The sequence below is a fragment of the Dehalococcoidia bacterium genome (genome assembly GCA_028711995.1).
Lineage (GTDB): Bacteria > Chloroflexota > Dehalococcoidia > SZUA-161 > SpSt-899 > JAQTRE01.
In genome coordinates, this window is sequence record JAQTRE010000001.1 from 1 (window position 1) to 55,590 (window position 55,590).

General features: G+C 53.1%; 63 protein-coding genes and 1 tRNA gene (1 of these 64 only partly in view). 7 read left to right on the forward strand and 57 right to left on the reverse strand.

Features of this window, described 5'->3' with window-relative positions; genetic code table 11:
• Positions 1-18 precede the first annotated feature (18 nt).
• From PHV74_00005 to PHV74_00025, 5 genes are all read right to left on the reverse strand, one after another.
• Positions 19-567: a 2-oxoacid:acceptor oxidoreductase family protein gene (locus tag PHV74_00005; protein ID MDD5092753.1), complete on the reverse strand. Its 549-nt coding sequence runs from the start codon at positions 565-567 to the stop codon at positions 19-21.
• A 58-nt stretch (positions 568-625) separates the two neighbouring features.
• On the reverse strand, positions 626-1,177 hold the full coding sequence (locus PHV74_00010; protein ID MDD5092754.1) for a hypothetical protein: 552 nt from the start codon (positions 1,175-1,177) through the stop codon (positions 626-628).
• Positions 1,178-1,266: 89 nt separating this feature from the next.
• The gene (locus PHV74_00015; GenBank protein ID MDD5092755.1) at positions 1,267-2,127 is read right to left on the reverse strand and encodes a 2-oxoacid:ferredoxin oxidoreductase subunit beta; all 861 of its coding nucleotides are present in this window, start codon (positions 2,125-2,127) and stop codon (positions 1,267-1,269) included.
• A complete protein-coding gene (locus PHV74_00020; GenBank protein ID MDD5092756.1) occupies positions 2,124-3,275 on the reverse strand; it encodes a 2-oxoacid:acceptor oxidoreductase subunit alpha in 1,152 nt (383 codons plus the stop codon). The genes PHV74_00015 and PHV74_00020 overlap by 4 nt, the downstream gene beginning before the upstream one ends.
• Positions 3,268-3,552, reverse strand: coding sequence for a ferredoxin family protein (locus PHV74_00025; GenBank protein ID MDD5092757.1), 285 nt, complete (start codon positions 3,550-3,552; stop codon positions 3,268-3,270). The genes PHV74_00020 and PHV74_00025 overlap by 8 nt, the downstream gene beginning before the upstream one ends.
• A 383-nt stretch (positions 3,553-3,935) precedes the next feature.
• Between PHV74_00025 and ligA the strand changes: the two genes are divergently transcribed.
• The 5 genes from ligA (at position 3,936) to PHV74_00050 (ending at position 9,163) form a co-directional block, all read left to right on the forward strand.
• Positions 3,936-5,942 (forward strand): NAD-dependent DNA ligase LigA, encoded by a 2,007-nt coding sequence (gene ligA / locus PHV74_00030; protein MDD5092758.1) that lies wholly within the window; start codon positions 3,936-3,938, stop codon positions 5,940-5,942.
• A gap of 149 nt (positions 5,943-6,091) precedes the next feature.
• On the forward strand, positions 6,092-7,285 hold the full coding sequence (locus tag PHV74_00035; protein MDD5092759.1) for a class I SAM-dependent RNA methyltransferase: 1,194 nt from the start codon (positions 6,092-6,094) through the stop codon (positions 7,283-7,285).
• A 187-nt stretch (positions 7,286-7,472) separates the two neighbouring features.
• Complete coding sequence (locus tag PHV74_00040) at positions 7,473-7,637, forward strand: hypothetical protein (GenBank protein MDD5092760.1); 165 nt, start codon at positions 7,473-7,475, stop codon at positions 7,635-7,637.
• Positions 7,638-8,143: 506 nt separating this feature from the next.
• Positions 8,144-8,596 (forward strand): MaoC/PaaZ C-terminal domain-containing protein, encoded by a 453-nt coding sequence (locus PHV74_00045; GenBank protein ID MDD5092761.1) that lies wholly within the window; start codon positions 8,144-8,146, stop codon positions 8,594-8,596.
• Positions 8,597-8,614: 18 nt separating this feature from the next.
• Positions 8,615-9,163, forward strand: coding sequence for a YcxB family protein (locus PHV74_00050; GenBank protein MDD5092762.1), 549 nt, complete (start codon positions 8,615-8,617; stop codon positions 9,161-9,163).
• A 272-nt stretch (positions 9,164-9,435) separates the two neighbouring features.
• Here the strand turns inward: PHV74_00050 and PHV74_00055 are convergent, their stop codons facing one another.
• The 14 genes from PHV74_00055 to PHV74_00120 all read right to left on the reverse strand — a co-directional run bounded on the left by PHV74_00055 (position 9,436) and on the right by PHV74_00120 (position 20,438).
• The gene (locus PHV74_00055; protein MDD5092763.1) at positions 9,436-9,651 is read right to left on the reverse strand and encodes a hypothetical protein; all 216 of its coding nucleotides are present in this window, start codon (positions 9,649-9,651) and stop codon (positions 9,436-9,438) included.
• Between the two features lie 322 nt (positions 9,652-9,973).
• Positions 9,974-10,279, reverse strand: a complete 306-nt coding sequence (locus tag PHV74_00060; GenBank protein ID MDD5092764.1) for a helix-turn-helix transcriptional regulator — start codon at positions 10,277-10,279, stop codon at positions 9,974-9,976.
• A 17-nt stretch (positions 10,280-10,296) separates the two neighbouring features.
• Positions 10,297-10,455 (reverse strand): hypothetical protein, encoded by a 159-nt coding sequence (locus PHV74_00065; GenBank protein MDD5092765.1) that lies wholly within the window; start codon positions 10,453-10,455, stop codon positions 10,297-10,299.
• Complete coding sequence (locus PHV74_00070) at positions 10,452-10,739, reverse strand: hypothetical protein (protein MDD5092766.1); 288 nt, start codon at positions 10,737-10,739, stop codon at positions 10,452-10,454. The genes PHV74_00065 and PHV74_00070 overlap by 4 nt, the downstream gene beginning before the upstream one ends.
• 18 nt (positions 10,740-10,757) lie before the next feature.
• On the reverse strand, positions 10,758-10,901 hold the full coding sequence (locus PHV74_00075) for a hypothetical protein (GenBank protein MDD5092767.1): 144 nt from the start codon (positions 10,899-10,901) through the stop codon (positions 10,758-10,760).
• Positions 10,894-11,121 carry a hypothetical protein gene (locus PHV74_00080; GenBank protein ID MDD5092768.1) on the reverse strand — a complete coding sequence of 76 codons (228 nt, stop codon included), beginning with the start codon at positions 11,119-11,121 and terminating at the stop codon, positions 10,894-10,896. Before PHV74_00080 ends, PHV74_00075 begins: the two co-directional genes overlap by 8 nt.
• Positions 11,122-11,131: 10 nt before the next feature.
• Positions 11,132-13,210 (reverse strand): phage tail protein, encoded by a 2,079-nt coding sequence (locus PHV74_00085; protein MDD5092769.1) that lies wholly within the window; start codon positions 13,208-13,210, stop codon positions 11,132-11,134.
• The gene (locus PHV74_00090) at positions 13,201-14,043 is read right to left on the reverse strand and encodes a phage tail family protein (GenBank protein ID MDD5092770.1); all 843 of its coding nucleotides are present in this window, start codon (positions 14,041-14,043) and stop codon (positions 13,201-13,203) included. The genes PHV74_00085 and PHV74_00090 overlap by 10 nt, the downstream gene beginning before the upstream one ends.
• Position 14,044: 1 nt before the next feature.
• Positions 14,045-16,522 carry a hypothetical protein gene (locus PHV74_00095; GenBank protein ID MDD5092771.1) on the reverse strand — a complete coding sequence of 826 codons (2,478 nt, stop codon included), beginning with the start codon at positions 16,520-16,522 and terminating at the stop codon, positions 14,045-14,047.
• Positions 16,523-16,679: 157 nt separating this feature from the next.
• Positions 16,680-17,039 carry a hypothetical protein gene (locus PHV74_00100; GenBank protein ID MDD5092772.1) on the reverse strand — a complete coding sequence of 120 codons (360 nt, stop codon included), beginning with the start codon at positions 17,037-17,039 and terminating at the stop codon, positions 16,680-16,682.
• An 81-nt stretch (positions 17,040-17,120) separates the two neighbouring features.
• Entirely contained in the window at positions 17,121-17,597 is a 477-nt protein-coding gene (locus PHV74_00105) for a hypothetical protein (GenBank protein ID MDD5092773.1), read from the reverse strand.
• A gap of 9 nt (positions 17,598-17,606) precedes the next feature.
• The gene (locus PHV74_00110; protein MDD5092774.1) at positions 17,607-18,608 is read right to left on the reverse strand and encodes a hypothetical protein; all 1,002 of its coding nucleotides are present in this window, start codon (positions 18,606-18,608) and stop codon (positions 17,607-17,609) included.
• A gap of 14 nt (positions 18,609-18,622) precedes the next feature.
• Positions 18,623-19,045, reverse strand: a complete 423-nt coding sequence (locus PHV74_00115; GenBank protein MDD5092775.1) for a hypothetical protein — start codon at positions 19,043-19,045, stop codon at positions 18,623-18,625.
• Between the two features lie 4 nt (positions 19,046-19,049).
• Positions 19,050-20,438: a hypothetical protein gene (locus tag PHV74_00120; protein ID MDD5092776.1), complete on the reverse strand. Its 1,389-nt coding sequence runs from the start codon at positions 20,436-20,438 to the stop codon at positions 19,050-19,052.
• Positions 20,439-20,488: 50 nt separating this feature from the next.
• Between PHV74_00120 and PHV74_00125 the strand changes: the two genes are divergently transcribed.
• Positions 20,489-20,830, forward strand: coding sequence for a hypothetical protein (locus tag PHV74_00125; GenBank protein MDD5092777.1), 342 nt, complete (start codon positions 20,489-20,491; stop codon positions 20,828-20,830).
• Here PHV74_00125 and PHV74_00130 read toward each other — a convergent pair whose 3' ends face one another.
• Genes PHV74_00130 through PHV74_00155 form a run of 6 tightly spaced genes read right to left on the reverse strand, consistent with a single transcriptional unit; the run spans position 20,831 to position 26,809 of the window.
• Positions 20,831-21,769, reverse strand: a complete 939-nt coding sequence (locus PHV74_00130; protein ID MDD5092778.1) for a hypothetical protein — start codon at positions 21,767-21,769, stop codon at positions 20,831-20,833.
• Between the two features lie 12 nt (positions 21,770-21,781).
• On the reverse strand, positions 21,782-22,705 hold the full coding sequence (locus PHV74_00135; protein MDD5092779.1) for a hypothetical protein: 924 nt from the start codon (positions 22,703-22,705) through the stop codon (positions 21,782-21,784).
• A gap of 10 nt (positions 22,706-22,715) precedes the next feature.
• Complete coding sequence (locus tag PHV74_00140) at positions 22,716-23,039, reverse strand: hypothetical protein (GenBank protein MDD5092780.1); 324 nt, start codon at positions 23,037-23,039, stop codon at positions 22,716-22,718.
• A 9-nt stretch (positions 23,040-23,048) separates the two neighbouring features.
• Complete coding sequence (locus PHV74_00145; GenBank protein ID MDD5092781.1) at positions 23,049-23,630, reverse strand: hypothetical protein; 582 nt, start codon at positions 23,628-23,630, stop codon at positions 23,049-23,051.
• A gap of 2 nt (positions 23,631-23,632) precedes the next feature.
• On the reverse strand, positions 23,633-24,535 hold the full coding sequence (locus PHV74_00150) for a hypothetical protein (protein ID MDD5092782.1): 903 nt from the start codon (positions 24,533-24,535) through the stop codon (positions 23,633-23,635).
• A 6-nt stretch (positions 24,536-24,541) separates the two neighbouring features.
• Positions 24,542-26,809 carry a hypothetical protein gene (locus PHV74_00155; GenBank protein ID MDD5092783.1) on the reverse strand — a complete coding sequence of 756 codons (2,268 nt, stop codon included), beginning with the start codon at positions 26,807-26,809 and terminating at the stop codon, positions 24,542-24,544.
• 136 nt (positions 26,810-26,945) lie between these two features.
• Here PHV74_00155 and PHV74_00160 point away from each other — a divergent pair, with 136 nt between their 5' ends.
• Complete coding sequence (locus PHV74_00160; GenBank protein MDD5092784.1) at positions 26,946-27,218, forward strand: hypothetical protein; 273 nt, start codon at positions 26,946-26,948, stop codon at positions 27,216-27,218.
• Here the strand turns inward: PHV74_00160 and PHV74_00165 are convergent.
• The 32 genes from PHV74_00165 to PHV74_00320 form a co-directional block, all read right to left on the reverse strand.
• Complete coding sequence (locus tag PHV74_00165) at positions 27,215-28,606, reverse strand: hypothetical protein (protein ID MDD5092785.1); 1,392 nt, start codon at positions 28,604-28,606, stop codon at positions 27,215-27,217. The two genes, PHV74_00160 and PHV74_00165, sit on opposite strands and share 4 nt — an antisense overlap.
• A gap of 16 nt (positions 28,607-28,622) precedes the next feature.
• The gene (locus PHV74_00170; GenBank protein ID MDD5092786.1) at positions 28,623-29,318 is read right to left on the reverse strand and encodes a hypothetical protein; all 696 of its coding nucleotides are present in this window, start codon (positions 29,316-29,318) and stop codon (positions 28,623-28,625) included.
• A 1-nt stretch (position 29,319) separates the two neighbouring features.
• Complete coding sequence (locus PHV74_00175; protein ID MDD5092787.1) at positions 29,320-29,697, reverse strand: hypothetical protein; 378 nt, start codon at positions 29,695-29,697, stop codon at positions 29,320-29,322.
• On the reverse strand, positions 29,690-29,902 hold the full coding sequence (locus PHV74_00180; protein MDD5092788.1) for a hypothetical protein: 213 nt from the start codon (positions 29,900-29,902) through the stop codon (positions 29,690-29,692). The genes PHV74_00175 and PHV74_00180 overlap by 8 nt, the downstream gene beginning before the upstream one ends.
• A gap of 11 nt (positions 29,903-29,913) precedes the next feature.
• Positions 29,914-30,237: a hypothetical protein gene (locus PHV74_00185; GenBank protein ID MDD5092789.1), complete on the reverse strand. Its 324-nt coding sequence runs from the start codon at positions 30,235-30,237 to the stop codon at positions 29,914-29,916.
• 8 nt (positions 30,238-30,245) lie between these two features.
• Positions 30,246-30,464 (reverse strand): hypothetical protein, encoded by a 219-nt coding sequence (locus tag PHV74_00190; protein MDD5092790.1) that lies wholly within the window; start codon positions 30,462-30,464, stop codon positions 30,246-30,248.
• A 74-nt stretch (positions 30,465-30,538) separates the two neighbouring features.
• Positions 30,539-31,507, reverse strand: coding sequence for a hypothetical protein (locus PHV74_00195; GenBank protein MDD5092791.1), 969 nt, complete (start codon positions 31,505-31,507; stop codon positions 30,539-30,541).
• Positions 31,508-31,541: 34 nt separating this feature from the next.
• Complete coding sequence (locus PHV74_00200; protein MDD5092792.1) at positions 31,542-32,876, reverse strand: XkdF-like putative serine protease domain-containing protein; 1,335 nt, start codon at positions 32,874-32,876, stop codon at positions 31,542-31,544.
• Between the two features lie 96 nt (positions 32,877-32,972).
• Positions 32,973-33,047 (reverse strand) — tRNA-Met (locus tag PHV74_00205).
• Between the two features lie 194 nt (positions 33,048-33,241).
• Positions 33,242-35,326, reverse strand: a complete 2,085-nt coding sequence (locus PHV74_00210; GenBank protein ID MDD5092793.1) for a hypothetical protein — start codon at positions 35,324-35,326, stop codon at positions 33,242-33,244.
• Complete coding sequence (locus tag PHV74_00215; protein ID MDD5092794.1) at positions 35,326-36,477, reverse strand: restriction endonuclease subunit S; 1,152 nt, start codon at positions 36,475-36,477, stop codon at positions 35,326-35,328. Before PHV74_00215 ends, PHV74_00210 begins: the two co-directional genes overlap by 1 nt.
• Positions 36,474-38,012: a class I SAM-dependent DNA methyltransferase gene (locus PHV74_00220; GenBank protein MDD5092795.1), complete on the reverse strand. Its 1,539-nt coding sequence runs from the start codon at positions 38,010-38,012 to the stop codon at positions 36,474-36,476. Before PHV74_00220 ends, PHV74_00215 begins: the two co-directional genes overlap by 4 nt.
• Positions 38,013-38,017: 5 nt before the next feature.
• On the reverse strand, positions 38,018-40,360 hold the full coding sequence (locus tag PHV74_00225; GenBank protein MDD5092796.1) for a DEAD/DEAH box helicase family protein: 2,343 nt from the start codon (positions 40,358-40,360) through the stop codon (positions 38,018-38,020).
• A 359-nt stretch (positions 40,361-40,719) separates the two neighbouring features.
• A complete protein-coding gene (locus PHV74_00230) occupies positions 40,720-42,657 on the reverse strand; it encodes an ATP-binding protein (protein MDD5092797.1) in 1,938 nt (645 codons plus the stop codon).
• A gap of 125 nt (positions 42,658-42,782) precedes the next feature.
• Positions 42,783-43,604, reverse strand: a complete 822-nt coding sequence (locus PHV74_00235; protein MDD5092798.1) for a phage minor head protein — start codon at positions 43,602-43,604, stop codon at positions 42,783-42,785.
• Complete coding sequence (locus PHV74_00240) at positions 43,588-45,069, reverse strand: phage portal protein (protein MDD5092799.1); 1,482 nt, start codon at positions 45,067-45,069, stop codon at positions 43,588-43,590. Before PHV74_00240 ends, PHV74_00235 begins: the two co-directional genes overlap by 17 nt.
• A gap of 15 nt (positions 45,070-45,084) precedes the next feature.
• A complete protein-coding gene (locus tag PHV74_00245) occupies positions 45,085-45,489 on the reverse strand; it encodes a hypothetical protein (protein MDD5092800.1) in 405 nt (134 codons plus the stop codon).
• Between the two features lie 79 nt (positions 45,490-45,568).
• A complete protein-coding gene (locus PHV74_00250) occupies positions 45,569-46,978 on the reverse strand; it encodes a hypothetical protein (protein ID MDD5092801.1) in 1,410 nt (469 codons plus the stop codon).
• Positions 46,966-47,535: a hypothetical protein gene (locus PHV74_00255; protein ID MDD5092802.1), complete on the reverse strand. Its 570-nt coding sequence runs from the start codon at positions 47,533-47,535 to the stop codon at positions 46,966-46,968. The genes PHV74_00250 and PHV74_00255 overlap by 13 nt, the downstream gene beginning before the upstream one ends.
• Positions 47,536-47,627: 92 nt before the next feature.
• On the reverse strand, positions 47,628-48,011 hold the full coding sequence (locus PHV74_00260; protein MDD5092803.1) for a response regulator transcription factor: 384 nt from the start codon (positions 48,009-48,011) through the stop codon (positions 47,628-47,630).
• Positions 48,008-48,895, reverse strand: coding sequence for a ParB/RepB/Spo0J family partition protein (locus tag PHV74_00265; protein ID MDD5092804.1), 888 nt, complete (start codon positions 48,893-48,895; stop codon positions 48,008-48,010). The genes PHV74_00260 and PHV74_00265 overlap by 4 nt, the downstream gene beginning before the upstream one ends.
• Positions 48,864-50,252, reverse strand: coding sequence for a hypothetical protein (locus PHV74_00270; protein MDD5092805.1), 1,389 nt, complete (start codon positions 50,250-50,252; stop codon positions 48,864-48,866). Before PHV74_00270 ends, PHV74_00265 begins: the two co-directional genes overlap by 32 nt.
• A gap of 81 nt (positions 50,253-50,333) precedes the next feature.
• Positions 50,334-50,714: a hypothetical protein gene (locus tag PHV74_00275; protein MDD5092806.1), complete on the reverse strand. Its 381-nt coding sequence runs from the start codon at positions 50,712-50,714 to the stop codon at positions 50,334-50,336.
• Positions 50,715-50,820: 106 nt separating this feature from the next.
• The gene (locus PHV74_00280) at positions 50,821-51,198 is read right to left on the reverse strand and encodes an ASCH domain-containing protein (GenBank protein MDD5092807.1); all 378 of its coding nucleotides are present in this window, start codon (positions 51,196-51,198) and stop codon (positions 50,821-50,823) included.
• Positions 51,195-52,019 carry a DUF5131 family protein gene (locus tag PHV74_00285; GenBank protein ID MDD5092808.1) on the reverse strand — a complete coding sequence of 275 codons (825 nt, stop codon included), beginning with the start codon at positions 52,017-52,019 and terminating at the stop codon, positions 51,195-51,197. The genes PHV74_00280 and PHV74_00285 overlap by 4 nt, the downstream gene beginning before the upstream one ends.
• Positions 52,020-52,025: 6 nt before the next feature.
• Positions 52,026-52,223 (reverse strand): hypothetical protein, encoded by a 198-nt coding sequence (locus tag PHV74_00290; GenBank protein MDD5092809.1) that lies wholly within the window; start codon positions 52,221-52,223, stop codon positions 52,026-52,028.
• A complete protein-coding gene (locus PHV74_00295) occupies positions 52,220-53,080 on the reverse strand; it encodes a ParB/RepB/Spo0J family partition protein (protein ID MDD5092810.1) in 861 nt (286 codons plus the stop codon). Before PHV74_00295 ends, PHV74_00290 begins: the two co-directional genes overlap by 4 nt.
• A 16-nt stretch (positions 53,081-53,096) precedes the next feature.
• Positions 53,097-53,861, reverse strand: a complete 765-nt coding sequence (locus tag PHV74_00300; protein ID MDD5092811.1) for a DUF3560 domain-containing protein — start codon at positions 53,859-53,861, stop codon at positions 53,097-53,099.
• A 230-nt stretch (positions 53,862-54,091) separates the two neighbouring features.
• Positions 54,092-54,622, reverse strand: coding sequence for a hypothetical protein (locus PHV74_00305; GenBank protein MDD5092812.1), 531 nt, complete (start codon positions 54,620-54,622; stop codon positions 54,092-54,094).
• A gap of 1 nt (position 54,623) precedes the next feature.
• Positions 54,624-55,004, reverse strand: coding sequence for a hypothetical protein (locus PHV74_00310; GenBank protein MDD5092813.1), 381 nt, complete (start codon positions 55,002-55,004; stop codon positions 54,624-54,626).
• Positions 55,005-55,009: 5 nt separating this feature from the next.
• Positions 55,010-55,225 (reverse strand): hypothetical protein, encoded by a 216-nt coding sequence (locus PHV74_00315; protein MDD5092814.1) that lies wholly within the window; start codon positions 55,223-55,225, stop codon positions 55,010-55,012.
• A gap of 14 nt (positions 55,226-55,239) precedes the next feature.
• A protein-coding gene (locus PHV74_00320) for a hypothetical protein (protein ID MDD5092815.1) crosses the window boundary here: on the reverse strand, positions 55,240-55,590 show its 3' portion. Its footprint extends 21 nt past the window's final position; only the last 351 of its 372 coding nucleotides appear in the window; its start codon lies beyond the right edge, outside the window — the gene reads right to left on this strand; its stop codon occupies positions 55,240-55,242.

Sequence of the window (55,590 nt, forward strand, 5' to 3'; positions counted from 1 at the left end):
CCTTGCTCAAGAGGATGACTATCGGCCTTTCATCTGCTCTTTGCCGTGAGCATAACCGCGCTCGAAGGCCTTCATGTTCAGCTCTTCGGTTCCCTTGGGGACCGAATCCAGAACGGACTTCTTCAGGGCATCCACCGAAACCGTGTCGATCACCGACGCCAGAAAGCCCAGCATGACAATATTGGCCACTGCGCTACGGCCCAGCTCTTCAGCAATGCGGGTGGCCGGGACTTTCAGTATCCTGGACTCCTGCGATTTATTCGGCTTGACCAGACCGTCATCGATGATCACCGTGATGTCATCTCCGACGTTGGCGGCATATTTGGTGTATGCCTCCGGAGACATCGCCACCACGACAGCCGGGTTCTCGATATAGGGATAACCGCCGGGCTCATCGGAAATGACTACCTGCGCGCTGCACGCACCGCCACGCGCTTCCGGGCCATAAGCCTGGGTGAAGGTAGCATGCCTTCCATCGTAAATAGCGGCCGCCTGACCCACGATATTTCCGGCCAAGATGATCCCCTGTCCGCCAAATCCGCTCAACCTGATCTCAGTTCGGCTCATACATCACTCCAAGGGTTGCGGGTCCGGCCCCGAAAATCCGCTTCCCCGAATCTGCCATCTACTCCGTTTCGACTGCCCGGGAAAGAATCTCCTTGCGTTCCCTTAACTGAGCTTCGATAAGGCCAAGCCTCTCTCGGGCATCGTGATATCCGGCATTCTCCGAGAGGTCTCCCTCTTCTCGGGCTTCCGCCACCTGGGCAATGACCTTCAGTCTCTCAGCCGAGAGTTTTTCCATCTCTTCCTCAAGCGTCTGCCGACTCTCCGGCGAAAGCCGGAACGTTTCCCGTTTTGCATTGGTTGCTTTGGCAGCGGTCTTGGGCTCTTTTCTCTCGATGATGCCAATGGCTATGTTACTCCGCACCCATCCTTGTTCTTTGGAAAAGTCAAAGAACTTTTCCAGCGCCTCGGTACGCTTTCTGCGCTCCGGCACTTTCTTGACCTCCATTACGAATTCCCTGGCTTCAACGGTGGTAAGGGTGAACATGGGGCACTCCCTGCCACATAACGTGGCAAAGCGGGAGAGATCTGATCTCATGCCATAGACAGCCGACGGGCTTTCCAGGAATGCTTCAATAGCACTTCCCAGAGAGATACTGTTGTTATCTACCATCAGTCTTCCGTCCTCGCTCCGGGGGGTTGATGGGATAGGTCCCGGAAATTTGCATATTTTGCGTATAGTGTTGCTGATCGACCATTCGACTACTTCTTTGTTGACTGCACCTCAGCGGCAGTTTTTGGGCTTCGAATTCTGGACTGCAGATCGGAAAAAGTGGGGCGCTCGATATCGACAAACTTTCCCACGGTGATCGGATCAGTCATGCCGATCCCCACTTCTCCAAGCTGAGCGCCGTGCTTGATGACGCTGTTATCGCGATAATATTTCAGCTGGGTCAAACCGCTTCCCTGACGGTTCTTTCGCCCATAGTGAGTTGGACAGGGAGTGATCACCTCCACAAAGCTAAAGCCTTTTTTATGGAGCGCCTCCGTCATGGTATTCTCCAGGCGGCGCACATGGATAGCGGTCCAGCGGGCAACGTAAGTAGCTCCGGCGGCCGTCACCAGATTCGGCAAGTTAAATGCGGGCTCAAAGTTGCCCAAGGGAGAAGTGCTTGTGCGCGCATTGACCGGCGTGGTGGGAGCCACCTGTCCACCCGTCATCCCATAAATGAAGTTATTGACACAGATGACCGTTAAATCCATGTTCCTTCGAGCAGCATGGATAAGATGATTTCCGCCGATGGAAGTGAGATCGCCGTCACCGCTGAACACCACCACCTTCATCTCCGGATTAGCCAGCTTCAAGCCGGTGGCGAATGGAATAGCACGCCCATGAGTCGTATGGAAGGAATCCAGCTTCACATAGCCGGCAACCCGGCCGGTGCATCCGATTCCCGAAACGATAGCCACCTTTTCCAGCGGCAATTCGCTCTTGACCAGGGCGCGCAAGAAACTCTGCAACACCGTTCCCAACCCACACCCTGGGCACCAGATATGAGGGAGACGGTCCTGCCTCAAAAGAAAGCCGGTTTCAATGTGATCGTCTTTTCCGTTCCCGTTCATTTGGCCGCCTTCTTAATGGCTTCAAGGATCACCTTGGGATCGTGCACCGCACCACCCATGTGGGGCACCAGAATCGTTTTGGCCTTCCCTGCAACGCATCTCTCTACTTCCAATGCGATCTGACCGGCATTGAGCTCCGGAACCACAAAGGCTTTCACCTTGCCCGCAATCTGCCGGATTCTCTCATCCGGGAAAGGCCATACGGTAATGAGCCGGAGCATGCCCACCTTTACACCCTCTTCCCGCGCGGCCTTAACCGCCAGCAGGGCCACTCGAGCTGAAATCCCATAGGAGCAAACCACTACCTCGGCACCGTCGATCTGATCCTCTTCAATCTCAATGATGTCCTTCTTATTGAGATCGATCTTATCGATCAGCCTTCGCACCAGCTTTTGCTGCGCTTCGGCGCTCATATCCGGATATCCTCTCTCGTCATGAGTGAGGCCAGTCACATGATAGAAATAGCCCTCGCCCGCGTTGGCCATAGGCGGGACCAGGTCGGCATCGGGCTTATAGGGCAAGTATTCCTCCGGAGGAAGGGAGGTTTTTCGGCGGGGGAATATCTCCAGTTGCTCCGGTGGAGGGATGGTCACCTTCTCGCTCATATGGGCCACCGATTCATCCCCCATGATCAACACCGGAACGCGATATTTTTCGGAGAGATTGAAGGCTTTGATCGTCAGGGTGAACATCTCTTGCGGCGAACTGGGAGAAAGCGCGATAATCCCGTACAGACCATGAGACCCCCAGCGAGCCTGCATCATATCACCCTGAGCCGTCAGAGTGGGCAGGCCGGTCGATGGACCCGCACGCTGAACATCGGCTACCACACACGGCGTCTCCATCATAGCGCCAAGGCCGATATTCTCCATCATCAGGCTGAAGCCCGGCCCGGAAGTGGCGGTCATCGATTTGACCCCGCCCCACGATCCTCCCAGGATAGCGGCCATCGAAGCGATCTCGTCTTCCATCTGGATAAAAGTGCCGCCCACCTCGGGAAGCCTCTCCGCCATCCGCTCCGCGATCTCTGTGGCCGGGGTAATGGGATATCCGGCAAAGAAGCGGCATCCGGCACTGATGGCGCCTTCAGCACAGGCTTCATCCCCGTTCATGAAAAACTCACCGACCAAAGGACCGTGACTAGCCATCGCTTGCCTCCTCTTCATCCTGATCTACGGTATTGGCAGTAATGGCAAAATCGGGGCAGAGGAGTTCACACAGACCGCAGCCAGTACAATCGGCAGGATTGGCGGCATACGGGAAATGATATCCCTTCAGGTTGAATTCGGGAGACTCTTTCAGCACATGTCTGGGACAGAAGTTAATACAAAATCCGCACCCTTTGCACCGGTCCGGGATCACATGCGTCTGACCATAAATGGGTTTAACTTTTTCTTGATCTAGAGGGCTTCTCCAGTATTTCATCGGTTCTCCGGACTCCTGCTGGAAAGGTTAGCCGTCATCAAGGACAGCCTTCATTCTATCACAAGCGGGGCGGTTGAATCAAAACCAAGTATAAAATGCTTGATCCACCCATCTTCTTGGGGAGGGGCAACACCACACAGAGCACTACTATTTTGAGAACAAACCCACGGTTCCGGGTCGAATCCGCCGATTGAATCCGGCCGGATTTGCCCTTGACTCAACTCCTTTTGGGCCAAAATCATGCTATACTAGGGAAAATCAAGGAAGCTCCGATCAAGGCCTGCTCAACCCCCGATCTGGTCGAGGGCAGGCCCCCGCCAGGAGGTATCCTGCACCGCTTCATCGGAAATTCCTTAGCCGCTCAAGTTTTAAGTCGAGGATTTATGCACACCACCAGCCAGCTACAGCAGCGAATCCACCAACTGCGAGAGCAGATCAACCATCACAACCAGCTCTATTACGTGCTCGATAGCCCCCAGATCAGCGACGCCGAGTACGACCAGTTGCTGCGGGAGCTCGAAACCCTGGAAGGGGAGCACCCGGAACTGGTCACGCCGGATTCGCCCACCCAGCGGGTGGGCGCCGAACCCGTGGCAGCGTTCGGTGTGGTGGAACATCCCGTCCCGCTGCTGAGTCTGGCCAAGGCTTTTGAAGCCGATGAGATGAAAGCCTGGCACACTCGCATCTCGCGTCTGCTGGAAGGCGAGCCGATGGACTTCGTCTGCGAGCTGAAAATGGACGGCCTGGCGGTATCTTTGACCTATATCGATGGTCTTCTGGTTACCGGAGCCACCCGGGGCGATGGCTACCGCGGCGAGAATATCACTCAGAATCTGAAAACCGTCCGCAGCATCCCAATTCGCCTCCCGGCCGATGCGCCGCGCCAGCTGGAAGTCCGGGGAGAGGTGTTCCTCTCCAAACCAGCGTTCGCTAAAATCAACAAAGAAAGGGCCGAGGCCGATCAGCCGCTCTTTGCCAACCCTCGAAATGCCGCCGCCGGTTCGGTACGGCAGCTCGATCCCCGGATCACTGCCCGGCGTCCTCTGGATATCTTCATCTACGGCCTGGGCTATGCCGAGGGGCAACCGATCCCCAAAACCCACTGGGAGACCATGCAATACCTGAAGTCACTGGGATTCAAGATCAATCCTCTCAATGCCCTCTTCCACGACATTCCCAGCGTGGAAGCCTTTTGCCAGCGATGGGTGGAAAAGCGGGAGAAGCTGCCCTACGATGCCGATGGCGTGGTGGTGAAGGTCAACTCCTTGGATCAGCAGAATCGGCTGGGCATTGTGGGGCGCGACCCGCGCTGGGCTATCGCCTTCAAGTTTCCGGCCACTCAGGCCACCACCAGACTTCTGGATATCGGCATCAACGTGGGGCGCACCGGAAGCATCAATCCTTATGCCATCCTGGAGCCGGTGTCCGTCGGAGGGGCGGTGGTGAGACGGTCCACACTCCACAATGAGGAGGATATCCACCGCAAGGATATTCGGATCGGGGATACGGTGATTGTGCAGCGCGCGGGAGAGGTGGTCCCGGAAGTGGTTGCGCCGGTGGTCGGCAAACGAACCGGTGAGGAGAAGGTGTTTGAAATGCCTTCCCACTGCCCCACCTGTGGCTCCGGTCTGGTAAAAACAGAGGGAGAGGTGATGGCCCGCTGCCCCAATGCGGCTTGTCCGGCGCAGGTTCTCGAACTGCTGAAGCACTTTGTATCTCGCGGGGCAATGGATATCGACGGTATGGGCGAAAAGCTGGCCACCGCTCTCTTCAATGCCGGATTAGTCAAAGATATGGCCGATATCTATTATCTCGACATGGAGAAGCTTCTTGGCCTGGATCGAATGGGGGAAAAGGTCACCTCCCACGTGCTCGACTCCATCGAGAAGAGCAAGAGCAGACCGTTCACACGTATCATCTTTGCGCTGGGCATCCGGTACATCGGATCAGAGACGGCCGATCTTCTGGCTAGGGCATTCCAAAATATCGAAAAGCTGGCTGAAGCCTCGCTGGACGACTTGCTGGCCGTGCCGGGAATCGGCCCCAAGGCAGCCGAGAGCGTCACCACTTTCTTTGCCCAGGAAACCAACCGCCGGATCATCGAAAAACTCCAAACGGCTGGAGTGAAGCTGGAAGCCGAGGCCAAAGAGATTCGGGAGATGCCGCTTTCCGGTCAGGAATTCGTGGTCACCGGCAAGCTGGAAGCGATGTCCAGAACCGAAGCGGAGGCGAAGGTTCGGGAGATGGGCGGCGGAGTGGGAAGCTCAGTGACCAAAAAGACCACTTATCTGGTGGTGGGCGCCGACCCCGGCTCCAAGCTGGATAAGGCTAAGGCGCTGGGGACAAATATTCTGAGCGAGGAAGAGTTCCTCCGGTTGATCAGCACTTAATCGGAGCATCATTTGAATATTGGCATTGTCATTCCCGCGAAAGCGGGAATCCATATAACGAAGCATGGATTCCGGATCAAGTCCGGAATGACCGGCCTTGTATTACATGAGGTGTTTGCAAGTTTTGATCAGAGCTTCTTTACAAAAATATGGATAACATCGCACTGATTGCCACCTCAACCTTCGGGCTGGAGAGAGTGGTCAGAAATGAAGTGGAAGCCCTGGGATTTGGAAAGGTGAAGGTCTCGGATGGAAGGATCGAGTTCGAAGCAACGCCTAACGATATCCCAAAAGCCAACTTGTGGCTCAGATGCGCCGATAGAGTGCTCCTTAAAATGGGCGAATTCGAAGCCCTTACCTTTGAGGAACTTTTTGAAGGAACCAAGGCGCTGCCGTGGGAGAGATGGATCACTGAAGACGGCGAATTCACCGTCAACGGCAAGGCGGTAAACTCCACCCTGGGCAGCATCCGGGCATGCCAGGCAATCGTCAAAAAAGCCGTGGTCGAAAGGCTGAAGGAAAAGTACCACACGGAATGGTTCAAGGAAACAGGGCCGAAATTCACCATACAGATATCGATGCTGAAGGATATCGCCCTTCTGACCATCGATACTTCCGGGGCAGGGCTCCACAAAAGGGGCTACAGGGACGAAGCCGTGGAGGCTCCGCTGAAAGAGACGCTGGCGGCTGGGCTGGTCCTGCTCAGTTTCTGGGATAAGGATAGAATCCTGATCGATCCGATGTGCGGTTCCGGGACGATCCCGATCGAAGCAGCCATGATCGCCCGGAATATAGCGCCGGGACTAAGGCGAGAATTTGCTTCCGAGCGCTGGCCGGAAATCGATGCCAGCGCCTGGACCGAAGCAAGACGCTCCGCACACGATGCCATTAACTCCAATCGCAAACTCCAGATATTCGGTTATGATATCGACGGGAAGAGTATCGAATCCTGTAAAATCAATGCCCTGAATGCCGGTGTCAAGGAGAACATTGTTTTTGAACAGAGGGCCGTAAAAGACCTAATGATCGATAAACAGTATGGAATCGTTATCTCGAACCCTCCTTATGGAATCCGAATGGCGGATTTCCGGGAAATTAATGAAGTCTATATCTCCCTTAACAAGATATTCAGAAAGAAACGCGGGTGGTCGGTATATATATTGACCGCCGACGAGATGTTCCCCAATTACTTCAAACGCTCGCCGCCCGATAGGGTCAGGAAGCTCTATAACGGCAGAATAAAGGTGGACTATTATCAGTATTATGGGGAAAGACCCCGTCAGCACCAGGCCCCCCTGAAAACCGAGCCAGTTCCGGAGGAAGGCTCGCTTCCGGCAGATTAGTGATCTCGATCCGACTGGCTTTTGGGCTCCCATATTTCAACGGGCCCATCAGAGCGTCCCCAATAAATCCCCAGATTTGACTGGTACCAATTTCTCATTGCGATGAAGGGAACTTGGGGCTAAAGTATATCTACTACCTGCGGTTGGAGCGAACATGGCTACTGAATCTGTGGGAAAGGGCTCTGAAATGGATAAGAAAAAAACAAGAACCTATACCATCACGACCAAAGACGGGGCCAGAATGACTGTGCCGAAAGACGTATTTCTGGAAGAGCTGGGCATGGCATGGCAGGCTGGCGCTACGATCAGAACAGGCGACCAATCCGTTCCTGAGAGTCCGGCCGCCAGTTAACCCCCGGAGGCGTGATTCCCGAGAGGAATCTGGCCATTGACGTTCCACATCATCCACCTCTGTCTCTAAAGACCTGTTCAGCGAGCCAAGCTGCGTCGGTCCGCCATTGCCCGTTTCAGATTCAAAACTCTCCTGTTTAGCACCACCCACAACCGCCGAAAACCGCCCCAAAACGCGGGCGATATTTGCAAACCGTCAGACTCCCATTAGCTTCACTTCCGGCAACACAAGTTCAGCATGAGCTATCGAAGGGGATAATAACACACAGCCACCTTCCTATGACCGCTAGGACCGCGCGAATACCAAAGGAGTAAATTGGGCCAGCCAGAGAGACGGGGATTTGAATCCATAATCTGGGACATGGGGTTTTGCGCAAGCTGGTACTCGTTAACTATGTGTGCAGCTTCACCTGCATTATCATAACTTGGCAAATCATACGTACTAACATGGAGTTTCAGAAGACTCGCAGGCTGCATAGTACCCCTCGAAACGGGTATAATATCCTCATGAATCACAAACGATATTATGAAGATATCAAGCTTGGCGAGATGTACCGATCCGGAACGTATCACCTCAGCGAGCAAGCGATCATTGATTTTGCCCGGCAATGGGACCCGCAGCAGGTCCATATCGATCCGGAGTTCGCAGCGCAAACCAAATTCGGCAACGTATTTGCCAGTGCAACTCATCTTGTGAGCATCACGACCAAGCTCTCTAACAGCGCTTGGGGAAGCATCGCCCTGAGTGCTGGCCTGGGATGGGATAAGGTCCGATTTATATCTCCCGGATTGCCGGGTGCCAATCTCTACTCGGAAGCCGAAGTAATCTCAAAACGAGAGTCCGGATCTAATCCAGATGCCGGTATCGTCACATGGGCAATGAGGTTGTTCAACCAACACGATGAACCTGTGATTGCTTATGAGGCCATTGGACTGATCGAAAAATATCACAAACAATAGTTCAAGGAAGCTGCACGGATGAAAATAGAACTGAACTTTCAAGTTACCAAGGAAGATTACCTGAGATTTCTCATGTATTCATCCGGAGAGTCTTCACTGCAAAGAGGACGCCGGAAGAGAAACAGGATAATTGTCACCATTCTTCTCGGCGCCATCTCTGCAATCGGCTTTTCTTCAGGGATCATAGCACTCGGCGGGACTTTTTCTGCCTTGACCGTCCTTGCGTATATCCTCCACCCACGATTCACAAAGTGGTGGTATGAAAAACGGTATAGCAAGTTCATAAACAAAACTTATAGAGAGAAGATCGGGAAGGAAGCGATATTCAGACTTGAGGAAGATGGTATCTATGAGAGCGGTGCAGGCACCGAGGGGAAAATCGAATTCTCTGCCGTGCGTTCGATAGTCGAACTGGAAAACCATTTCTTAATTCGCTTGAAACAGTCAGCATCCATCATTTTGCCAAAAGAAAGACTGAATAAGAAGATACTGCGACGTTTTATTCAAGAGGTATCGAGACGAACAGGTCTTCCGATAACAGATCACACAGCAAGACGATGGAGTTGAACCAAGGCAACTCATCTTTCGCCCTACAAAACAAAAATGGCCCCCGTCGGAAAAAATCCTAGAGGGCCGTTTTAGCTTCGGTTTTTGGGGTGGGTAGAGGGGATCGAACCCTCGATCTCCAGGGCCACAATCTGGGGACTGCCCTCCCACGGCATGTTTTTCTGTATCATAGCATGACATTTCACATTCAACAAGATGCCCCATGGTGATATGTCATACCACCAACGGTCGGTCAATAACGCCGACTCCGTGATCGAAATGTGATCGAACTGTCAGATTCGCTCCAGGCTCACTCTGCGGGGGGGGGGGGGCAGAGGGTTACCCCCATCAATAACTCCTTGCCGGTAACAGACTATCGCCAGTTCCTCCATCAGCGTCAAGGTATCCTTGGCATAATAACCCTTTGAGGGTTTCTCAGCTTCCAAATGTATTGCAGACAGAATCTCATCGATAGTCATGCTTTTCCCTTCCCTTTTGGTGGTTATCACTGTTTCCAGGTAACCAGTGCTGGCCCTAAAATAAGATTGTGCCGAGTGTTGCTACGGTCCAAAAGGACACCGCCCTGCTCCTCACGAAGCGGGGACACTCGGCACAATCTTGCGAACGCTTCTAACCATCCTTGACCTTACATCAAGAATGGGATGTTGGGCCCTTTCGGTTTTAGCAAAACATTTATACCATATTCGGTGGGATTTGTCACGTCACTTCGCTACATGGAGAGGCCCAGATTAATGGGGCTTAATTCTTAGCTTCGTGGGACCTTGCTCTTACCCTATTGGAATGACGGACCTAGCCTGCCTGAGGCCATCATCAGCCTTCTTCCTGTGGTGTGTACTTGACCGATAGCGTTAGCATCCCTGTGGCGAGCCCTATTGCAACGGCCTGAGTGCGGTCCCCGGCTCCCAATCGCTCCAGTATGGCCCCCACATGGTTTTTGACCGTCTGTTCGCTGATTCCTAAATGAGCTGCAATCTGCTTATTGCTCATTGCTGGTAGCAACGCAAATATCTTCCCCTCTGCCGGGGTTAGCCGGGGTCTTCCCCTCGGAACATACACGCTGTCTCGGACTATGACGTGGATTTCTGTCTCTCTGGATAGAAGATTCTCGCTGTTCATCGCTTTTTCATCCTTTCTTATTTGAGCAAGTCTTCCACTGTTTCCCATCCCGCACCTGGTACCGATGCCGATCGCACCTGCATAGCTGATCCCGCCAATCGAGTGTCGCTGTCCGGGAAGTGGTCGCTATGGTTCTCCAGCGATGGCGACATGGCTTGGTGGGGAAACTCCGTCATTTGCTGGCCACCTGCTTGAAGAAATATCCCACAATCGCCCCGACAAGCGCAGCGTAAAGCTCAACTGGGATCGTCACATCGCTGGTTACGAATTTGTATACCAGCCCAAGGGTGAACGCAAGGGCTATCACCCCCTGGACAAAGGCCCATCCGATCTGCGCCAGTAACACCCGGATGAAGGACTGCTCGACTGTCTCGGCAGCGGGGGCTACATTAGCTGTAACCGCAATCACTGGCGCACCTGAAGCGTTTGATCCTGGAGTCGTCTTTTCTTCTTCTGCCATTTCATACCTCCAGAGTTTTCACTTCAAGAGTCCGGCGTCTTTGAGCGCCAGGAGCTTGACTACCTCAAGCCATTTGACGGTCTCCAATTCATTGACATTCGCTGTCCAATTGACATGTCCCTCTTTATCAACTGTGATCTCGATCTTCAAATTCTCAGGCATTCTTCTTTACCTCACCCGTTAAATCGGACCGGGTTTTCTTAGGTGGCATGACCCTGATGGCCTCCTCAGCAATAAGCACCTTCTGTTCTTCCGATGTCAAGCCATCTAACCGACTCAGGGGAATTTGCAGTTGAAGTCCCTCGTCATCAACAAAGACCTCAGCTTCCAGTATCTTCCCCCGTTCGTGAGCGCTTCTGATCGTTACTTTTTGATTTGCCATCCTGTCCTCCCTAAGTCAAACTCCTGCCTGAAATGAACTGCTGAACAATCACATCAACCCGGATGCGGGTCAAGTCGTTTGGTGTGAACTTGACGGTGTGCCAACCACGCTGAATATTACCTCCGCCGTCAACCGCTAGGTGCCGGGTGATATCCACATCCGTCTGATACGTCTCGCCCGTCGCAATCACCGTCCCGTCGACTTCGATGTCGACGCCAGTTGCCGTTGGGCCCTGGTATATCCCAAAGGTCAGATCATGGCTATGGGCTGGCACGGTAAAACTATGGGTATGATTTGGGACATAAACCAGGTGGGTATGGTCTGGAATGTATACTGTATGAGTATGCTCCACGGCAGTTGAAGTCCAGACAGCGTTTCCGGACGATGGTGAGCCAACTATTGCCAGAGAGCCGAGGTCACTTCTGCCCAGGTATATCCAATCTGTGGGCGCGTCTGCAATACCTTCGGCTGGTATAGCATGTGCGTGGGAACCACCTCCTGAGCTGGTTGTCGCGCTGCCTCCACCGGAATACGTGGACGTAAAAGTTCCCCCACCCGCGTCGCTACTGACATAACCTCCTCCACCTGAAGCCGCTGCCTTAGCGTAAGCCCAAAACGCGAGTACCTTCCAAGTCAAGAGCACCGCGTTGATGCGCACCGCTTGCGGGTGCAGATAGAACTCATGCTCATAAGGGTGAGTTGGATCGCAGCTCGCGGTTTCCAGGAACGGCGTCAGGTTGGTGTAGCCGTCGGCATACTGGTCGCTGACAGCCTGCTTGCTGGCTAATTTGCTCAGGAAGTCGCCCAGGTTCTGGGTAATATTGGTAATATCCAGCGTAATATCTTCCGGCTGTCCCAGGTCATTTTTTCTGATCTTGACAATCTGCAACCTCTGTTCTATACCGAGATCCTCGTCAATCACCATTACCTTGCTGCCGAGCTGAAGCCGCTCGAACTCCCGGCCCGGATACAACCGGGCGAGGTCTATGGAGTTGACCTTGTAGGTAGCCTTCGGATTCTTGATGTCGGTCAATATCGATCGCGCCCGCTCGATGAGCGTGCTCGGATGATTGATTCTCTTGTCCACCCACGGCTGAGAGATCACACCGTAAACTGTGGCTGTATCGGCCCGGAGATAATCGGCATGAACATGGGTAATCGTGTAACTCGCTGCCGGATCGAAGTCGGCGATAGCACAACGGATGACATTATCGCCGCTACCCTGTTTCCAGACTGAACTGTTATCGGCTCCGTTCTTCTTGACGATCATTCCGGACGGCAGAACATTGCCCGCACCACTCCAAACATAGGCTGCATACTGGCCGCCGAGCGTGAGATAGCCATAACTGGAATCGCTGGATTTCGTGGCCACCACATCCGTTTCTGTCCAGTGGGATAGCTTGAGCTGATTCTGAGCCTCTCCCATACCCAAAGGAAACAGGCGCGTGCAAAGCGCTGTCCTGTCGACCTTCCTTTCAACCTGGGTCATGTTTTTCCGGTAACGGAGCTGCTGACCCTTATCCTCACCGATGCTCTCTTTAATCCAAAGCTTGCGGATGGCCGGGTTCTGCGGATCCGGCCGGACATAGATATACCCGTTCACTAGATCGCGTACTGCCCAACACGCCTTCAAGAGGTATTCCCACTCAAATCGGATGGAAATCAACTTGTCCAGATTCGCATCGATTCCGCCAAGAGTCACTTTGATGCCAGTCACCTGGTAATTCAAAAGATCGGTCAAGACGGTGCTGGCAAGTTGGTTTGTGGCCTCGTAGTAACCGGGGACGATGTCCCTGAGAAGCCTGGCAGCAAACTGTTCGCACTGGGCTTTGATCGTCGATGATGTGCTGTGATTCGCGGTACAATCGGTAATCAGATAAACGTCCTGCAGGCTGCCGTCCTCGTAAATCCAGACCTCTCGATCATCCTGGATATATGAAGCCTTGGGGTCATCGACTGGAAGTGAGAACCATCCTTTGGGCACCAGATTCACGGCCTGCTCGTATCCTACACCGAAAGCATTCTCCATGATGGCCAGCAGGTTTCCGGCAGCATCGTGAATCTCGACCCTGAATGATTTTACAGCCACCTATTGCTCCATGTGCTTCTGATCGTTCCGGATGGAAAGCCAGACACGGTGAGATAGTTGATCGCGTTTCCCTTCAAGACCGGGAATTCGCTGGCTGTTACACCGGCCATACTCGGCAAATCATTCAGGTAGACGGTCATCCTCTCGGAATCGATTTTCAGGATATCGCCTTCGGCCAGGCCTCCTATCCACTGAAGCTCGGATTCAATGCCGAAAGTGCGGTTCTGAATTGAGACCACCGCATCGGCCTTATCCTCGATTGCCGTCAACTCGATCACAGGTGAGGCATCCATGTCGCCGCCTACCACCACCATAATCGTTTGAGGGTCTGATACGATATCCTGTACATCCTCGGACGCGACCCATGAATATGCAAAGGGGTCTGGGCAAATCATCCCCAACTCGAATTCCGCTATGACAGCACCTGGGCTGACCTTCATGTCAGCCTGATATCTGGCTAACCAATAACGATCATTCTGCTTGTCAAAGAGAAGGGACTTGAGTCCACTTCTGCTGTCAAGCGTCTGGGCTATCCCTTGAAGCGCCTCCAACAGTTCGGCATACGAGTTGGCCTTGACCCAGCAGCGAAGATTGAAACAACGGGGAGCATACTCTGGAAGAGTGTCATAGGCACCGTGCTTACCGGGTATCACAAGCAGGTTATCGCGGGAACCAGCGAGGATCTCACGTTCGGAACCACGAAGAAGACGGCAACCGTACATCGTGCCCAGGTGTCTGTAACCATAGACAAAGCTTGGGTCGCCACCTTTTCCCGTTGGATCATTTTGCGTCCATGCCCACCACCAATAGTTCATCAATGACTGGATGATCATATTAAGCCCCGCTCCTCATTGCGCTCTTTTGGAGATCGAATAGCGCCTCCGCAACTCGCTGAATGTCCGCCTCTTCCCGGATGATCATCTGTGCGATATGAAAATGCTGGGTGATCGTATTGACGATCCCGCCGCTCTTCATCTTGCTGTCCGGAACGATCCATTCCGATCCTTGCTCAGCCATGATCCCGCGCCGGCCGGTTCGTAAGCCGTACATCAAGGTCGGTTCGGTGATCAGCCCGCCAGTCGCATGTCCATAAATTGGCGAACTGACTGGCAGATCCGATATGTACGGGCCATAAATCCCTTGGCTCTTGGCTTGCTCGTCCAACACCTGTTGCTTTGCTGCTATCAGGGCTTTCTGGTATAGAGCTTCTTCGGTGACTTGCCGGGCGTGAGAAGCCTTCGTTTCAGTCTCCTCATCCACCAGGCGCTGTTTGGTTGCTGCCAGCTTGATGTTTTCGGCAAAGACCGCCCATGATGCCTCTTCAGCTATCTGCGCAAGTTTCTGTTGCAGGGCGGCGTCGAGAGCCGTCTTCTCATTGGCGAGGCGGGTCTCCGTCTCCTTGAGCATCTCGGATTCATGAGTTTTCTTGGCCTCCAGCTCTTCCTGTAGCGCCGTTTTCTTATTCTCGGCCTCAGTCCGGACATTCTCGATGGAGTCTCGCAGGGCTTCTTTCTCTGCCTCTCTGGAATCCAGAAGTTTGTCGCGTTCGACCTGGGCAATGAACTCATTCAAGTCTTCGGTCGCCGAAGCCCGATCCGCATCGTTATCGGCCTGAGCCACTTTGTCCTGCAGCTCAAGCAGCCGTTTCTGATTTTGCTGGTCCTCAAGGATTCGGTTCTCGTCCTTCGTTCTGGCATCAATGGCGTCGATCTGATCCTGATATTTTTGCACCGCTGCCTGAGTGTCCTGGTCAAGAAGCTTGAACTTGGCAGCATATTCCTTGTCCAGCAGGGCCAGCTTCTCATTGCAAGCAGTCCTGGCTGCATCCAGCTCCTCATCGAGCTGTTGTTTCATATCATCCGTGGCCTGTCGGGCCAGATCGATCTTTGACTGGTGATATTCCTCGGTTACCCCGTACTCTTCTCTGATCTTGGCAACCGCATCGTCATATTCCTGCTCCGCTGCCTTGCGCTTTTCTTCGATCACAGCGAGCTGATCCTTCAACTGCTGATCGAGTTGATCCTTGAGAGTAGCCGTCAGCGCCTCGGCCTTGAGCTTGATATCGGCCGCCATTTCGTCATAGGCGTCTTCAGCTTCTTTGGCGTGCTTCTTATGGAATGGGTTCATGCTGCCGAAAAACCCGCCGACCTTGCCAGCCACGTCACCGATCGCCCCGCCCACTTTGCTGGGCAGGAAGGTCACAACGTCAGCCACTTTTTTGAGTTCATCCTTGAACATCGTGAAGGCTTTGTAGATAGCGCCGCCCGGAAGCAACCAGCCGAAGCCGCTATTGTAGACACCTAGCACCGTGTCCTTAACGCGGTTGAATATGTCCATAATGCCGCCCCATATCGTCTTGGCGAAACCGGATATCTTATCCCAGTTCCTCCAGAGAAGAATACCGGCGGCGACAACGGCGGTGATTGCGAGACAGACCAGCCCAACCGGTCCAGTCAAAAGGGTAAAAGCAGCACCGACCAAACCGATGCCGGCTGCCAGTGCGGGCAACATCCCGATAAGAAGCATCAGCGGACCGGCTATCAAAGCAAATCCTCCTGCCAACAATACTGTAACAATAATGACCTTTTGAATCGGAGAGGGCATATCCTGGAACCAACCCATCACCGTATTAAGCACTCCCAGCAAGTCCTTGGCCACCGGGATGAAGGTGGTTCCGGCTTCTTCCATCAGATCGGAAAAGCTGTTCTGGACGTTTGCCATTGCCCCGGCTGTGCTCTGACCATAAGCTTCAGCTTGGCCGCCGAACTTGGCCTGCAATTGACCAAGAGCCTGTGTGGCAGTAGCGCCTTTTCCCAATTCGATTCCGTAGCGCGTGAGGATCTCCGTGTTGCCGGTTGACACCCTGCCCACTATCTGGGCGGCTGAGGTGTAATCCATGCTCTTGGCAACGGCCACGTCGAGGGTCAAGGGCAACATCTTCATGGCGACGTTATAGTCGCCTGTGATCTCTACCAGAGCGGCCAAGGCCTTCCGCTGGTCATCGTCTGAAACGGCTGTCTTTTTTGTGGTTGCCGCAATGGTCTTCTCCAGAGAGCCTTTGACCTTATCGTAGTTCACGCCGACGTTTTTCAAAGCAGAGGACAACTTGATGATCCCCGCCTCTTCATCGGCGGCGGCCTTGGTGGCCATCACCAGCACACCCGCCATACCCACGCCAAAGCCAGTCAAGGCGCCGCCGACCTTCTTGAGGGTCTGGTCTAGGCCACCGAGCTTGGTCACGGTGCCCTCAAGACCCTTAGAAGCCTCGTCTTTGAACTTCAGTAGGATTTCAAGTGTTGTTTCTGCGCCCATCGTCAGTCACCATTTCTGGATTTCCAGTCCGAATACTTTGCTTCGGTCTGCATAAACTGCCAAATCTTATCGACCATCAACGCTGGAGCTTTCAGATAGTCCTCGCAACTCCAGCCCATATGTTTCATAATCAGGTAGTCTCGATAGAACTCGGGGGCTACTCCCCGGCCTTGCTTGAGGAGAGACCAGAGATCGACGTCGATGTCCCCTCCTTCACCACCTGGGCCAAGAAAGGGTTCGCTTCGATTACCCCCTCGGTGATCTTGTCCACCACCATCGGATCGAGGTTCAGGATATGGGCGTTGTCGATCGGAGCCTTTGAACCATCGCCATCCTTGAACGTCCAGTCGACGACAAATGTCTTGAAGAAGTCGATCGCCCTTTGCTCCTCTGACTTCGCGCGGTTATCCATGGACGCGGCCAGCTTGAACCGCAACTCCTGATCAGCGATCTTGATCGTTACCTGTTCATCCTCAATCGTGATCACCCTGGTCTTGTCGAATACAAATGCCTTCATGTTCCCTCCCTCTTAACAAAAAGGGCAACGAACAAAGTCCTGTCCTTCATCCGTTGCCCTTGGTATACCTCGTGAATCCAGCTATTTACCGAATCTGTTTTCTATATCATCCAGCACCTTCTTGAAGATTTGCTTAACATCGTCAATGTTCTTCCGAAACGTATTTCTGAACGGGTATCGGGGTTTGGTTCCCACCTCTCGGATCGACTGCTGAATTGCCCCTACCCTATTCTCAGAAATGCCCTTCCTTCTTGCCCAGGGCTTCAGCTCTGCCAATGGAACCGTGTGAGGGTTCTGTCCATACTCGATGTCCGGCGCGTATTCTACGCTGGTTCCAACCCGAGCCCAAAGCGGAACGACATCAGGCGCGACAGAATGCGTGACTGAACCCATAAAGCGCCCTGTGTCAACCGCCCCAACCCTCTTGATTTCCTTCTTGGCCTCTCCCTCCATCAGAATGCTGGCGTCTTGCATCGCCTTCCTGACAGGCGGACCGATCAACGTGTCCGGCCTGAGCTTCTTGACGAGTTCATCCAGGCCATTGCATTCGATGTCCATCGTCTCCCTCTACGGCAGAGTTGCAAGACTGTTGACCACCCTCACCAGCCATTCATTGTCCCAGGTCGGATCGAACGTGCTCGTAAGTTTGACGTTCACGACGTCCATTCCGTTTTTGGTGCCCAGGCTCTCCCAATTAGTGTAAACGCCACAAATATCCAGCGCAAGCCTCTTAGCATGGCCTGTGACAATCTGCGATCCCGGAATGCTGAGCCTGATGAACCTCTTCGTTCCGGCATAGTATGCCTCGAATTCTGCGTTGGCCGTCTCGTTAAACTGGAAAGTCATGTCAAGTTCGACACTGCGCGGCCCCTCAGAATGGTCGGTAAACCAAAGCTCTCCATCCAGGAAATCTTGCGGTTCATACCCGGTGTCAAGTTTCCAGGTAAACTCGGTCAGCGTTTTCGACTTCTGGGTAGTTCCGATGGTAGCCCCGCTATCGTTAATGAAAACGATTCCCCTTTTGGCAACCACGTCCTCAACGGTCGGAACCACCAGACCGGTCTCAAAATCAGCCTTGGCAAAATTCTGGCCGAACATGTTGCAGGCGAGCTGTACTGCCTCATTGGCGCCGCCCTTGATTTCCAGAGTTTTGGCCAGCACGTACTTGGTGATGAATGCCTGCACGTTGTTGCCATAGCGTAACGTGAAGCTGTTGGGGTTGTTTGCGCTGGTCAGACTCGGAACGAATGCCCACTCATAAGCATGAACAGAACCAGGGTCTGAGTCGAGCTGGGTGGGCACGATGTTACCCCTGATCGACATCAACAGATAATACAGGCATTGTTCAAACGAGAACGTCCCCTGCCGGCTGATTTCAGCTATCGTGTTGGTCTTGAGGTAACGTGTGTACTTCGATAGATGGCCGGTAGCCTCTTCAGGCAACGTAACAGTGGGGTTGTCTTTGTGGGTAAAGTTCCCCAACAGTACAGCCGTCGCTTCGGCCTCCACCCCATAACCACTCTCTTTGCCTATTTGCGCTTTGCGGAATGCAGAACTTGATACCACCATAATTCACCTCCACACTAACTGAATTCGAATGCTTCTTTGGGCCGAACTTCTAACAAAAATTCAATACCGACATAAGGCGTTTTGCCCCACTCGGTATTCACTCGCTGATATCTCGCAATCCGGCTGTCAACCACCAGCCCTCCCAGTGTAATATTGTGATCGAAGGCGTCGAGCGTCGCGCCGATCAATGGCTCCAACTTTTCTTCAGCGGTCGGCAGATCCGGCCTGGCTACCAACACCACCATCCTGAGTCGGTGAGGCACGATCCTCTCCGACGGGTTTCTCACGATATCATCACTATCGCCAATGAAGTTCAAGAAACATGGCGTATTGGGTATGCTCTCCGGCGGATAGGCCAAAGCCTCTTTCACGCCAGCGACCGACTTCTGGATCAACACAAGTTTTTTCCTGATTTCACTCAGTTCTGGATCCATCATTCCCTCACGGATACAGTATTGCTTTCCGGCGACCTAACCCTTTCATCAACAGCCGATCGTCATTATCGAATCCGTCATAGACCGAAAACCCGCCGAATTCAGGCGAGGCCAACGCCCTGGCATAAGCAGTGTCTTTTCGCTTGAACAGCCGAGCCGCATTCTTGGCGCAAACGACCTGAACCTGTTCGGGTATCGACTCATACCCCCAGACACCGGTTACCTCAAGCGATCTGGTCTGAGTCGAGAACTTTTCCAACTGGCCGTTCGGCAGGAGTTGTACCCACTTCTTCGGGGTCGAATTCTCGGGCCCCAGGGTAAAGTCAGTATTCTCAACCAGCGTGGTGGCAAACCCGCCATCCATGCCAGTGTCGATCTTGACCGACGTAAGCGATCTCAAAGTGTCGATCAACTGGACCTTTCCTCCTGACGTGTTGTAATACTTGGCCGACTCAACATCGTTCACCAGGAAACTCTGACCCCATTTGGCATCTATGCCCTTGGTAACGACCTTAATCAACTTGAGTATCAGCTCATCCCAGTCACTGCCGGTCAAACTCAGCATTTTCTTGACTTCATCGACCGTGCAATAATAACGAGATGATTGCAGCTCGGTAATGAATGTCTGGTTGTAGGTGATCAGCGTCAAACTGGTGGTCTCGATATTGCCCGAACCGATCTGAATGCCATCCGAATCGGCCAGGCTAGTCATCCCTCCGGTAGCCGGATTCTGCATGGTCCAAAGCTTGGTCTCAATCGCATCAGCGGTCGAAAGCTCAGCCCCCAGCACTTTCTTGGTGAACAACAGCAAGCCCATTTTGTAATTGGCATAGAATCCGTCGAGCTGGCTGGCATAATCGTACATGCCCTTGCCGTTCCACATCATAGCCGCCTTGAAGAACCACTCCAGCGCCTTGTCCCTCTTGCCCGCAAAGAAGTAGTCGAGGGCCACATAGCAGCAGGTATCAGCGTATCTCTCGGGTATCAAATAGACGAGCTTATCATGCCGCCGATATGCGACGAACTTTTCATTCGTGCTTGAGTACAGGTGATTCGTGGCATCGCCGATCCGGTCGTATCGCGGGATGTCCCGGCCGACGACGACCTCGAACATACCCGGCTGACCCACTATGCCGATCAGTCGTTCCACCTCTGCTTTGATGACTTGAGAATACGTGGGTCGCCACGGTTCCAAAGCACGATAGGCAAACAGGTTATCAGAGTAGACCCAGAAGACGTTCTGGTAGGTCAATGGCAGATCATGGAACTCTTCCTCTGCCTGGAGAAGCCAGTGCGTTCCCTGATCATCACTCTCCGCACACATGTGTACACTGTCATCGTACAGGCTGAGCATATATTCGCATGCCTGATCAATCTGTTGTGTTGTCGGTGCCATAGGTTCCTCGACTTGAAATTCTTCTGGCCGTCTGGTAGAATGGGCCCATCATGACTACGTTAACTTTATCCAAACAACGGCCTCGAATCTGGTTGAACTCCGTGATCGCTTTCTTCATTGTCGCTGTTGCGGCCGGTTTTTTATGGCTTCTGATGGAGTCACCCTCTGGTCACAACATCCTCTGGAGTTTTGGGACCGGATTCGGCGCTGCTTTCGTTCCCTTTGGATTGATTACGGCTGCCATAATACTTGCACCCCCTGTCTTTGTGGCTCGAAAGCTCCGGCCCACTGACACCCACATTTTCTATCCCGTGTTTGCCTTTCTGTGGGCCGTGCTTTCTTTCCTCATCAACTGCCTGCTCTTGATCTTTCTCGCCGGTCTGGCTGGATGATCAGTAGATGTCGATGACGGCCAACTTCACCTGATTGCCGGTCGGGATGTAGATATAACTCCCGCTACTGACACCACAGTCACTGGTATTGCTGTTGAATACGATGCTGCCACCTATGCTCCCCGTGTCCACGTAGAAATACCGCTTGAAAATCTCCACCTCGATCGCCACGCCGAGTCCGCAAGTGTACACTTTGACGTTGTTCCATAAGAGATAGCCCGGGAACCAGTAAGGATCAAGGTCTATATCTGTGTACGACAACACTGTACGCACACCACTGACAACCTTGGCCAACTCAACCCTGACCTGATAACGAGGATTCTGTTGATAAGGGGTGTAGTACCGCGTATAAACGACAACCTCAACCCGGGTATTCCCATCGCTGGTTGACCGGATGGCCGGCAGTTTAACCCAAACCTGAAAGGTGTCTGTGTTTGGCGGGGTATTCGTAGCCCACCATTTTGCGGTATAGATAATATTCGTATGAGCAGCCTCAGTATAAGCAGCGTTGGCTATGCCTGAGAAATCGCCCCTTTTGCCATACGTGGGATCATCCTCAATGGTCGGAGTTCCGCCCTGCCAGGCAAGCCGAGATCCATCAACAAAATATTCTTTCCACCTGTCGAGGCTGATGGCCTTGTCTGACAAAAGCGAAGGGTAGATTTTCCCCGCATACTTATTCTGGATTTTGATCTTGTCGCCACTTGTGACCGGTACCTCAAGCGGGATGAAATTATAGCAGTAGTCTTGGGCTGCCACCTCGAAAGCTTTGTTGCCGTCGAGTGCCGCCTCACTTCCGCCAATGTAGCCCGCTATCTCTCGGCTGTTCGGCTCGACAAGTCCTCTGATGACAAAATCTTCAGGTGCTGTGAACGTGAGGATTCCGGTGTTCGGGTACGGGTGCATGAACTTGCTTATCGTCGGTACTAACTGATTCATTTCTTTCTCCTGTTAATAAATATCTACGGCGGCCAACTTGACTCCGTTGCCGGTCGGGACAGACAGGTAGTCACCGCTTGCGATGGATGCGTCTTCGACCACAACAGCGTTGTCTTGATAGGAGGACCAGTTGGAGTTATAACTCAGCCCGCACTGGACATACACCCATATCTTGTTCCGGTTGAATCGATACTGGAACTTGTACCATTTCTCTTTGAATACCGAATACCCGTCTGATAACGAATACTGGTAGGAACCAATGACAGTTCTGGTACCACTCACAACCTTTGCAACCTCAAGTCCCAAGTACGCTGGGAGAGGATACGCAGCTCCTTTAGTGAGAAGCCTGATATCGTATCGGTTGTCTCCGGACTGGTCAGATCGGATACTCGGCAAGATCACCCAATCTGCAAAAGAGCCTCCGAATGAAGGGGTATTCTTGGGCCAGTAGTTTCCATTAACAATGATGTCACCATGGCTGGCACTGGAATACGCAGCGTTGGCGATGCCTCCAAAATCGCCGCGTTTTCCGAAAGTCGCATCATCCTCGATGGTCGGTTGGGCTCCGGACCAAGTCAAAGTCTTTCCCGTCATGAAGTATTCGATCCAGCGCCTCAACTCCACGAACTTGTCTGAGAGCAAAGAATACTTCGGGCCCGCCGAATAGTTGCAACAAAGCTTGATCAGATCACCCTCCGCTAATGGTATCTCCAATGGCATGAATTTGTAACATAGATCGTCCTTGACGAACTGGCCAACTTTCTCACCATCACTGAGACCCTCAGTGCCGCCTTTGTATATCTCGGTCAAGTAAGCCGACTCATTACCATCGATGAGGCCCCGCAGAACGAAATCCTCGGGTACATGGAATGTGCAGACAGACTGGTGACAGCCCATCTGCAAATGCTGAGATATTACTGGCACTAACTGATACATTTCTTTCTCCTTACTCTCGAGTCAAATTCACCGTCTTGTCGGTGAGCAGTGAAAAGGGATGGTTGTTATACTGTGACCAGAGTTTGATGCGTTCACCCTCCGCAACCGGAATTTCCAGCGGAATGAAGTTGTAGCAGAAGTCCTGATCCATTGCTTGTAGTTCCAGCGACCCGTCCTTCGTGTCTTTCGAGCCTCCAATGTATATTTCAAGAGTGAAGGCTGGATCAAAGACCACGATTCCCCGAATCACAAAATCAACGTCAGGAATCCATGTCTTAACCGTATCGTGGTCCGTATAGCGGTCCGCACTGTTTGCAGGTTTGAGCTGGTTCATCTTTACCTCCTATCCGATTTCAAGCGTAGTCAGCTTGAGATTGTTCTTCACTGGTATCAAAACGCACTCGCCCGCCGGAATGGCGTCATCGACGGCCTCCAGACGGTGATTCACTCGGTCTCTATTGGATTCCTGGATCGAGAACAGGGCCTGAACCGATTTGCCGCTGGCCTCGAAGGTGAAATCTGTCGGTGAGAGTTCATAACCCTGAGTGCTGGTGCCGAGCTGACAAGCCAGCACTTCCCGTTTGCCGTTGGCATACCTCACCAGCCTTGACAGGACATGCCAGTAGCTACCCCGGTAGGCCACCACCTCAACGGCGTACCTGACAGCTCCGGATGCGTTCGATCTTACCGAAGGCAAGGCAAACCACAGCTTTTCTTTGGCGTTGTGGATCGGCCTGGACGCCTGCTCGAACCGCCCGGCTATCTGGATGTCCTTGTGCGGGTTCTCCAGAACAGCATGTTCCTTGATCCTGCTGAAGTTCCGGTGTACTATTCCTGTTTCTGATTCTTCAAGCTCCGGTGCACCCCCTTTCCAATCGATATGCTTCGTGCGGATCTCCTCGATGATTGCGACTTTCTCTTCCATCGTCATTCTCCTTGCTGCTCCTCGGTCTCGATGCCGAGTTCTACCCAGCGGTCCTTGAACGTCTCAAGAGCCCCGTAGCGGTCGAGATAGCTCAACCGATGCGACAAGCGCGGGTCTCGCATCAAGTCCATGTTCATCAACCGCCAGGCTTCCGTCCGGTTCGGGCAGGTGCTATACCGATATGAGCATCCCGGCTTGTGCGGGAGAGTCTGCCCGTAAGGCGCTGACACTCCGCACTCGCTGCACGTCTGAATCGGTGGCGGCATCTGTGCGCCTTCCCCATACTCGTTGGGCGGATTCTGCATGTAGACGCCACCCAGGAAGAAGCCACAGGCCATCATCTGGGTGTTGACGTCGTCCCACCACGGGGAAGTCGTTCCCACCGATGGCCCCATCTGTATTCCCGATAGCACGGCAAACTCCCCGAGGTCTTGCCTCACCATCGGCATGCCCGCTATCCAATCGATGTAAAGCTCGGACTCGGTATTGGCATAGTCGGCCACTCTCACCTGAAAGTTCCGGTCGGTCAGATTGAGGCTGATACTCCTCATGCACATGGCCTTGTACTTACCCGACTCCACAAAGTCACTGCGCTTGATGGCCCACTCTTTGATCTTCACCATCGCCAATGGATCGCCGCGAGCCACCCACACCTGAAGCTTGCACAAGGTGTTATTGGTAGCCGCCGCGTTGCTCACCCTGGCCCTCATATCAACTTCGAAGAAAGTTCCGGGGATAACGTCACCTTCGCTAAAAAGCTGGTCACCGGAAGCGCTGAGTTTGACGGCACTCTTGTACATGGCGCTACCCTCCTCGACAAGTGCGCCTTGCCAGAGCATGTCATAGCTTTTTCTGAACCAGAACGCCTTGACTTCTTCGCCTAATTCAATCGGTACTGCCATCATTCCTCCTTAAAGGGTGGGTAGGTTAACCGCGCTGGGATAGGCGTCTCCGTATTTGTGATAGTTGTAGATGCGGAGTGCCTGGATGAAAGCGCCTGTCGCCTCCATGTTGGTGGGCAGAAACACCGGACATTCAATCGGTTGGTTGAAGGGGTCGGGTTGGATGTAGTCTTCTACATAAGGAATTCCGCCACCGCCTTTGGAAGAGGCAAGGACCACAGCGTCTCTCTGCTTGGTAGGGCCACCAAAGGCATAATCAGAGATTGACTTTGCGCAAAACACAGCGTCGAATGCCATAGACGGCAACCCGCTGCTATTCTCAATCGCCAACTTGCCCCAGAAGGCATCGGGGTGGCAAGTATGACCATTTGACACCTGCGTCCAGTTTTCGTAATCCTGAGTAATGGGCAAGTCGTGCGTTTCCAAAAGGTTGTAATTTGATCCGTAAACATAAAGCCTGAGCTTCAGTCCATCGCTATGAGTCCCTTTAACTCGTGCGCCGATTGAATATCCTTGGTTGCCATCCAGATCAAAATAATTTCTGGTCATGGCGTGAACAAGTTTATATCCAAAAGCGTACACAAAGTAGGGTAACGACGAATATCCGGAGTTGTAATCACCTCCAACTTCGCCTTTTCTCATGATCAGTCCGTTTGGCGGTGTTTGCCCCGGTACTTCCCAGACATTCCACAGTTCGCGAAAGGTTCCCGATTGCTCCCAGCATTGCATCATTCCGCCGGTATGATCGGGACGGTATCTGGTTTCCATCCCCAATCTCTGTCCGCCAAATGTGGCCCCACGATTATATCCATAGTTATCAACATTGGCATGGAGGCCGTTGGCGCAATCCGTATAAACTCCCCATTGAGCCCAGCAAAGATTGCGGATCATCAGATCGGCCCAGGGTTTGAACCGATCGTCATCAGTTGGCCCGTAGCCGAGAGTAGCGCACAGAGCAGCAAAAGCGGCCGTGCGATAACCAGACCCGGACCACGAAGCCTTATTGAACATCTTCATTGGAGTATCTTTCATGAGGTCTACATCTGGAATTATCCAAGGCATGTCGATAGTGATCTTGGCACCGAATACTCCAATGCCCAGATCAGAGATCATGCTATGGCAAATGTCTTCGGCGATTTGCCTCGGGGTTGTCTTGTCAAGTTTCAGTCTACTCAATAGCGGTATCCACCCAGGTATGAAATCATCCCAGTCAGTGCGATCATATTCGTGATCGGCATCGTATCCTTTGTTGAGTACATGGATAGCTTGAAGACAACTTATGTAGGGATCGAAGATACAATAGGCTATCCATGCAGCTTGCGATATCTCCAATCCATCCATCTCAAAGAAGTGGGTTTTGCTCTCGTAGGCATACCCGTAAGGGTAATAGTCGATGGTATGGTGTCCTGGCTCGTACCCATGCGCTTTACTGGCATCATGCCAGGAATCGCCTTCTTGAAAGAAAGTGATCGCTTCATTCAAGCTTTTATTGAAAAGAGGATCGTAGATATCCTGGGTATACCCTTCGCGGGAAATGCTATTACTAATTTTGGTGGCCTTGGTTGTTTCACCAAATGCCTCGAAAGCACTCCTTGCCATCTGACAGCCGTGGCGAATGGTGTATCGCCCAGAGCCAAGGCCTTTGGCATCTCCGCCAGCCGATGACGGGTGTACAACCCATTGAGTGTTAACGGGAGTGTTTTGGTCTATGAGCGCAGCAACACACAGGTGCCCATAGTAAAGGTTGACGCTGGCCACATCGGCGGCCGCCCTGAATGCGAGAAGTGTGATCGTTACTGTCTGAATTCCGCTCGATGAGAATTCCCTCCTGATGTGCAACGTCGGCTGTCCATAATGAGCAAAGCTCATTTTCCATTCTTTGAAGTATTCAATGCCCATTGCTTCATCCGGCGGCTGACTTGCCCGAAATGACACCGTAAACTCATCAAAGTCAATCCCAGATGATCTCTCTGAAGCGTCACATATGGCAGCAAACGCTGACCTTGGAGCGGAACCAGCTTGCCCGGTCAACCTGTTCGCATCCCAGTAATGGCCCAGAAAGCGAGGGGAGTAGGGATCGCTGCCTTGCCCTAGGTATCGGTTCACGATGATATAAAGCGGAACTGACGGGTATTCGCCAATAAAAGCGTAATCCCCGCCCTCTCGATAATTACGGTCCACATACGATTTTGCGTAATTGATCCGAGTCCTGAGTTCGGTTTGCGTTGGCGGAATAATTACAGCCGGGGTTTGCGGAAGCGGGATTGGATCACTCATTTTTTACTCTCCTTACTGCTGATTGGATTGACTTACTGTTAGATTTTTGCTAGACTGTGGCCAAATGAGCACTGAGACTTGTCCTAAAAGATTGGAATGGGGTCCTTTCGTTGCTATCGGTTCCCTGATACTCTTCGTGCTGATTGCCATCCCTGTTATGATGGGCGGCGTCAACATTGACAGCGACGCTTCGAATTTCCTGCTGTGGGGCTTGTCAAACTTCGGAATGATTCTCATTGGGGTTTCGTTTGTGCTCGCTGCCCTATTTGCAATCCCCGTGTCCCTTCTCTGCTGGCTTTGTAAGAGTGGCCGCAAGGCTTTCTTCATAGCTAGCCTCATAATCTGGGGCATCGCTTCTTTTCTGCTGTCCGGCTTCATCTTCTTAATGCTCTTGGTAGCCGCTTCCTAGCCCCTCAAGTGATCGAAGAACGTGCTCACCGTCGTATGTGCTCCCTCTACCTTTGACTTGTACATCACCAGAATGTATTGATATGGCCGGGTGAGCTTATGCGTCCCGGTGCCTCCAGGAGCCAGGTCAGCCGGTGCTTTCTCTTCCACCCAGTCTTCCGGCCGGGCGTCCCCACCGCCATTATAAGCCGCTGCCTGCAGGAGTCCACCGAGCACCTTCCACTCCATGGTGTTGGTCAGACCGGTATTCTTGACAACGATATAGGTTTCGTCCCAATCTGCCACCGGCACATACTCAAGGAACTTCCAGTCATTGGTCGTGTTGATATTCCAATCTAGTTGCCACGGAATATGCTGCTTCTGGGGTATCTCATCCAGGACACCCACCTGAGCGCGGGCAATGCCATTCCAATCAATGAAGCCGATCCGTCCGTCAATGGTCGGGAACACCATGCAGATCTCTCCAAGCCCATGAACATCAACGGTGTACACAGAAGATGCCCCGTCTGGTGTCTTGGCCGCCCGGTTCCCGATACCCCAGATCGGAGCGCCCATGAAGTGAATCGCAATAATACCGCCGCCGGACTCGCAGCCGACAACTGTTATCCAGCCGACGTTCTCGACACGCCCCATGCGGATCGCTGAGTGCGGCGAAACCAGAGAAGGGCCTTGCCGGTCTCTCGGTCTGGCCCACGTCCATCCGCCATCCGAATCTTTGATCTCCCAGACGCCACCATGAAACTCATTCGAGCAAATCAGGTAATCCCCGCCGTAATCCGGGGTATGCAGTGAGGCATGAGCGCCTTTGATAGGGCAGACCTTTGAAGCATGACCGAAGTCATCTTTGTGCCAGGCCAGCGTACCATCGGATATCTTGTACTTGGCATAGTGATAACCAGACGGCCCGTTGTAATCGGTGAGGATCAGGTGAGGCACGGGGTCAACGCTCAGACAGGCCTCGTGGAGCCAGTTCGGGTCCCACTGTCCACCAGTTGCGCTGAGGGTGATCGTCTTCTTGATAGTCCCGGTGTTCCGATCAAACACAATCACCTGCTGGTCACGGTTACAGCAATAGATGTCGCCCCTGTTGCCAAAATTAGGCACGTCCGCCATCAACATTCGGGCAGTATGGGGATTATTGATGGCGCTGCCATTGACGGCCTGCTCCCACGTTATTTTTTTACTGCCCAGATCGTAGACGAACGCTGCCTTGCGGGTGTGCGGATCGGCCATAATCAATTTTGCCCGGCCATCCAAAGGATCAATAATGTGTTCGGCATAGTGCGGGGTGTACCCTTCTCTACTGAACCATATCTCATGGCCAAAACCATAGCTGGCCACTCCATAGCCCGATGATGAACCGGATGAGCCACCACCTATGAATCCCATTTAGTAGTCCTCCTCATTATCTCGACACCTCAATTTCATTGTTATTGGTGGCATCGGTTGCCACTTTGATGAAGCGGAAGCCCCAGCCAATCGTTTTGGTAGACTCGCCACTGGCAGCAAGGACGATGGAATCAATCTGCCGATAGGTTCCGCCGTCATGCTTCCCTTGAATGTTGAAGGTGGCCGCCGCGTTGCTCTTGACCCAGATGGTCATCTGTTGGCGGAAGGTCCAGCCACCGCAATCCATCTCAACGGTCAAAGCCGCGCTGGTTGAGCTTCCCTCAGCGTGTTTCGGTTCACCAAGTTGGGACAGTTTGCTGTCCAAATCACTGAGTCTTCTCAGTATCGTCGAGCCAGTAGCATTCTGCGGGCTCGCCCCAGCATCCCCGATGCTCCTCAACGCCCCTTTGATCGTGTCGTCGATAAGGGCCTTAACCTCGGTCTCAATAATAGTGAGCTTCCCGCTCTCCGTCGCCGGATTCGTCGGAATATTGTCCGTCTTGGTCTTGATCAATGCCAGGGTGGTCTGAGTGGCAAAGTCTTTCCCTGTCAAGGTGGCCAAGTTACCGTCTTCTTGCGCCGGGTTGATCTGAGCCCCAGACACATTCTCCACCTGAACCCGAAAGAGCTTGGCGTAAACGCCTGTTGCCAGTTCCCTGAATCGAAATTTCAGTCCCCACGAAGACGAATTAGTCTCTTCTCTATCTGCCACGTTATGCCTCCACTATGCCTACGCTCTGGGCACTGGATGCAGCAATTGCATTCACTGCCCCGGTGAACAGATTCATCACGTTGATTTCATATCCGATGCCCGGGCTCAAACGAATTCCTTTGCCCACCACCGCATTGGCTCCAAACGCGAGGTAAACGGACTCTTCCCCAAGATTCATGATGCAGGCATACTTGCGGTTCACATTGGCTGCCAATACCGGAGTTGACGTAGCCTCAACGGATACCGATCCACCCCCGTTAGCAAACGACGAGAATTCATTCCGGGTTACCACCACCTCGGCATAGACGCCAGTCGCAAGTTCGATGAATTTGGCCTTGAGAGAGGCGGCATCAACCCGGGCAATTTCTTGGTTAGCCATTCTTTGGCCCCTCTTCTTCCGATGTGGTTATGGTGATCTTCTTGTTCTTCAAGACATCATTCAGTTTGAACCCACCCAGACCGGCGACGGCGGCCACGCTGAGGGTAAGCACCTTGCCATCAATCCCATTGCACATCGCGACGCATTCCATGATGACAATGGCTGCGATCGCGGTCACTGTCGGGAGCGCTGATTTCCAATTCATCAACGCATCCCCTAGCGCTTGTCATACCAGATGACCAGCAATTGCTTACCAGTAGTGTTCGTGGTGCTGAGTCGGATATTACCGTTTGATGTGATACTCGCCTCCGCCGTTCTGTCTGTGAGCATCGTGGCGGAAGTACCGTTATCCGGCTCGACCTGCAGAACGGACTTCAGCGTGTCTTCGGTAGTGATGCCACTGATAGGGATATTGGTGTTGGCAGTAGTGCCCGCAGCGACGTTGACCTTCAGTCCCTGGAGTTCGATCAGAATCGCTTTCAGATCTTTGTCTATTCTTGATCCACCCCATCCGAATTTAGCTTTGATAGTTTGCAGCATGGTTCACCTCACTTCTTCTTTGACTTGGGTTCGGACGTGTCCGGCGTGCCCTCGATTTTCTCGGCAGACTCGCCATCTGCAACCGGCGTCATCACCAGATTCTGATTCTGACTCAGTCTTTTTGCTGCGGCTGGCGCAAGACTTACCTCAACAGGTTGAGTTGTAAACTTTACGCCTATGCCTACAACGGTGTATGTGCCACCCTTTGTCTTGATACTGTATTTCACCGTGCCTCCTGTTCGAAAAAGGGCTGGCTTTCTAGGCCAGCCCTGCTTTCTGTTATTTAGTCAGTTATTTTTGTCTACGCAGGGAGCCCTACGTCTTTCGCTTGGGCAATCGCGTCGGATTCTTCCTCGTTGAAGTCCCATCTGGCGGTGATGGTGAACTCGATCTGACGCTTTCTGGGCTTGCGCTCTCTTTCGAGCGTGATGTCTCTCTTCCAGCCTTGTACCAGGTTGGCCGGGTGAACGAACATCACGTCGGAAATATTGTCCACAGTCTCACGAGTTTCCGTCTTAATCTTGGGCAGCCAGATCACTGGCACGCCCTGATAGAAGACCGGCACATCTTCGAGTAGAGCGCGATCCCCGGCAGCCGTTGCCCGGCCAGCCAGTTCATCCCGATATGCACGTTCGTACTGGAACGAACAATAGAGGCGCCACTCGTTCAGGGGCTTCGATCCGAAATGTTTGGACGGCACCGAGTTGATCAGAGCCTTGAAGACATCGGATACGGCACTGGGAGCAGCGCAGTTGTAGTCAGTGATATGCCCTGCCAGGCCAGTCAGCCAGCCAGTATGGGTAGGCACTGACAAAACCGCATCGGCCCCACTGGCCGCAGGATTGGCGTACATGCCAACCTCTTCGAAGTCTGCTGAAGCACGCCCGCCAATGAGATCCAGCAGGGTGCTTTCGAAATTCTCTTTCTCGATATTGTCTTCGAGAGTCGAGTAGAAGAGGTTTACCGCGATGATGAACTCTTTGGCCACGAGTTGCCTCTGCTCGGTCTGATAGCCAGTGGTATCTGTGTGCTCGGTTCCCTCTGCTACTGGCTTCTGCAGGACGCGGTTACCGAAGACGATCTTGTCGATATTCTTCGTGTCGCTCGTCATCTCCAGCGTTCTGACCTCTCTCATCAACTTCGAGTTGTCGATCGCTGCTCTGATAAACCGGTCTGCCTGTTGGGGCAGGAGTTTAGCACTGCCGATGCCCTCAACCCAACCCTTCATAACTTGGTCTATTCGTTCAAGCAGTTGTGCTTCAGTAAACATTTCAACACCTCCTCACTAAATACGGCAGTCGCCGCTATTTTCTCGGTCCGCCCATCGTGTTGACCCACGATGGCTTGCCGGATTCTTCATGCTTATCGGATTTCTCCGCCGACTCAACGCCGAGGGCGTTAGACGAGCGGGTCATCTTCTTCAGCGCGGCCTCCAGAGTCTCAACGCGCTTGGCCACAGCCTCGGCAGTCTCACCAGACTCTTTGACCTTCAGGGTAACCTGCTCAGCCGTTGCCACGCCCTTCAAGGACGTGACGATAGCGGTCAGAACTTCGCTCTGCGACTTGACCACAACCATCAGGTCTGCAAGTGCCTTATTCAAACCCTCGACGTCTGCCTTGGTGGCAGTCTCCACTTTGGGAGGAGTTGTCTCGCCTCCCTCTTTCTTGGCCACAGTTTTCGTATCTTCCACTGCAACACCTCCCTGTTCGTTAATAATCGGCGAGTTCTTCTTCCCGCGCTCAGCGATGAACCCGGCAAGACCATCTCGCTTGATCACATAGTATTGAGCTGCCTTGACAGCAGGCTTATCGACAAGAGCCACGGCTACTACATCCCATTCATCGCCCTTCATAAGCCGAAGGTCTTTGGCTTTAGCCACGGTATGGGACTTCGATGCCGCCTGGAGCATAGTCTTCCGGACGCCAAAGATGGAGAATCCGGTGAACTTGCCGCTCTTGACCGCCACCCAGGAATCGTCGTCATTGACCTTCACGGTGATCCACCAAGCACCGGCAGGAACTTCACCGCCATACCACTTGTACGTCTTCTGGCCGCCTTCTTCCTCGGTTGGAAAATAGACGCTCTCGACCGGGACGGCCACCCGGATGAACGTGTGCATCTCATCAATAACCTGGTAATTCTCCATGAACTTCAGGGCAACTGCTCGAATATCTTCCGGTCTCCAGAAGTCATTCTGCGAATCCACCTCACCGGCGACCAGCACCAAACCGCCTACTGTCCGCTCCTCCTCGGAACAAACCTTCAACTCCACGTCTTTGGTGAACAGAGCTTGAAACTCTGAGTCAGTGGACTTCTGGGTTTGCTGACTATCGAAGAGCCGAAGGCCGGATCTGAGCCAGGAAACGATCTTGCTCTCGTTGGCGCTGGAGGCAACAAAGGTCTCTTGGACTTTGACAGGAGCTGCAAAGGCGATTACACCGGCATCGTCCTCGACATATGCGTGCTTGTAGAGGCCTTGCCGAGTTTCGGCAATGAGGTAACCGGGGTAGATGTCTCTGATAAAGCCCTCGAATATCTCACCGTTGGGGCTCTTGCTATTGAGCATGTCATAGAACGCTTCGGAGATCCGGCGAGCCTTTTGCTGATAGCTTTCGTCTTTGACTGTCACATGATTCACGCTTGCCTCCCCGAATAACAAAAAAGGACAAGTCCAGAGCGTTTGCTCTGATTCCTTGTCCTTCCTTACTCCCTTGAGAGTCAGCTATTCAGTTTTTGGTAGCGCGGGTTGGATTCGAACCAACGACCTCCGGCTTATGAGGCCAGCGAGCGGCCACTGCTCCACCACGCACCGTTCCCCACAACGACATCCCTAATTGGCCGAATTATAACACTATAGTAGATCACTGTCAATTACTTTAGTATACATACTGGAATATGGAGGAGCCGTCGAAAAGAGTCGGTAATGTCTGAAGCTAAATCACCCAACAACCCCGAAACTGTTATAGGTTTTTTCGACAGTGTCGTTAGGCGCCCATTCGGCAATCATGGTATAGCCACATCCCGGAATATTCTTCGTCCGTCGATATCAAGACAAATCTGGTTGGCGCCTTTGTTGATGTAGTTGGTTGCGACACGCACGTCGCTTTCCCACCGGTTGCCAAGAAGGTCCTTTAGTTTTTGAATCTTCACAAGGTCGGCATTTCGTTTTCTGGTCAGATCCTGCTCCGTGGTGACGCCCCAAACCCACACTTCGACGTCTTTGTCATCCTTGAGGACGACCGATACGACGTCATATTCGTTCTCAACTGTATCGTCCTCGTTCAAGAGCTTGAGGTTTGGCAACGTGACACGGAAGGACACTTTTTGAGGTGGATGATTCAGAGCTTCTAGCAACGCATAACACTCAAGATCTTTGGCGGCGGTCGCCGCACCAGCAACAACCTGCCGAGCAAGTAGCTGCTGCACCTGAGTCGCAAGGTCGGCGATCCTCTGTGTCGGTCGCGGACCAAAGTACACCGTTTGCCAACTCAGCAATTGATCCCACAGAATCTCGGCGGCCTGTTCCTGCGTGGTCTCCAGATTCTTGCGCACGGCTTCATCGCCCATCAAGGACGCATGCATTCTGTTGATTTGAAATTCAAATGGATTATCGCGGATCGGATACTCATAGCCGCCAATCTTGAAACTGAAGTCGCCAGACACCTCGGAGTGGCCCGAGGCGCGGCTGTTTATGACATTCGCTGCCTTGCGTAGCGTCTCCAACCCAACTCCCGATTTGCTCAATCGCTCTGCTGCGGACACCAAACCATGCTGGCACTTTCGGTCTACAAGTCCTTCGATTAGGGCGTTGGTGAGCTGACTAGGGACGAGTCTGGGATATTGTTTGTTCAGAACGCTGCGGCAGAGCTTGACAAAGGCCGTCGCGCCCGGGCGGTCAGCCAAGCTTTGATGAGACATAGCAATAGCCAGCATATGATCCTGGCGTAACTTGAAGCAGGTGGCACGCGCTGAGGTATGCCTTGACAAGTGACCCTTGTCGTGACCGGTGATTTCACGTTCGAGTTCGCACGGGACCCGTTCTTTGTCGATATAGGTGCTGATCGGCCACGCACGCCATGACTTTCGCCGGTCCGACTCGAATGCCTCACGGCCCGCCGCCGTACGCTGCATAATATCAATCAGATCGGCGTCATCAAACTTCGACCCGATGCCGAAGAGTGCTTCGAGTGTAATCTTTCCCCTGATCAGAATATCTGCCAGCGCCCGCTGAAAGAGTATGGAGGCAGTTTGTGCCTCGATGCTTTCGTAAAGCGTATCCAAAAGGTGGCGGTTGAGCGAGTTCAGCAGCTTCCAATCCGGGTGGTCTTCATTTGCGGCAGAGACAAGGTTGTCAACGTCCAGTTGGATGCCCAACGTCCCGGCAAATGCTAGGTCGCGCACGATAAAGTCGAGGCGGCTGAGGTTGTAAATTGAATAATCCCACAAGCAGTCTGGCGCGACAAGGATTTTGAAGCTTTCTTCCTCGGAGAATCCAGGCGAGTTGTCCCTTTGCCCGCCGAGAATCGTCCGAAGTTTCGGCTCCTGCGCCAGCTTCAACGCCGCAATCCAAAGATGGAGCTGCTGCCAGCGGTTCTGCTGAACAAGATACTCAAACCACTCGCTCGCCTCTTGCTTGCCCTTGTCTTTCACCAGACACAGCTTTTTGGTGCAGGTTGGACACGCCACCAACTGGTCTATAACTGGATGTACAAGTGTCCGCAGTTTAGCCTTGAAATTGGCATCCAAATGGCATGCGAGTAGCACCGCCTTCTCGGCATCATAGCTCATGGCAGCGTGGCCAGTCTGTGCGAAGCACAGACGACACCAGAAAGACCACAGGAATTTCTTGGGTAGACCCTTCTCCTTAGGTTGCTGGCACAGCTTATTGAAGATGCGCATCAATCCCACGAGGTGCTGGTGACGAGTGTGCATCGCGACTTCGTTGATGTGTGCGGTTAGGCCAAGGCTCTTAATTCCTTTGAGCCGTTCAAACTGGGGTTGTGCTGCCTCATAAAGTGCCATCGCTGGCCCAGAGAGAATTACCTCACAACGGAACGCGGGATCGGTGAAGCGCAGTTCCCTGCCCATCACATTTCTCCCTTAAACGCCCGGTCAAGGATGGAGGGAAGAAGAGCATCCAGTTCAGCGGCAGTATCCCCTTGCAAGCGCCTTAGCGTGTCCACTTCAGCTTGCAGGTTGTCGAACCATACCTGCAAGCGATAATCCGGAACCGGCACAGTAATGCGAGCAAGCGCTTCCAAACCCAAGGTTCGATTGCGGCCGGCACCGCCGGGAGAGGCTTCGCCAAGGAGAGAGAGGCCCTCTTTTGTCAGAAAGAAGAAACAAAGGAAGTGACTTGTGCAAACTCCCACTTTGGGGACACACGTGATGAAGCGATGTGACCCAAATCTTCCTGCATCCTCCGCTCGCACGACTGCTACCGCACCCTCCCATGCAAAAACATTGTTGAATATCAGATCACCCGGATGGATCTGATATAGTCGTTTTGACCCAAGGGCTACACCACTGAGCGGTGGCTTGTGGAAGGTGCCTTTGCCAAATGATCGGATCCCCAGCTCCAGGTACTCGGCAAAGGCATCAACGGCAACAGATCGTCTAACTATCGGTGCCACTTCCCGGAGAGGCTGTCTCCTTACGTTCTGGATGATCGACGAGAAGACGGCCTCCATCATGCATTGCTCTTCGGTTTCAGTTTTCTTCCTTAGAGCTTTTGCCTCCTCAATTTGTGCCATCAGGTCTTCAATCCGAGCCACGATCCGCCGCTGCTCTGCCAACAACGGCAAGGGGATTTCAAGATTGAGAAAGATGCTCTCCTGCAAACGCACGCGATTTGTGGTCCCCTCACTCACCCCTTGGCACATCTCGACAAAGCCCGCCGTGCGACTCATCCATCTCATAAACGATGGCAGCAACTTGCTCTCATCAATGCTGAAGACGGGGAAATCACTAGTGACAATTGCTCCATCTAGCTCGTCTGGCACGACCCCCAGCGCACCGTTGCGCGCATCAATCCGCGATAGAATGAATTGCCCGGCATGTGCGACGAAGCGGCGCGACGACGCCACCTCCGCGCCCGTGACGATGCCGCGCAGGATAACTCCTTTGCCCCAAAGCTTGACGGTGAGTTCGCGATACTCGCCGTCAGGCTGTAACACAACGGTCTCTTCGCTGCGCCGTAGCACCTCTCCCAACCGCACGTTGGGCCACGTCGGGCTCATACGCCCTCCCTAGTCAGTAGCCCTTGAATCCGGCCTACGATCTCCGCAATCCGCCGCTCTTTCTCGAGGATGCTAGCGGCGAGTTCTTCGGGCGGGAGGTGTGTGATGGATTCATTGCCACGTGGGTTCTTGCGGTCGAGATTACACCCATTGGCGAGCAATTCAGCAGCAGGGACTTTCCATGCCCGATCGTTTTCTTCTCGTTTGCCCCACCACGTGATGCAATCGGTGAATTCCTGGAACTGAAGTGACTGTGTCTTCGTGTAGCCCTTACGACCTGGGGGCAGCGGGTGCTCGTAGTACCAGACCTCTTTCGACGAGCCGGATCGGTCGAAAAAAAGGACGTTGGTCTGGATGTCGGTGTAAGGAGAAAAGACCCCTTTGGGCAAACGGACGATGGTGTGGAGATTGAACTCTCTGAGCAATTCCTCCTTGATACGAGCGCACACGCCATCGCCGAAGAGTGTGCCGTTGGGGACAACCACAGCGGCGCGTCCTGGTTTGGGCGTTCGGCGTAACTTGCGCATAAGCAATTGAAGGAAAAGCAGCGCCGTCTCAGCGGTTTTTTTGTCATCGGGGAAGTTGCCCAGAATGCCACGCTCTTCCTCACCACCAAAGGGCGGATTGGTCATAATAACGTCCACTCGATCCTTATCACCGATTTCGCGAAGGGGAAAGCGGAGGGCATTGAGCGGGTCGATAGTGGGCGTCTCCATGCCATGAAGCAAAAGATTCATCTGGCAAAGGAGATAGGGCAAAGGCTTGGCCTCAACCCCGAACAGAGTCTCGCGTTGGAGGCGACGGTGGTCCCCGGCGGTCTTGAACTGCTTTTTGAGGTGCTCGAAGGACTCGGCCAAGAATCCGCCGGTGCCGCAGGCCGGATCAAGCACAGTCTCGCCAAGGCGAGGGTTGACCACGGCGACGATGAACTTGACTAGGGGGCGCGGAGTGTAGAATTCACCATTCTCCCCGGCAGCGTCGCGCATTTCCTTCAGCATGGACTCGTAAAGATGGCCAAGGGTATAAATCTCCTCAGTAGACGTGAAGCGGATGCCATTGACCTTGTTGAGGATATCCCGCAAGAGGTAGCCGTTCAACATACGGTTGGTAGTGCCCGCAAAGACGGTACGAATGACATCGCGACGATCACCTCCGTTGGCCCCGGTGAGGGACTTGAGGTAAGCAAAAAGGCCTGGACCTCTGGTGTCATCAGGCCTGATGGCTTCATCGTTCTGGATAAAGGCAACAAGGGCGTCCCCGGTGATGCCGTCGGGTTTAGCAGCCCAATCACGCCAACGATAAGGTGACTCGATGGTGGGACGGAAGCGTTTACCCTCCAGTGTGGCCTCGGTCTCGCGCACCTGCTCGAGGTCATCCAAAAACTTCAGAAACAGAATCCAGGTGAGCATCGGTAGCCGATCAAGATCGGTAGTGAGCCCCTTATCCTTGCGCATGATGTCTCGGCAGGACTTGATAAGGCTGCCAAGGGATTGGGCGGTTGTTTTTGGTGCTTGCGTTTGCCTGGTTCTGGCCATGATTTCTATCCCACCTCAGCGTAAAGTAGTGTCTGCATTTGTTCCAGCGCAAGGCGCAGTCTGTCCGCGCCACCGAAAAGGTCTGCAATCTCCAATACATTGCCGTGCTCGGAGATGGGAGGCACCTTCAGAATATCCGGCATCTTGAATTGCGCCGTACCGTGATCGATATATTTTTCCAGTATCTCGTTCAGAATCTGGCGCGCCTCGGGCTTGAAATATTCCCAGAAGTCCACCCGGCCCTTGCGGAGACGTTCGGCGCGTTCCCGGCGAGTACGTAGCGGGGCGTTGAAAGCTATGTAGCAGATCAAGTCGAACGGGTCGGCCTCCGACTGCTGAGCATTTTCAGTAAGTTGTTCCAGCGTGATGCCGTGGTCTTTCAGAGCCTCGATAATGGCTGAGCGTTCCTGGGCGTTGCTCCAATGGGAACGGAGTTGGGCAGCGGAAGCCCACATCCCCCGGATCTTCTCCGAGGCATAATCGGTGAATTTGACCACGCGGAGCTGCTTGCCGCTGGAATCTAGCTCATAGACAAAATGGGCGGCGATCTCTACTGATCCGCCATCCACGTAGAATTTGTGTAGAGAGGGCTCTGGTAATTCGGGTGGCACTGAGCCAGTTGGTTCAGGCGATGGCCCAAGTGGCGGCTCGGGTTGGGGAATGGGCTTGTCAATTGGTGTATCGGTCGGCGGATCGACAGGGTCACCATCGAAATCCGGATCGGCGAACAGCCTGGTAGCACTGCCGGTGTAGTCTAGAATGGAAAACCACAGTTTCCCATAATCGGCGCGAACTCTGGTGCCGCGCCCGATGATCTGTTTGAACTCAGTCATCGATTTGATAACTCGAACAATGACGATGTTCTTGCAGGTCTGCATGTCCACACCGGTAGTGAGGAGTTTAGACGTCGTTACCACCACAGGCGTCACTGTCTCCAATTCTCGAAACCGGCTCAGATGACCCCGACCGATATCACCTTCGTCAGCAGTTATGCGCACAACATAGTCGGGATACTTCTGAGCAAGATCGGCAAAGAGGTTGTTGATGGCTTGCCTCATTTCATTGGCATGCTCTTGATCCACACAGAAGACAATGGTCTTGGCAAATGGGTCGCTCTTCCGCAAAAAATCGGCGATGCTTGCGGCAATTGTCTCGGTGCGGGCCTTGAGGGCAACAAGCCGTTCAAAATCTGGGGTTTCATAGGCTTCATCGGGAATGGGACGTCCATATCGGTCAAGTTCATCTTTGGATGGCCGCCATCCGATGGCATCGACATCGGTCACGATGCGGTGAACCCGATAGGGCGCGAGAAATCCGTCATCAATACCCTGGCGAAGGCTATAGGTGTAGACGGGAGTTTGGAAGTAAAGGTACGTGTCCCGGTTCTCCTCGCGGAGCGGGGTGGCCGTCATGCCGAGTTGATACGCCGGGCGGAAGTATTCAAGGATTTCGCGCCAGTTGCTTTCGTCGCGGGCACTTCCCCGATGGCACTCGTCCACGATTATAAGATCAAAGAATTCAGGGCTGTATTCGCGATAGAGGCCCGGTCGGCGTTCATCCTTGGCGATGGCCTGATAGGTGGCGAAATATATCTCCCGGCTCTTAATGGCCTCACCTTCGATCTTCCATCGGGCATCCCCGAACGGGGCGAATTGCTTGTCCTTGGGATCATCTACGAGAATGGAGCGATCCGAAAGGTACAAGATGCGAGGGCGACGAGGTTGGCCAGTGCGGTTCCAGCGGGTGCTCCAGAGCTTCCAGCAGATATGAAAAGCAACGTCAGTTTTGCCGGTGCCCGTCGCCATGTTGACCAGAACACGGGGCTGTCCACTCAGAACAGCACGGATGACGCGATTGATTGCGATTTCCTGGTAATATCGTAGAGGTTTGCCGGGAACGGGCAGACTGGGGGCAAGGAAACGCTGCTGCTCCTCCGCCTGCTTCAGGCCGATATGGCCCTTCAACCGTTTCCACAGATCGTCGGGTGATGGAAAGGTATCGATGTTGCTTTCTTTGCCCGTGAGAAAGTCGTGTTCGACAATGCCGTGACCATTAGTGGAGTAGGCGAATTGTAGGTCGAGAATCTGAGCGTATTCTTTAGCTTGCTGAAGGCCATCGCCCGGGACCTTGTGGGAAGCTTTGGCCTCGACAACCGCGATCATCAGATTAGATCGATAGCGCAGGAGGTAGTCAGCCCTTTTCTGTGGCCGCCTCCATACCTTTGTCCCCGCGACTACGATCCGCCCGTCGGTGAATGATCGTTGCTCATTGATCTGATCATCATTCCAACCAGCCGCATACAGCTTTGGGAGGACGTACTTGCGGCAGGTGTCGGCTTCAGTAGGCACAGTTCTTAAGGCTCCTTTGTATCACTACATCTGCCTCCAAACATCGCTTGTTCTCGTCTTCATACCCGCATGTCACCTCTCGGCTTCTTTCAACCTTTGTCGATGCTGGCGAGCGTTTTCTTAATGCGCCCAATCCCGGACTTTACCGGTTTTAAGAGTAACAGCCCTAACCACTTAGACGGCCCCTAGCCTTGCAGAAATTGTAGCAGATGATATGAGCTAAAGCCAGTGGTATTCAGGGCACTAAGCTTAAACCGAACCATTTTCAGCAGCAAGCTGAGTCTCAAGGAAAAACGCCATTTGGGGTCGGCGTTCATGCGGTTGTTATGCCGATCCTGGGCAGCAGATCAATGACTATATCAAATTTCAAGATCATATTCGTATTGGCTCCCCACAGATATCGCTTGGTCGGGGTTTAAGAAATCATTAATTGCTTGCTGATCAAGAAATGGCGCGGTTCTGACCTTATCATAAAGCTTCAACACTCGGCTCTTTGCTCGTTCAAGGACAGTGTTGTAGTCAAGCGGGATGATGCGAACCCGGTCGTTTTTTTCAGAACGTTCTTCTGCTTCTATTGGATCAACCTCAGAGCCAACGACAAAGCAAGTAACTAAGGAATGTCCTTGAAGGAGACCCTTCCCGTATAGTTCTTTGACGTATTCCCAACTTTGTTGCTTCTCGTCGGTGCTGATAGGAATTCCGGGTTTCTTAAGTTCAACGACAACAAGTCGATCAATACCGATTTCGCCTCCGCTACGATCATACTTAGGGTATGAGTAAAGTCCGACGGTGCCGTCTGGAATGATTACAAAGTCTGGACGTTTCCGGCTACCCTTTTGGGGAGACTGGAATAAGCGCTGGATTACTGTTGTCATTCCTTCGTTTGAAGTGAACTCGATGGTCTCAAACTCAGGGCCAAATATCCATAGGCCTTTATGAAACAGCGGTTGCAATTCATGGACCTCATCTGTCATCTTGCTCGATACCTTGTTTCTTAGATCGTCAATGAGCACGAGTCGTGTCTGTAGCTCATCGAGGACGACTTTTGCCATATCTACTGTCCAATCGTCTAGTATGGTATATAGATCGTCAAGTTGATGGGGTTCAAGCTCGTTCAGTTTGTGGAGCAGAGAGTATTTGGATTCCGCGACTTCAAGATTAGCCAAGACACCAGACAGCTGAAGGAGGTCACGGTCATTGATGGATGGACACGACTCTTGCACTTGGGCGACGAAGTTGGTCCATCTCTCTGCATGCAGGGGGCTCATTTGCTTTATCTGATCCCTGTGTTGTTGTTTTATGTAGTTGAGATTGTCAGCGCGCTTTTCTTTCGATTGCTCCAGAAGATAGTCTCGAATTGCATGCTGCACTTTGGAATTTACACGACCGAAAAGCTCATTGTCTTCATTAAACCAGGACCAATCTGGTAGGACAGCGTTAGCCAGGCAGTCAGCCGAAACGATGAATGTATATCGTCGTGCTGGGATTCTCCTCCCATCGAGGAATGCTTCTTGCCCGGAACGCTTCCATGAACATTCGCCGACCAATCTCCCATTGACATGCCAAGCTATGCCATGCTGCTTCATTGTGCGATCAGTTTTGCGCGTGTCAATAACTGAAATGAGGACATTGCCAAGACCATCAAGTTGCACTTGGATTTTATCAACGTTGGTCACCGGAATATCTTCAAAGGAGACTCTTTCTCCCGCAACGTAGACCTCAAAGTGTGGGTCCATTAAGAAACGCATTCCTATTTCTGCGCGCACATGGTCAGCTGTCAGTTTTGCGGGGAAGGGGTTTTCGACGATAATTTCTGTGCCAGTACCACCTCTTTCTGATTCACTGACTCTAGTTACCTCGATTGGCAGAGACTCACCGCGCTTAACAGCGAAAGTGACTTCAATACCGTCTCGCCAGGTTCTCACCCGATTCTCATGACCAAAGCAAAAAGCAGCAAAACGGCCCACGCCATTGCGGCCAAAAGCTGGACGTTGTGGCAAATCGAGGCCGGGGGGGAATTCAACAAAAGGACCTTGCTCCTGAGATCGATTGTAAGCTAGTGTGCGCCATCTTCTGTAGAATTGCTGTTCAGTCATTCCATGACCATTGTCAACGATTCGAAACGGACCGTCAGAATTCCCATAACCGGGCCACGAGACATCTACTCTGGTTGCTCCGGCGTCCCAAGAATTTGCGATCAATTCAACCAGAGCGGTTTTCTGGTCCTTAAGTAGTCTCGCTCCTGCAAATGAATCAAGAAATCTTGGATCAAATAGAACAAGTTGTTCTCGTTTCACAGCAGTTCTCCTTTTCGACAAGAGGTCGCGTCTTTCCTTGCGGCACAACAAGTGTCATGCGGAATTCTAGCGTTCCTGATATCCCATATCTTTTGCCTTCTATTCAGGCCCAAGTTGACCCCATTCTACACCACTCTGTTCGTTTTGACCACGGCCGTCAACGCACACCTGCAGGCGATCCACTCTGAGATATCTCCGGACTTGTCCCCCGGATACATGAGACCGGTCTGGGGGAACCGTTCCCCACGCCGGACAATTTTCCCATGTTCAGCGCGGTGTGACTCTCGGGTGCGGTCGTCCATGGCCGCCAGCCATTGCACCTTCTCAATCCCTGCTTCCTCATAGGACATCATGGCACCTTTGTTCTGGGCACTACCGATCTCCGTCCGAGCGATGAACTCTGCCTCCTGATGGCTCATATCGTAGAATTTGTTGGAGAGTTGTTCGGCCAGATCGTCGGTGCCTAGGCCCTTTTCGTAGCCCTTCTGAATGATCTTCTTGATGTCTCCTTTCATTCGGCTCATCGTTTTCTCAGAGGCCACGAGAGACCATTCGTCCAAGATACGTTTGACGTTCGGATTCTGGAGGTCCCATGAAAGGGCAATGCCGATCATCTCCTTGACCTCACGACCTCCCCGGAGATAGCCGAATTCCATTCCCAGACCGACGTTCGATCGGTAGGCGTCATAAAGATTGGTTGCCCGGCTCATGATATCGGCTTCAACAGAGCCGAAGAGGTTGTCAGGGGACATCACCCGGTCCATTTTCTCCAGGTCAGCGATGGTCTTCACACCGAGCCCCAGGAGAACCTTGCGCAGTTCTTTTACAAAGGCACGTTCTATCTTGGTCAGTTTCTTGGGTGTCCGGTACAGCGCCGGCATCTCTCCGGTTTGTGACAGCACATGGATAGCCACGGCCCAATCATTGGCATCATTGATGGTTGCCATTCTTCTTCTCCCGTTTCTGCGCAGCCACTTGCTCCACAATACCCCTGGCCTCTTCCTGCGTATCCATAGCCAACTTCGCGATCGGCGCGCCATTGAGATAGTGTTGATCCATAGCGGGATCATCGGACCGATCCCAGCCAAGAGCTTCTCGGCCTTCGTTCGGCGTAATGAACGCGGCATCTTCCAGCTTCTGATAGTAATCGACATCCTCCGATCTGTCGGAGATGTCCATCTCATTCAGCCGCCATGTCCAATCGGTGATCTTGAATCCCTGCTGAACCACAAACAGGTTGATCTTGGCCTCCAACATCGACCGGCGCGAATCGACCTCCTGGAACTTGTATATCTCATTGGCCACTTTGATGTTCGTTGACCCCAATGATCCCAGCTCTGCCAGTCCGAGACGATAAGGCGGCACCGAATGAGCGGCGAGGATTTCATTTCTCACGTCCTGCCGATAGAGCCTGAAGTGCCCTTCCCGAACATCGACAGCCAGCTTCTCAAACGTAATCTTTGGCGGGTCCTTCTGCCCGGGTTCTGCCGGGGGCAGCGACATCACAAGCGTCGAGTGAGGATTGCCCTTCGCTTTATTCTCGAAGAAGTCGTGGATAACCGCTTCGGTCTCGGGATCCAGTTCACCATTCTCGATGACCACCGCATATTGAGGGATGGCGTTGTTCTCGAAGAAACTGATGTTATAGTCTCGCTGGTTCATGTCTCCCAGAATCGCACCCAGGGCAGGGTAGACCTGGGGAAGGCCATAGAATTCCGACCGTGGTGTGTACTCCTTCCACTGGATCAACTCTGTGGCTCTGAGGTTAAATTCCGTTACGTCGCTGATATCGCCAGTGTCCTTATTGACCGTCTCTGGCAACCCGGCACGCTTGAACCACACAGACTTCTGATCGACCCTCTGCAAGAAGCGCTTGCCATCCTCATGCGGCCAGATGGTGTCGGCGTAAACATGAGCCAATGCGGTCGGCTCGCCTTGGTTCTTATCTTCCCGGATGATCTCCAGATAAGCGTTACCCGTCGATTCAAAGTCAATCAGCACCTTGTTCAACACGTCTTCAAGTGTCTCCCCCAGGGTAACGGACGCACTCTTGAAAAACTCATAGAGCTTCTCCCGATTGGCTTCAGACCCTTTGACCTCCCCTTCGTCATTCAGCTCACTCTCCAGCGTCCAGCCGTGGCCGATAGTATCCCGAGCCTTGGCTCTAACCGCCTTGCTGTGCCACGTATTGGTATCAAGTAGGTTGACCAGAATACTGAGGTTGGCCGGAGGCAAGACGATCCCCTGACGGCCTAGCTTCATAATCTCGGTCTTGGGCAGTGCCCGGCTCTTTGCCTCACCCTTCCGCTTGACGGCGTAGCGTTCCAGCGCATCGGATGGAATCACTTTGCCATCGCCCAGAATATAAGCCTTCACCCTGCTTTTGGATTTCTCGCCCTTGTCTTCGGCCATGTCACACCTCCAAGTCTAGTCAGCCGCCACGAAGTTCAGATTCGCTGAAACATCTCCAGTGGCCGCCGTCATTGGCACCGATATCGCCATGATGCATTGAGTGTATCTCCCGCTATCGAGGTGAAACGTCGACGGCGTGACGGTCACATAGTCACATCCATTCACCTGGACAGTTATGTCCACAGGTTCTCCGGGGTTCTGCACAACGAACGTGTGCTGTATCGAGCTACCGCGTTTCAAATCGCCGATATACCAGCCGGTGATTTCGGTAGTCATGGCCTCATCGCTGTAGAACTTGATGGCGCGGTTTGATGTCACAGTGAAGTTCACCGGCATCGAGCCCAGCAGACTCTGTGCCAACGCTACACCGACCACTGCCAGCACAGCCAGGATAAGGACAACGAACATCAGCTTTTTCATGTTTTCACTTCCTCCCCTCTTTTTTGTTATGCGCGTGCTTTTATCTATAAGCTCATGAATGTCTCATACGCATCACCCCCTATCCCGAACTCGCCTTGATCTTCCCGCGTCTTTGGCTCTGCTCAACCTCTCGAACGTAGTTGAAGAAGAGACTCGTCGTGTCCACCTGGTCATCATGAGCCCCTCTCGGAAAGACCTCATGCTCCAGCTCCCAGTCTTCGAGCCAGGGAGCGCCTTCGCGCAGCCAAACCCGCTTGCCCTCGAAGAACATGGTCACCGCCTCAGCGTTCGACGTTTTGTCATTCCCGACCTTCCGGCGCAAAATCCTCAAGTGAGTGCGGAATGTCAGATCATCGATCAGCGATTGCCCACTGGCTGCGTCTTCGATCAACACCAGATCAGGACTCCAGTAGCTCCCCTGTGCCTGGGCGATGTTCTCCAGCCGGTAGAACGGCACCTTGTTTCGCCAGACATCCAGAAGGATGTACCCAAGTTGAAACTCGCCCCAGACGGCGATGACCGAATAGCTATTGTCCACCCCCTGCTTAAAGGCAGTGTCCATGGCCAGGTAGAGCTTCTTTATTGGAAACGCCTCATTGCCGACGATCACCTTGACGGGATCCGTGGGGCTTTCGAGAACCTTGGCGTGCTGCCACCATTTACGCTGGAATATCCCACCCTCTTGGGCAACGATCTTCCCCTGGTACATCAACTCGAAGCGTCTGGCTCCGAGCGACTTCCTCTTATCCAGGATGTGCTCCCATGACCATCGCTCCGGCCAAAGCAGGTTGTCTGCCGGACTGATCGCCGGGAAGTGGACGACCTTGAATCCGTCTTTCTCCATGCGTGAGTAGGCGTCGTCTTCATGCCACCGGGTTCCAATGGCGATGATCTGGCCTCCATCGACTACCCGGGAAAATGCCGTGCTGGTTATCCAGTTCCATACCTTATCCCGCTGCAATTGCGTGGCTGAGTTTTCTTCATCCATGACGTCATCGATGATCAGCTTATTGAGCCGGGATCCTAGCAACGGGCCTCCTACGCCGGTACAGATGAAGGTCGCGTCCTTGTCACCGAGATTCGGCCTCTTGACGAACCATTCGTTCTCAGCCGTACCCTTGGCGGGATCGAGTTGCAGCTCCGGGTAGGCCAACTTGATGATCGGATCCCCGTTGACCATGTCTCGCACAGCCACTGACTGCTTCGCTGCCTGGGTGAACGTGTCCCCCACGTAACCCATGTGGATGGAAGAGTCCTGGCAGATGAAGTACAGGGAAGCAATGACCCCGACAACAGTTGTCTTGGCGCTGTCCGGCGGGCATATGAATAGAATCTTCTTGTTCTCTGGTTTGATCAGCTCGTCCAGCCAGATCTCATGGAACCAGGTCGGCTCAAGTTTGAAAACGAGCGACATGAACCCGGGCAGGTCTTGCATTGCCGCCCGGCCATAATCCCGAACCTGGCTGAGAGGTACTTTCACTTGGGACACTGTGGCACTCCCCCTTCACCCACCCATTCGGAATACTTCTCTCTCGCCGCCGCTACTCTCTCCTGCTGCTGGGCTTTCATCTCCAGAGCCTTGGCAATTCGCTCCATCACGTCTTCAGCCACATCGACCATGTCACTCTCAACATTCTGCTTCATGATCTCGTTAGGTTCCCCCCTAGCGACACGTTCAAGCTTGGCGCCAACTTCGAGTGCCCGGATCGCCTCCGAAACAGTGACCTTGGGCAACACCATCGTGTCGCTCGCCTCGGTACCGCTCTTCTTCTGTTGCTCCTGCAGTTTTACCAAGCTCTGTAGCAGAGTGTTAATCTTCTGGGTGCCAAGCGTCTGAAGCATCTTGCCTTCCTTAGCCTGACGTTCCGCCATCTCAATAACAGCTTGGCGGTTCGCTTCCAGCCTGGCTTTATCAAGATGGGCCTCATAAGCAGCAATTCGCTCCTGCCATTTCCAGCGGGATGACCACTCTTCTATTTGGCGGTTGTATGTCGCATGCCGACCGAGAGCCTCCCGTACCTTTTCGAGAGTCCGGTCATCACCCATGTCTCGATAGATTTGAAAGGCTCGCCATGCTTTATGGCGCTCTTTCGGTTGCCTATGCCACAGTTCCGCCATCTTCCCGCTCTTCTTGGCCCCTATTTCACCATCTTACGTCTCTGCCTTGGATCCTCATCGCAGGACCCCTCAAACACGTCTGCCGGTATCCAGCGGTTGCATATGGCTATCGCCACGGCATGAGTCCGATCCCGCGCTTCGAGTTTCACCATAATAGAGGTCATATGATTCTTGATCGTCTGCTCGCTGATGCCCAAAGCGGTCGCAACCTGCTTATTGCCGTAGCCGAGGGATACCAGGCGCAACACTTCGGTCTCTCGATTCGTGAGAATCCGACGTCTAAGCGGTTCGGTCGCGATGTCGCCAAATTCAGCCAGCGTGATTCTGTACAGGCCATTCGTAGCCCTCAGCTCATCAGCAACCATTCGAGCGAAGTCGGATAACGGCGTAGTGCCTTCCATCATGCCTTGCTCAGGTAATCAGCAGCCAAGTATTCAATGGCCTGCCACAAGTTCGTCTGCTCAATATCTCCTGCACCCACCATCTTGTCGATGGCCCTTTTGACCACAGCCGCGGCCTGCGCCGGGATCTTCGATTGCCCGAACAAGGTCTCCATCGGAATCCAGCCGTTGTGTATAGGCTCACCGTTGGGATAGAGATAGCCTTGCTGCAAGTCGGTGATATGGTTTCTGGACAGATCCATCATGACCATGACAGTGGTCGCCACATTCTTGATGCCATACGATGCGCCAGTGGCCTCCAAGATATCGAGCCATTTGTCATACTCAGACCAGCGCGTGACCCAGACCTCAGTATTGCCGCTCAGAAGCGCCTTGACTTCCTCAAACGTCTTTCGGGCCTCTTCGAGTTCGTCCGGAAGGAAAAGCATCGTGATCGTCTGGTACTTCAGATGAGGCTCGCTGAATGACTCGATGCTCACCTTGTCCAGTAACTCCAGGGTTTTATCATCGAGGCCGGCATAGACCTTGAAGTCCACCTGACCGATAGACTCATAAAGCTCCTTCAAGATGGCTGGATCATCCTCCCCGGCGATCGCGTTGTGGCTGAGCTGGATGGCGATCTTTCGATCGCGGGACAATTGTTCATCGGTCACCATGACAGGGATTTCATCGAGCCCCGCTGCGATTGCCGCCTTGACGCGATGGTTTCCGGAGAGCACCAGATATTTCCCGTCCTCTTCCCGACAGGCAAATGGCACGGAGGTCAACGCGGCATCATCACGGATATTGGCCACCAGGCGCTGAAACGCCTCGTGTCTCATATACCGGGCATTGAGTTCGAGCAACTTGAGGTCATTAGGATTGATCTTGACTATCCGGGTTTCCACCCTTCACCTCCAATCTTTGACCATGTTTCTTCTTCCAGAGGGCCAAGCCCTCTGGAAGAGTCCAAGCTCCTATCTTCACCCAATAGTTGAGCATGTACTTCTTCCCCTGCTCGTCTGTTTCCTTCCGGCTGAGCAAGTTGAACAGGCCCCTGTATTTCATCGACACCGGGTTTTCGCTGAAGGCCGTGGTAACGATTGAACGGACTCGCCCACGGGCGAGCCTCTCCGCCAATAGCTGGGATTCCGATGAGGCTGCCGCGTAGAGCACCAGTTTGGCCAGGCGTTTGTAGTCGGTAGGCGCAACGGGAAAGTCGCTGAGAAGATAGATACAGGGGTTAGGGATACCGTTAAACGTCCCGAAAGAGGGCGCCGAAGAGAAGGCATAGACACCAATGAGATACCCATCGACGAGGACGCCGACGGCCAGCGATTCCGAACCCGGTTTGATGTTTTCATTCATGTACTGGGAGCGCAAACTGTGGAACTCCGGGCTGTCGAGAATCTTCAGCTCCATCTTCTCGCCCACAGTCGCGCCAGGGGACAGCCGGGGGATGAGGACGTTGGCGCAATCCTGATGAGGCATGACCACTTGAGACCGCTCGACGGCGTTCGAGTAGACGTAGATCGGCACGCCACGGTTCGTCGTCTGCGTCACTCCCTTGAGGTAGGGCTCCATTTCCGGCATTCGAAGATGAATGCCCAACACCCACTTGTCCTTCCGCATCGCTTTGCCGAGGATCTCCATCTTCCTGTCCTGGTCGATCTCCTTGAACTCGGGCTCCGTATGGAAGAACAACCGCCCGAGCTTCTTGAACTGGTTCGTATAGTCGCCGGAGAAGAACGGCATATACATGACCAGCGCCTTGCCATCGGGCACCCGGTCGATCCAGGTGTAGACGTCCTCTGCCGAATACGATGCCAGCTTGAGGGTCAGCTTTTGCAGCTTCTCTTTCATCTTGGCGTGCAACTCTGGGAACTGTTTCTGATACTCGCCAATGATCCGGCTATAGTACCGATTGTTCGGCTTGGTGATGCCGCGCTCGAATCCGGTGGCGAGGAGCATGGTCGCCACCCGGTCAACGTCTTCCAGCATGTAATCGTTCAGCCAGGAGAACATCGGAAATTCGAGATCGTTCAGATCGATCTCGACCGGCTGGCCGGAGAAGAATTGGCCCAGGGTGTTGGAGTAGATCGTCACATCGTTGGAGTACAAGCGAAAGTCTGGCGAAATAGAGTGCAAGACCCGCTCGACCGTGAAGCTGCCGGAACAGCCGACATAGAACTCGTCGGCGTCCCAATTCTTCACAATGCCTTTGAGTATCGCCTGCATCGATGTGGGTATGCTGCCGTGAAACATGCTCCCCCTATAACCAAAAAAAGGGAGTACAAACCTTGGTCCGTACTCCCTTCCCGATTCCCTTGTGATATTACGCTGAAACTATATCAGTGCCATCTCAAATCCCAACTGCTTGTGGTCCGGATCCGGTGGTTGCATCTCCGGCACCACGATCTTCAGATTACTCTCCAACCACTCTGCAACCAGCCTGCGGTGACAAAACTCGCCCGGCTTCTCCCAGCACAACATGATCGCCCCATCTCCCAGCTCCTCGGCCACTACCTTCGGGTCTAGTTTGGCCAGCACCAGCGACTGGTACAACCTCGTGTACTCTGCTTCTGACCGGTGCCCCTTGAGAAGGAAAGCTGGAGGGTTCAGATCTCTGTAGAGCCTGCCATTGAACCATGGTGGAACCCCTAGTGAAATTCCCACTGCCTTCGGGTGTTTTCCATTGAGCCGGTAGTTGGAGGTGAAAAGATTCATTTTTATATCCTATACTTCATTCTATCATTTTTGACCACTATCGTAAACATTTATCGCGAAGAAAGCGCCTTTTGTTACCAGAAAATCGACTAATCATCGCAAAACTTCATAGGTTGATTTCAAATAATCCCAAACGGCCCCTGTAAGGAATGGGCTTCTCGTACAGAACCGGGTTGGTAAGCACAAACCCGTACCGGCCAACGAACCAGGGGGATTCGCTCTCAGTCACGCAGTCAACGATGTCCACTTCTCCGATGATGGCCCCTCTGGGCAGGCTCCCAATGAAATCCATTGTCCACATCTGCGACCACACCTCCGGTTTCATACGGCGCTCGATAAACTCCCAGCCTTTATCATCCAGTGATTTGCCCGCATGAACATAGATGCGCCCTCGGAAGTTGGTCGGCCAGTCCCGATTCTCAATGTCCTTGTAGCCTGCACAAATGAGATATGCCCACGGCTGTTTGATGCTGAGTGCTTTCATGGTTTCATCTCCGGCCTCTGTCTGATTCTCAATTCTTCCGGCCATTCGGCCATGTCGTGAGAAACCTTGTTCTTTAGTTTGCAGTTCCAGCAATGGTCAGAATATATACCATACCCACATTTTTGCTCACAGATCGCGCCGGATATTCCTTTGATCCACAGCGGCACGCCCGCCGCTTGGCACTGATCCCTGATACTCCTGATCCACTCGATCTTGCAGGGCCTGCGCTTCGGGCCTGTCTCGGCTCCGGCGACAACCCAATCGAGTTTTTGCCATCCGGTCGGGAAAGGATAAAGCATCCCCATGACAGAATTCAGATCAACCTCACCCAACATCGGCTCAATACTCACAAACCGATGCGCTGCTGGCGTCCGGAGAAGCTCTGGTATCCGCTTGTCCGCTTGTTCTTGATTCTCGGCAGTTACCCCAAGCCACAGATTATTGATCGGCCAAGTGTCCGTTCGGGAAATTCTCAGCCGGTCCTTGGTCAGCAACTTGAGGCGGTCTTCCCTTTTGGTCAGCAGCAGGAACTGATGTTGAGGGCACTGCGTTATGACGGCCAGCGCGTCCTCTAGGCAGTTGATCGGCACTTCCTCATGGAGAAGATCACTCCAGATTGAATAAATCGTCGGCTTTTTGCGCTTCAAAGGTGCCTTCAGACGATCGTTTTGGAACTTCACGGTCCCCGGCTCAACTCCTCTCAATCGGTGCATCCTGTCTAGCCAGCAATGCTCGCACCCGGGACTAACTTTGGTGCATCCATCTACCAGCGACCATGCCCGGTCCCAGTATTTCCCAGACTCGATTGCTGCTTTCATCATTTCACCTCAATCTTCTTCAATACTCAGAATCTCGTGATGGTGAACATAGAATGGCCGACACCCATTATAGGTCACACCAATACAGTTGCGTCCGTTGCGACCGAATACATGGGTGATTTTCTTTCTCATCTTCCGCGTTTGCCACCGGCATACCGGCTTGATGATCACGTATTTGCCAACGTCCGATTTTCTAATGTCTCTCATAATAGGCACGCTACCTGTTTTCTCTGTAAAGCATTCTGAAGCTTCCCAAGATGTGTACGGAGTAGCCTGGTTTTTTCCATGGTCGATTCAATCTCTGTCGCCATCACTGTGCCGATTACGCCCGGGGTCTTCTCCTCGATCTTGAGCAACTCCTGCACCGCCTGACATGCCTTGTCCAAAGCGCTCTTGACCTTCCGCGCCGTATCGATCTGGCTGTCGGTCAATTTCGTCTCAGAAAACATATCCATCTGGTGCTCTTCCGCGAAGATGAGCTGGCAAAGCATCGATATCTCGGATGCTGATAGGTTCTTCGCGGTCATCTCCCTGATAGCCTTCATCTGACCATTGGAAGATAACCTTGCAAGGTGCCAGCATACGGACGGCGATATCTGCCGTGTGGCACACATCTGAAGAATGTCGTCCCTAGCGCTGAGCATATCGATGTACCACTGGACATCCGCTGGCCTCTTCCCGACCGTTTGGGCTACCTCTTTGATCTCCATCCCCTCATCGATGAACCGCCGATAAGCCCGGGCCTCTTCGACCGGGTTCAGATCCCGCCGGGTGATGTTCTCCAAAAGCTGGAGCTTGGCCGCGGTGAGATCATCCACGTCAGCCCGGACGATGGCCGGCGTTGTCTCCCATTGCAGCTCGGTCATCGCCCTCCATCGGCGCTCACCGGCGATCAGTCGATAGCATCCACTTCCGTTAAGCGGCCTGATTATGATCGGCTGCAGAAGACCGTTGTGCTGGAGACTGGTCTTCAACTCCTCAATGCCGTCCCGGTCAAACGCCTTTCTGGGTTGATTGGGATCCGGCTGAATCTTAGCGATCTCTACGTTCTGAATCAGAAACACAGGATTCCCCCTTTCCTTAGGCGGGCTGCAATAACTCGGCTGGAAGTTTGGCCCTTACGCCGTGCCAGCTACCCGCACCCCAATGAAATTCCGCATCTTTGAGCGCTTTGATAACTTCATAATCTGGCTTCTCAGCAAACGTCACCCGGACGTATGTCTCGCCCTCTATCACGACCCCGCCGGATTGCTCCGCCTTCTCTGTCCTGGCCTTCTGATTCTTGATCATCTCAATCCGCTCTTTGTCCTTGCGGATAGTTGCCCTGAGATTGGTGAGCGAGTAGCCGGGGATCGGTTGCTTTTCCCAAGAGTAGGCTGTCGCAATCATATCAGCCGTCTTCTGCGCAGCTTCCTCTGAAATTCCGGCCAGCTTCGCATATGCAGCAACATCGCCCTTCGATTTGCGCCATGCCTTGTTCAGTTCGACATACCGGGCCGCCTGGGTCTCCCTTTCCGATATCCGGGCTTCCAGGGCTTCGATGCTGTCATCGTCGTCGCTGAAAATGCTGGTCTTTAGCTGGTGCTCCAAACCTTCGGCCTTCTGCTCATGGTGTTCTGCAAGATGAGCTTCCTCACAACCCTTCGACATGCTGTTGTGGATTCGGTCGGCGTCTCTCCGGGCATGCCTCTCGGAATGATGCCCAACCAAAATTGGTTGTCCGAACGGGATGCCGTCGGCGATCCGGTGGGCGGTCCCGAATGCCGCATCTGATCTCGCTTTCGCCTTACCCGCCCAGTCTTGCCGTTTCTCCAACCTTGCTTCCAATCGTTCTCGCCTAGTCATAATTTCTCCTTTTAGTTGCCTATTCTGCAAACAAGTTTTCTATTGTGATCCTTCCAGATTGATAAGCTGCAAGGGATACGTTTACAGGTCACGACTTCGATGTGATACCACCCGGCCTTGATTGTGAATCCTGATATATTAGAGCGTTTCATGATTCCCCCTTACTCTGTAAGTTAGATTAGTTATCTTTGTTATCATTCTACCATACAGCGTATCTGGCGTCAAGGTCTCTAGGCCTGTCTTGAGAGGGCTTCGGCTACACCCTCCAGGTCGGAAATCGCCGCTCTTATCACCCGTAGCGCCTCTCCAATTTGCTCCTCTTTATGCCTGTCGCTATCAAATGTCTGGGCAATCTCGCGGACGATAAACTCGGCCAGTCCATCACCCAGTATCTCGTCGCTACATTCATCCTTGCATTTGCAGGGGTTACCATCGGGATCGTAGAAGTTCGCCAGGTAATTATTGGGGTATCCTTCGTTAGCTTTATCGAGAAGTTGTACCAGGGTCAGCGGTTTGCCCTTATCCTTTCCATCGGGGCCAAAAACAGGCAGCTCTCCGAGGACTTCGGCAGCCTGATCCTGGACATAGTCCAAGAGGTGAATGATTCCATCCATGTCAGCGCAAAACCTCAAGACGGAGTCCTTCGGCATATTGCCAATATTGAAATCGGCAATCATCTGTCTGGTCTCCAGTAAAGATTCTTTCTCTCCGCGAAGCATCTCCCAATCAATAGCGTCTGAGTCAATCAATACCTTTACCATCTTAGCCCTCCCCTTCAAGGATCGACTTCCGGTAAACGTCGCCGTCTTCTTCGACCACATCATCGTCGGCGCCATCGGTATCGAAGTCTTTCACCACCACCCTGATGCCATCTGGAACTGACCAGCTTTGTACGAGCCCGCCCTCGATGATGATGCGGACCTCCTGGGGAACTTCGTCAGCGGGTTCGTTCAACCCTTTTCCCTCTGCTTGGCTTATGCGGCCCGCTCGGTAGTCGATCAGTTCATCGAGTAGCGCCTCTTTGGGTTCGTCCAGTAGATAGGCAAGGATCAGGCTCATATCGAATGCGTTGATCTTCTTCTTCGCGCCGTGGTGATCCAAGTATGTGATGGCCCTGGCGATAATAACCTTTTTCTCTGGCATTTCCTTTACCTCCTTCCCTCGACTTGCTCCCAGACGCAATGAGCGTGCTGGGGGTTGTGATTGTCATCGAGGTAAAAGGGTTGACCGGCCAACATCGGTTTACCACAGATATTGCAGTTTTTCGAGAACATCTCTCGGTTCGCCGCGCAATCTCGATGCTGGCAAGGTTTCTGGCATACCACCTTCTCATCCTTGATATCCGGCACAAAAGCGTATCCCATGAATCTATCCTCCTTCACCCGTACACAAGTTCGCCGAACAAACAACACTGCAAGAAGACATCGCCTGTAATGGAGTCGTCGTTCTCATTCATGAAGTCGCTGAAATGCTTGGAATACTTCTCTGCCATGATTCTCAGCCCCTTCTCGATCGCTCTCCGGTCAAGGGTGTATTCCTTTGGATCCTCATCGGCCTTGATCGTGAGGCTGCCACCATCTATGAAAGGCAAATCGATGTGCGGAAACTCCACATCGTTGCGCCCCAACCCTGGCGCATAAGTGTGTCGCGTGATCATGTACCAGTAGTTACTCCCACCCTCCAGGGCGCTGGTCAGGAGGTCTTTGACTCGCTGATCCTCGATCTGATT

What these genes read in the sequence shown, in the direction of transcription:
- PHV74_00165 (MDD5092785.1), bottom strand. Translation starts at nt 28,606, where the DNA reads ATGGGATTCATAGGTGGTGGCTCATCCGGTTCATCATCGGGCTATGGA.
- PHV74_00285 (MDD5092808.1), bottom strand. Translation starts at nt 52,019, where the DNA reads ATGATGAAAGCAGCAATCGAGTCTGGGAAATACTGGGACCGGGCATGG.
- PHV74_00005 (MDD5092753.1), bottom strand. Translation starts at nt 567, where the DNA reads ATGAGCCGAACTGAGATCAGGTTGAGCGGATTTGGCGGACAGGGGATC.
- PHV74_00010 (MDD5092754.1), bottom strand. Translation starts at nt 1,177, where the DNA reads ATGGTAGATAACAACAGTATCTCTCTGGGAAGTGCTATTGAAGCATTC.
- PHV74_00015 (MDD5092755.1), bottom strand. Translation starts at nt 2,127, where the DNA reads ATGAACGGGAACGGAAAAGACGATCACATTGAAACCGGCTTTCTTTTG.
- PHV74_00065 (MDD5092765.1), bottom strand. Translation starts at nt 10,455, where the DNA reads ATGACGGAGTTTCCCCACCAAGCCATGTCGCCATCGCTGGAGAACCAT.
- PHV74_00105 (MDD5092773.1), bottom strand. Translation starts at nt 17,597, where the DNA reads ATGGACATCGAATGCAATGGCCTGGATGAACTCGTCAAGAAGCTCAGG.
- PHV74_00245 (MDD5092800.1), bottom strand. Translation starts at nt 45,489, where the DNA reads ATGAAAAAGCTGATGTTCGTTGTCCTTATCCTGGCTGTGCTGGCAGTG.
- PHV74_00150 (MDD5092782.1), bottom strand. Translation starts at nt 24,535, where the DNA reads ATGATGGCAGTACCGATTGAATTAGGCGAAGAAGTCAAGGCGTTCTGG.
- PHV74_00130 (MDD5092778.1), bottom strand. Translation starts at nt 21,769, where the DNA reads ATGAATCAGTTAGTACCGACGATAAGCAAGTTCATGCACCCGTACCCG.
- PHV74_00235 (MDD5092798.1), bottom strand. Translation starts at nt 43,604, where the DNA reads ATGGCAACCATCAATGATGCCAATGATTGGGCCGTGGCTATCCATGTG.
- PHV74_00135 (MDD5092779.1), bottom strand. Translation starts at nt 22,705, where the DNA reads ATGTATCAGTTAGTGCCAGTAATATCTCAGCATTTGCAGATGGGCTGT.
- PHV74_00145 (MDD5092781.1), bottom strand. Translation starts at nt 23,630, where the DNA reads ATGGAAGAGAAAGTCGCAATCATCGAGGAGATCCGCACGAAGCATATC.
- PHV74_00040 (MDD5092760.1), top strand. Translation starts at nt 7,473, where the DNA reads ATGGATAAGAAAAAAACAAGAACCTATACCATCACGACCAAAGACGGG.
- PHV74_00240 (MDD5092799.1), bottom strand. Translation starts at nt 45,069, where the DNA reads ATGGCCGAAGACAAGGGCGAGAAATCCAAAAGCAGGGTGAAGGCTTAT.
- PHV74_00195 (MDD5092791.1), bottom strand. Translation starts at nt 31,507, where the DNA reads ATGTTTACTGAAGCACAACTGCTTGAACGAATAGACCAAGTTATGAAG.
- PHV74_00120 (MDD5092776.1), bottom strand. Translation starts at nt 20,438, where the DNA reads ATGGCACCGACAACACAACAGATTGATCAGGCATGCGAATATATGCTC.
- PHV74_00060 (MDD5092764.1), bottom strand. Translation starts at nt 10,279, where the DNA reads ATGAACAGCGAGAATCTTCTATCCAGAGAGACAGAAATCCACGTCATA.
- PHV74_00140 (MDD5092780.1), bottom strand. Translation starts at nt 23,039, where the DNA reads ATGAACCAGCTCAAACCTGCAAACAGTGCGGACCGCTATACGGACCAC.
- PHV74_00070 (MDD5092766.1), bottom strand. Translation starts at nt 10,739, where the DNA reads ATGGCAGAAGAAGAAAAGACGACTCCAGGATCAAACGCTTCAGGTGCG.
- PHV74_00075 (MDD5092767.1), bottom strand. Translation starts at nt 10,901, where the DNA reads ATGCCTGAGAATTTGAAGATCGAGATCACAGTTGATAAAGAGGGACAT.
- PHV74_00125 (MDD5092777.1), top strand. Translation starts at nt 20,489, where the DNA reads ATGACTACGTTAACTTTATCCAAACAACGGCCTCGAATCTGGTTGAAC.
- PHV74_00255 (MDD5092802.1), bottom strand. Translation starts at nt 47,535, where the DNA reads ATGGGTGATGACCGGACTCTCGAAAAGGTACGGGAGGCTCTCGGTCGG.
- PHV74_00280 (MDD5092807.1), bottom strand. Translation starts at nt 51,198, where the DNA reads ATGAAAGCACTCAGCATCAAACAGCCGTGGGCATATCTCATTTGTGCA.
- PHV74_00110 (MDD5092774.1), bottom strand. Translation starts at nt 18,608, where the DNA reads ATGGTGGTATCAAGTTCTGCATTCCGCAAAGCGCAAATAGGCAAAGAG.
- PHV74_00290 (MDD5092809.1), bottom strand. Translation starts at nt 52,223, where the DNA reads ATGAGAGACATTAGAAAATCGGACGTTGGCAAATACGTGATCATCAAG.
- PHV74_00175 (MDD5092787.1), bottom strand. Translation starts at nt 29,697, where the DNA reads ATGGCTAACCAAGAAATTGCCCGGGTTGATGCCGCCTCTCTCAAGGCC.
- PHV74_00315 (MDD5092814.1), bottom strand. Translation starts at nt 55,225, where the DNA reads ATGGGATACGCTTTTGTGCCGGATATCAAGGATGAGAAGGTGGTATGC.
- PHV74_00220 (MDD5092795.1), bottom strand. Translation starts at nt 38,012, where the DNA reads ATGGCCAGAACCAGGCAAACGCAAGCACCAAAAACAACCGCCCAATCC.
- PHV74_00050 (MDD5092762.1), top strand. Translation starts at nt 8,615, where the DNA reads ATGAAAATAGAACTGAACTTTCAAGTTACCAAGGAAGATTACCTGAGA.
- PHV74_00185 (MDD5092789.1), bottom strand. Translation starts at nt 30,237, where the DNA reads ATGCTGCAAACTATCAAAGCTAAATTCGGATGGGGTGGATCAAGAATA.
- PHV74_00305 (MDD5092812.1), bottom strand. Translation starts at nt 54,622, where the DNA reads ATGGTAAAGGTATTGATTGACTCAGACGCTATTGATTGGGAGATGCTT.
- PHV74_00090 (MDD5092770.1), bottom strand. Translation starts at nt 14,043, where the DNA reads ATGATCATCCAGTCATTGATGAACTATTGGTGGTGGGCATGGACGCAA.
- PHV74_00045 (MDD5092761.1), top strand. Translation starts at nt 8,144, where the DNA reads ATGAATCACAAACGATATTATGAAGATATCAAGCTTGGCGAGATGTAC.
- PHV74_00155 (MDD5092783.1), bottom strand. Translation starts at nt 26,809, where the DNA reads ATGAGTGATCCAATCCCGCTTCCGCAAACCCCGGCTGTAATTATTCCG.
- PHV74_00210 (MDD5092793.1), bottom strand. Translation starts at nt 35,326, where the DNA reads ATGGGCAGGGAACTGCGCTTCACCGATCCCGCGTTCCGTTGTGAGGTA.
- PHV74_00180 (MDD5092788.1), bottom strand. Translation starts at nt 29,902, where the DNA reads ATGAATTGGAAATCAGCGCTCCCGACAGTGACCGCGATCGCAGCCATT.
- PHV74_00270 (MDD5092805.1), bottom strand. Translation starts at nt 50,252, where the DNA reads ATGTTTCACGGCAGCATACCCACATCGATGCAGGCGATACTCAAAGGC.
- PHV74_00310 (MDD5092813.1), bottom strand. Translation starts at nt 55,004, where the DNA reads ATGCCAGAGAAAAAGGTTATTATCGCCAGGGCCATCACATACTTGGAT.
- ligA (MDD5092758.1), top strand. Translation starts at nt 3,936, where the DNA reads ATGCACACCACCAGCCAGCTACAGCAGCGAATCCACCAACTGCGAGAG.
- PHV74_00080 (MDD5092768.1), bottom strand. Translation starts at nt 11,121, where the DNA reads ATGGCAAATCAAAAAGTAACGATCAGAAGCGCTCACGAACGGGGGAAG.
- PHV74_00095 (MDD5092771.1), bottom strand. Translation starts at nt 16,522, where the DNA reads ATGGGCGCAGAAACAACACTTGAAATCCTACTGAAGTTCAAAGACGAG.
- PHV74_00025 (MDD5092757.1), bottom strand. Translation starts at nt 3,552, where the DNA reads ATGAAATACTGGAGAAGCCCTCTAGATCAAGAAAAAGTTAAACCCATT.
- PHV74_00100 (MDD5092772.1), bottom strand. Translation starts at nt 17,039, where the DNA reads ATGAAGGCATTTGTATTCGACAAGACCAGGGTGATCACGATTGAGGAT.
- PHV74_00020 (MDD5092756.1), bottom strand. Translation starts at nt 3,275, where the DNA reads ATGGCTAGTCACGGTCCTTTGGTCGGTGAGTTTTTCATGAACGGGGAT.
- PHV74_00260 (MDD5092803.1), bottom strand. Translation starts at nt 48,011, where the DNA reads ATGATGGAAGGCACTACGCCGTTATCCGACTTCGCTCGAATGGTTGCT.
- PHV74_00215 (MDD5092794.1), bottom strand. Translation starts at nt 36,477, where the DNA reads ATGAGCCCGACGTGGCCCAACGTGCGGTTGGGAGAGGTGCTACGGCGC.
- PHV74_00275 (MDD5092806.1), bottom strand. Translation starts at nt 50,714, where the DNA reads ATGAATCTTTTCACCTCCAACTACCGGCTCAATGGAAAACACCCGAAG.
- PHV74_00115 (MDD5092775.1), bottom strand. Translation starts at nt 19,045, where the DNA reads ATGATGGATCCAGAACTGAGTGAAATCAGGAAAAAACTTGTGTTGATC.
- PHV74_00035 (MDD5092759.1), top strand. Translation starts at nt 6,092, where the DNA reads ATGGATAACATCGCACTGATTGCCACCTCAACCTTCGGGCTGGAGAGA.
- PHV74_00300 (MDD5092811.1), bottom strand. Translation starts at nt 53,861, where the DNA reads ATGACTAGGCGAGAACGATTGGAAGCAAGGTTGGAGAAACGGCAAGAC.